Origin of the sequence: Curtobacterium sp. ER1/6, from assembly GCF_001742745.1 — a bacterium.
GTDB lineage: Bacteria > Actinomycetota > Actinomycetes > Actinomycetales > Microbacteriaceae > Curtobacterium > Curtobacterium citri.
Window position 1 is genome coordinate 1 of the sequence record NZ_MJAK01000013.1, and the last position, 55827, is coordinate 55827.

General features: G+C 73.3%; 54 protein-coding genes. 26 read left to right on the top strand and 28 right to left on the bottom strand.

Going from position 1 to position 55827, the window contains the following annotated elements; translation table 11 throughout:
• Positions 1–25 precede the first annotated feature (25 nt).
• Positions 26–487, bottom strand: a complete 462-nt coding sequence (locus tag Cus16_RS14780; RefSeq protein WP_069713435.1) for a MarR family winged helix-turn-helix transcriptional regulator — start codon at positions 485–487, stop codon at positions 26–28.
• 61 nt (positions 488–548) lie between these two features.
• On the opposite strand from Cus16_RS14780, the gene Cus16_RS14785 reads away from it, so the two are divergent.
• Together Cus16_RS14785 and Cus16_RS14790 are read left to right on the top strand one after the other, a co-directional pair.
• The gene (locus tag Cus16_RS14785; RefSeq protein ID WP_069713470.1) at positions 549–914 is read left to right on the top strand and encodes a VOC family protein; all 366 of its coding nucleotides are present in this window, start codon (positions 549–551) and stop codon (positions 912–914) included.
• 41 nt (positions 915–955) lie between these two features.
• Complete coding sequence (locus Cus16_RS14790) at positions 956–2038, top strand: diacylglycerol/lipid kinase family protein (RefSeq protein ID WP_083264028.1); 1083 nt, start codon at positions 956–958, stop codon at positions 2036–2038.
• Positions 2039–2150: 112 nt separating this feature from the next.
• Here Cus16_RS14790 and pheA read toward each other — a convergent pair whose 3' ends face one another.
• From pheA to Cus16_RS14810, 4 genes are read right to left on the bottom strand one after another with little or no spacing between them, the layout of a single operon-like run.
• Entirely contained in the window at positions 2151–3107 is a 957-nt protein-coding gene (gene pheA, locus Cus16_RS14795) for a prephenate dehydratase (protein ID WP_069713436.1), read from the bottom strand.
• 9 nt (positions 3108–3116) lie between these two features.
• Positions 3117–4214: a bifunctional helix-turn-helix transcriptional regulator/GNAT family N-acetyltransferase gene (locus tag Cus16_RS17085; protein WP_083264029.1), complete on the bottom strand. Its 1098-nt coding sequence runs from the start codon at positions 4212–4214 to the stop codon at positions 3117–3119.
• A gap of 9 nt (positions 4215–4223) precedes the next feature.
• Positions 4224–4679, bottom strand: coding sequence for a hypothetical protein (locus Cus16_RS14805; protein ID WP_069713437.1), 456 nt, complete (start codon positions 4677–4679; stop codon positions 4224–4226).
• Positions 4676–6178 (bottom strand): molybdopterin-dependent oxidoreductase, encoded by a 1503-nt coding sequence (locus Cus16_RS14810; RefSeq protein ID WP_223246639.1) that lies wholly within the window; start codon positions 6176–6178, stop codon positions 4676–4678. Before Cus16_RS14810 ends, Cus16_RS14805 begins: the two co-directional genes overlap by 4 nt.
• Before the next feature lie 21 nt (positions 6179–6199).
• On the opposite strand from Cus16_RS14810, the gene Cus16_RS14815 reads away from it, so the two are divergent.
• From Cus16_RS14815 to Cus16_RS14825, 3 genes are read left to right on the top strand one after another with little or no spacing between them, the layout of a single operon-like run.
• On the top strand, positions 6200–7657 hold the full coding sequence (locus Cus16_RS14815; protein WP_069713438.1) for a glycosyltransferase family 87 protein: 1458 nt from the start codon (positions 6200–6202) through the stop codon (positions 7655–7657).
• Positions 7658–7667: 10 nt separating this feature from the next.
• Positions 7668–8747: a GTP 3',8-cyclase MoaA gene (gene moaA / locus Cus16_RS14820; RefSeq protein WP_083264031.1), complete on the top strand. Its 1080-nt coding sequence runs from the start codon at positions 7668–7670 to the stop codon at positions 8745–8747.
• An 11-nt stretch (positions 8748–8758) separates the two neighbouring features.
• A complete protein-coding gene (locus tag Cus16_RS14825) occupies positions 8759–8989 on the top strand; it encodes a MoaD/ThiS family protein (RefSeq protein ID WP_223246645.1) in 231 nt (76 codons plus the stop codon).
• On the opposite strand, the gene Cus16_RS14830 is transcribed toward Cus16_RS14825, so the two are convergent.
• Genes Cus16_RS14830 through Cus16_RS14850 form a run of 5 tightly spaced genes read right to left on the bottom strand, consistent with a single transcriptional unit; the run spans position 8986 to position 13201 of the window.
• On the bottom strand, positions 8986–10020 hold the full coding sequence (locus tag Cus16_RS14830; RefSeq protein WP_223246640.1) for an ABC transporter ATP-binding protein: 1035 nt from the start codon (positions 10018–10020) through the stop codon (positions 8986–8988). The two genes, Cus16_RS14825 and Cus16_RS14830, sit on opposite strands and share 4 nt — an antisense overlap.
• Positions 10017–10865, bottom strand: a complete 849-nt coding sequence (locus tag Cus16_RS14835) for an ABC transporter permease (protein ID WP_083264032.1) — start codon at positions 10863–10865, stop codon at positions 10017–10019. Before Cus16_RS14835 ends, Cus16_RS14830 begins: the two co-directional genes overlap by 4 nt.
• A 2-nt stretch (positions 10866–10867) precedes the next feature.
• Positions 10868–11689 carry a molybdate ABC transporter substrate-binding protein gene (modA, locus tag Cus16_RS14840; protein WP_141719012.1) on the bottom strand — a complete coding sequence of 274 codons (822 nt, stop codon included), beginning with the start codon at positions 11687–11689 and terminating at the stop codon, positions 10868–10870.
• A gap of 25 nt (positions 11690–11714) precedes the next feature.
• A complete protein-coding gene (locus tag Cus16_RS14845) occupies positions 11715–12791 on the bottom strand; it encodes a ThiF family adenylyltransferase (protein ID WP_069713440.1) in 1077 nt (358 codons plus the stop codon).
• Positions 12788–13201 (bottom strand): molybdopterin-binding protein, encoded by a 414-nt coding sequence (locus tag Cus16_RS14850; protein ID WP_069713441.1) that lies wholly within the window; start codon positions 13199–13201, stop codon positions 12788–12790. The genes Cus16_RS14845 and Cus16_RS14850 overlap by 4 nt, the downstream gene beginning before the upstream one ends.
• Positions 13202–13292: 91 nt before the next feature.
• Between Cus16_RS14850 and Cus16_RS14855 the strand changes: the two genes are divergently transcribed.
• Positions 13293–14921 (top strand): glycosyltransferase family 39 protein, encoded by a 1629-nt coding sequence (locus Cus16_RS14855; RefSeq protein WP_069713442.1) that lies wholly within the window; start codon positions 13293–13295, stop codon positions 14919–14921.
• Positions 14922–14956: 35 nt separating this feature from the next.
• Here the strand turns inward: Cus16_RS14855 and Cus16_RS14860 are convergent, their stop codons facing one another.
• From Cus16_RS14860 to Cus16_RS14875, 4 genes are all read right to left on the bottom strand, one after another.
• Entirely contained in the window at positions 14957–15889 is a 933-nt protein-coding gene (locus Cus16_RS14860; RefSeq protein WP_069713443.1) for a 4-(cytidine 5'-diphospho)-2-C-methyl-D-erythritol kinase, read from the bottom strand.
• A gap of 56 nt (positions 15890–15945) precedes the next feature.
• Positions 15946–17256, bottom strand: a complete 1311-nt coding sequence (locus Cus16_RS14865; RefSeq protein ID WP_069713444.1) for an O-acetylhomoserine aminocarboxypropyltransferase/cysteine synthase family protein — start codon at positions 17254–17256, stop codon at positions 15946–15948.
• Entirely contained in the window at positions 17256–18326 is a 1071-nt protein-coding gene (locus Cus16_RS14870; RefSeq protein WP_069713445.1) for an LLM class flavin-dependent oxidoreductase, read from the bottom strand. Before Cus16_RS14870 ends, Cus16_RS14865 begins: the two co-directional genes overlap by 1 nt.
• A gap of 84 nt (positions 18327–18410) precedes the next feature.
• Entirely contained in the window at positions 18411–19424 is a 1014-nt protein-coding gene (locus tag Cus16_RS14875; protein WP_069713446.1) for a RimK family alpha-L-glutamate ligase, read from the bottom strand.
• 83 nt (positions 19425–19507) lie between these two features.
• Here Cus16_RS14875 and Cus16_RS14880 point away from each other — a divergent pair, with 83 nt between their 5' ends.
• Positions 19508–20008 (top strand): hypothetical protein, encoded by a 501-nt coding sequence (locus Cus16_RS14880; protein WP_069713447.1) that lies wholly within the window; start codon positions 19508–19510, stop codon positions 20006–20008.
• A gap of 18 nt (positions 20009–20026) precedes the next feature.
• Here the strand turns inward: Cus16_RS14880 and Cus16_RS14885 are convergent, their stop codons facing one another.
• Entirely contained in the window at positions 20027–20884 is an 858-nt protein-coding gene (locus Cus16_RS14885) for a helix-turn-helix transcriptional regulator (protein WP_069713448.1), read from the bottom strand.
• 101 nt (positions 20885–20985) lie between these two features.
• Between Cus16_RS14885 and Cus16_RS14890 the strand changes: the two genes are divergently transcribed.
• Positions 20986–21726 (top strand): SDR family oxidoreductase, encoded by a 741-nt coding sequence (locus tag Cus16_RS14890; protein ID WP_069713477.1) that lies wholly within the window; start codon positions 20986–20988, stop codon positions 21724–21726.
• 58 nt (positions 21727–21784) lie between these two features.
• Here the strand turns inward: Cus16_RS14890 and Cus16_RS14895 are convergent, their stop codons facing one another.
• The 5 genes from Cus16_RS14895 to rsmI all read right to left on the bottom strand — a co-directional run bounded on the left by Cus16_RS14895 (position 21785) and on the right by rsmI (position 26667).
• Entirely contained in the window at positions 21785–22189 is a 405-nt protein-coding gene (locus Cus16_RS14895; protein ID WP_069713449.1) for a hypothetical protein, read from the bottom strand.
• A 222-nt stretch (positions 22190–22411) separates the two neighbouring features.
• On the bottom strand, positions 22412–23257 hold the full coding sequence (gene rsmA, locus Cus16_RS14900; protein WP_069713450.1) for a 16S rRNA (adenine(1518)-N(6)/adenine(1519)-N(6))-dimethyltransferase RsmA: 846 nt from the start codon (positions 23255–23257) through the stop codon (positions 22412–22414).
• 2 nt (positions 23258–23259) lie between these two features.
• On the bottom strand, positions 23260–24198 hold the full coding sequence (locus Cus16_RS14905) for a TatD family hydrolase (RefSeq protein WP_223246641.1): 939 nt from the start codon (positions 24196–24198) through the stop codon (positions 23260–23262).
• Positions 24195–25775, bottom strand: a complete 1581-nt coding sequence (metG, locus tag Cus16_RS14910; protein ID WP_069713478.1) for a methionine--tRNA ligase — start codon at positions 25773–25775, stop codon at positions 24195–24197. Before metG ends, Cus16_RS14905 begins: the two co-directional genes overlap by 4 nt.
• A 70-nt stretch (positions 25776–25845) precedes the next feature.
• Positions 25846–26667 (bottom strand): 16S rRNA (cytidine(1402)-2'-O)-methyltransferase, encoded by an 822-nt coding sequence (gene rsmI / locus Cus16_RS14915; RefSeq protein ID WP_069713451.1) that lies wholly within the window; start codon positions 26665–26667, stop codon positions 25846–25848.
• Between the two features lie 53 nt (positions 26668–26720).
• On the opposite strand from rsmI, the gene Cus16_RS14920 reads away from it, so the two are divergent.
• Positions 26721–28352 (top strand): dolichyl-phosphate-mannose--protein mannosyltransferase, encoded by a 1632-nt coding sequence (locus Cus16_RS14920; RefSeq protein WP_069713480.1) that lies wholly within the window; start codon positions 26721–26723, stop codon positions 28350–28352.
• A 93-nt stretch (positions 28353–28445) separates the two neighbouring features.
• On the opposite strand, the gene Cus16_RS14925 is transcribed toward Cus16_RS14920, so the two are convergent.
• Positions 28446–29105: a TetR/AcrR family transcriptional regulator gene (locus tag Cus16_RS14925; RefSeq protein WP_069713452.1), complete on the bottom strand. Its 660-nt coding sequence runs from the start codon at positions 29103–29105 to the stop codon at positions 28446–28448.
• Positions 29106–29267: 162 nt separating this feature from the next.
• Between Cus16_RS14925 and Cus16_RS14930 the strand changes: the two genes are divergently transcribed.
• The 6 genes from Cus16_RS14930 to hrpA all read left to right on the top strand — a co-directional run bounded on the left by Cus16_RS14930 (position 29268) and on the right by hrpA (position 39392).
• The gene (locus Cus16_RS14930; protein WP_069713453.1) at positions 29268–30824 is read left to right on the top strand and encodes an MFS transporter; all 1557 of its coding nucleotides are present in this window, start codon (positions 29268–29270) and stop codon (positions 30822–30824) included.
• 173 nt (positions 30825–30997) lie between these two features.
• On the top strand, positions 30998–31858 hold the full coding sequence (locus tag Cus16_RS14935) for a sulfurtransferase (protein ID WP_189319613.1): 861 nt from the start codon (positions 30998–31000) through the stop codon (positions 31856–31858).
• Positions 31859–31899: 41 nt separating this feature from the next.
• Complete coding sequence (locus tag Cus16_RS14940; RefSeq protein ID WP_069713454.1) at positions 31900–32967, top strand: NAD-dependent epimerase/dehydratase family protein; 1068 nt, start codon at positions 31900–31902, stop codon at positions 32965–32967.
• Between the two features lie 16 nt (positions 32968–32983).
• Positions 32984–33514, top strand: a complete 531-nt coding sequence (locus tag Cus16_RS14945; RefSeq protein ID WP_069713455.1) for an ATPase — start codon at positions 32984–32986, stop codon at positions 33512–33514.
• A 94-nt stretch (positions 33515–33608) separates the two neighbouring features.
• The gene (locus tag Cus16_RS14950) at positions 33609–35462 is read left to right on the top strand and encodes a thioredoxin domain-containing protein (RefSeq protein ID WP_069713456.1); all 1854 of its coding nucleotides are present in this window, start codon (positions 33609–33611) and stop codon (positions 35460–35462) included.
• A 78-nt stretch (positions 35463–35540) separates the two neighbouring features.
• A complete protein-coding gene (gene hrpA / locus Cus16_RS14955) occupies positions 35541–39392 on the top strand; it encodes an ATP-dependent RNA helicase HrpA (RefSeq protein WP_069713482.1) in 3852 nt (1283 codons plus the stop codon).
• 6 nt (positions 39393–39398) lie between these two features.
• On the opposite strand, the gene Cus16_RS14960 is transcribed toward hrpA, so the two are convergent.
• Together Cus16_RS14960 and Cus16_RS14965 are read right to left on the bottom strand one after the other, a co-directional pair.
• Complete coding sequence (locus Cus16_RS14960; protein ID WP_069713457.1) at positions 39399–39956, bottom strand: YbaK/EbsC family protein; 558 nt, start codon at positions 39954–39956, stop codon at positions 39399–39401.
• A 43-nt stretch (positions 39957–39999) separates the two neighbouring features.
• Positions 40000–40671, bottom strand: a complete 672-nt coding sequence (locus Cus16_RS14965; RefSeq protein WP_069713458.1) for a DUF2461 domain-containing protein — start codon at positions 40669–40671, stop codon at positions 40000–40002.
• Positions 40672–40732: 61 nt separating this feature from the next.
• On the opposite strand from Cus16_RS14965, the gene Cus16_RS14970 reads away from it, so the two are divergent.
• Positions 40733–41383 (top strand): CatA-like O-acetyltransferase, encoded by a 651-nt coding sequence (locus Cus16_RS14970; RefSeq protein ID WP_069713459.1) that lies wholly within the window; start codon positions 40733–40735, stop codon positions 41381–41383.
• Between the two features lie 47 nt (positions 41384–41430).
• Positions 41431–41904 carry a nucleoside deaminase gene (locus Cus16_RS14975; RefSeq protein ID WP_069713483.1) on the top strand — a complete coding sequence of 158 codons (474 nt, stop codon included), beginning with the start codon at positions 41431–41433 and terminating at the stop codon, positions 41902–41904.
• Positions 41905–41994: 90 nt separating this feature from the next.
• Here Cus16_RS14975 and Cus16_RS14980 read toward each other — a convergent pair whose 3' ends face one another.
• The gene (locus Cus16_RS14980; RefSeq protein ID WP_069713460.1) at positions 41995–42732 is read right to left on the bottom strand and encodes a response regulator; all 738 of its coding nucleotides are present in this window, start codon (positions 42730–42732) and stop codon (positions 41995–41997) included.
• Positions 42729–44006 (bottom strand): ATP-binding protein, encoded by a 1278-nt coding sequence (locus Cus16_RS14985; protein ID WP_223246642.1) that lies wholly within the window; start codon positions 44004–44006, stop codon positions 42729–42731. The genes Cus16_RS14980 and Cus16_RS14985 overlap by 4 nt, the downstream gene beginning before the upstream one ends.
• Positions 44007–44141: 135 nt before the next feature.
• Between Cus16_RS14985 and Cus16_RS14990 the strand changes: the two genes are divergently transcribed.
• The 5 genes from Cus16_RS14990 (at position 44142) to Cus16_RS15010 (ending at position 48954) form a co-directional block, all read left to right on the top strand.
• Positions 44142–45209 carry a tripartite tricarboxylate transporter substrate binding protein gene (locus Cus16_RS14990; RefSeq protein WP_083264036.1) on the top strand — a complete coding sequence of 356 codons (1068 nt, stop codon included), beginning with the start codon at positions 44142–44144 and terminating at the stop codon, positions 45207–45209.
• Positions 45206–45850, top strand: a complete 645-nt coding sequence (locus Cus16_RS14995) for a tripartite tricarboxylate transporter TctB family protein (RefSeq protein ID WP_069713462.1) — start codon at positions 45206–45208, stop codon at positions 45848–45850. The genes Cus16_RS14990 and Cus16_RS14995 overlap by 4 nt, the downstream gene beginning before the upstream one ends.
• A 1-nt stretch (position 45851) precedes the next feature.
• A complete protein-coding gene (locus Cus16_RS15000) occupies positions 45852–47372 on the top strand; it encodes a tripartite tricarboxylate transporter permease (protein WP_069713463.1) in 1521 nt (506 codons plus the stop codon).
• Between the two features lie 91 nt (positions 47373–47463).
• Complete coding sequence (locus tag Cus16_RS15005) at positions 47464–48471, top strand: LacI family DNA-binding transcriptional regulator (protein ID WP_069713464.1); 1008 nt, start codon at positions 47464–47466, stop codon at positions 48469–48471.
• Between the two features lie 93 nt (positions 48472–48564).
• Positions 48565–48954, top strand: coding sequence for a VOC family protein (locus tag Cus16_RS15010; RefSeq protein WP_069713485.1), 390 nt, complete (start codon positions 48565–48567; stop codon positions 48952–48954).
• Between the two features lie 124 nt (positions 48955–49078).
• Here Cus16_RS15010 and Cus16_RS15015 read toward each other — a convergent pair whose 3' ends face one another.
• The gene (locus Cus16_RS15015; RefSeq protein WP_223246643.1) at positions 49079–49807 is read right to left on the bottom strand and encodes an esterase/lipase family protein; all 729 of its coding nucleotides are present in this window, start codon (positions 49805–49807) and stop codon (positions 49079–49081) included.
• The gene (locus tag Cus16_RS15020; protein WP_069713465.1) at positions 49804–50622 is read right to left on the bottom strand and encodes an alpha/beta fold hydrolase; all 819 of its coding nucleotides are present in this window, start codon (positions 50620–50622) and stop codon (positions 49804–49806) included. Before Cus16_RS15020 ends, Cus16_RS15015 begins: the two co-directional genes overlap by 4 nt.
• A 77-nt stretch (positions 50623–50699) precedes the next feature.
• Here Cus16_RS15020 and Cus16_RS15025 point away from each other — a divergent pair, with 77 nt between their 5' ends.
• A complete protein-coding gene (locus tag Cus16_RS15025; RefSeq protein ID WP_069713487.1) occupies positions 50700–51248 on the top strand; it encodes a dihydrofolate reductase family protein in 549 nt (182 codons plus the stop codon).
• Between the two features lie 134 nt (positions 51249–51382).
• The gene (locus tag Cus16_RS15030; protein WP_069713466.1) at positions 51383–52681 is read left to right on the top strand and encodes an NAD(P)/FAD-dependent oxidoreductase; all 1299 of its coding nucleotides are present in this window, start codon (positions 51383–51385) and stop codon (positions 52679–52681) included.
• 118 nt (positions 52682–52799) lie between these two features.
• On the opposite strand, the gene Cus16_RS15035 is transcribed toward Cus16_RS15030, so the two are convergent.
• On the bottom strand, positions 52800–53705 hold the full coding sequence (locus tag Cus16_RS15035) for an SDR family oxidoreductase (protein ID WP_069713467.1): 906 nt from the start codon (positions 53703–53705) through the stop codon (positions 52800–52802).
• A 95-nt stretch (positions 53706–53800) separates the two neighbouring features.
• Here Cus16_RS15035 and Cus16_RS15040 point away from each other — a divergent pair, with 95 nt between their 5' ends.
• Positions 53801–54373, top strand: coding sequence for a TetR/AcrR family transcriptional regulator (locus tag Cus16_RS15040; protein ID WP_069713468.1), 573 nt, complete (start codon positions 53801–53803; stop codon positions 54371–54373).
• Positions 54374–54440: 67 nt separating this feature from the next.
• On the top strand, positions 54441–55652 hold the full coding sequence (locus Cus16_RS15045) for an acyltransferase family protein (protein WP_069713469.1): 1212 nt from the start codon (positions 54441–54443) through the stop codon (positions 55650–55652).
• The last annotated feature ends 175 nt before the right edge of the window (positions 55653–55827 follow it).

Genomic DNA, 55827 nt, shown 5'->3' on the forward strand with positions numbered 1-55827 from the left:
GGGCCCGCCACGGGCCTCCCGTCCGTCATTCGGTGGCGTCCGTCGGCGGCTGGTCGCGCAGGGCGGCGACCATCCCGCGGAGCAGGCGGAAGGCCGCTGCGCGGCCCGCCTCGTCGAGGTCCCGGGTCATCCGCAGCTCGACCTCGCGGACGGCGGCACTCGCCTGCTCGCGCTGCCGTCGGCCGGCGTCGGTGAGGGTCGTCGGCAGGACGCGGCCCGAGGTCGCGGTGGCCGGACGGCTGACGATGCCGTCACGTTCGAGCTGCTGCAGGAGCGTGTTCATCGACTGCCGGGTCACGAAGGTGCCCCGGGCCAGCTCGGAGTTGGACAGACCGGGACGCTGCGCGAGGAGTTCCAGGCACGAGTAGTGCGTGATCGTCATGCCGAGCGGACGGAGGGCGTCCTCCATCGCGAGCCGCAGGGCGCTCGCGGCCTCCTTGAGGACGTAGCCGACCGAGCTGTCCAGGTCGATCCGCTCTTGACGCATGTCAGGATTCTGACACATACTCCTCGTGTCAGGCATCTGACACCGAATGAAGGAGCACACCATGCCCGCCACCGGGATCGACTTCACCTCGCTGCAGGTCCGTGACCTCGACGCCTCGCAGGCGTTCTACGAGCGGTACCTCGGACTCGTCCGGTCCCCCGCCGGCCCGCCGCACGCCGTCGTCTTCCAGACCGAGCCGATCGCGTTCGCGCTCCGCGACCTCGTGCCCGGGACCGACCTGACCGCCGGGCAGCCGGCGCTCGGCGTCGCGCTCTGGTTCCACGCGACCGACGTCCAGGCGGTCCACGACGCACTCGTGGCGGACGGCCACACGATCGTCACCGAGCCGTTCGACGGGCCCTTCGGCCGCACGTTCACGTTCGCCGACCCGGACGGCTACCCGGTGACGCTGCACGACCGGCGCTGAACGGCGTCCCCTCGCAGGCGCACATCGGTAACGTCGGCGGCATGTCGACCCCATCGGAGACCGCGCCCGCGGACCAGGACGCCCTCCCGACCGAGCAACGGACGGCCGCCGTCGTCTACAACCCGGTCAAGGTGCACCTGGAGACCCTGAAGAGCACCGTCGCGAAGCACGAGCAGGAGGCCGGCTGGGCCGAGACGCTCTGGTTCGAGACCTCGGAGGAGGACCCGGGCGGCGGGATGGCCGAGGCCGCGCTCGAGGCCGGGGCCGACGTCGTCGCTGCGGCCGGAGGCGACGGCACCGTCCGCGCGGTCGCCGAGGTCGTGCACGGCTCCGGCGCCACGCTCGCCCTGCTGCCGAGCGGCACGGGCAACCTGCTCGCGCGCAACATCCCCGCGCCGATCGACGACCTGGGCGCGAGCGTCCGGACGATCTTCCGCGGCGAGGACCGGGCGATCGACTTCGGTGAGCTCGAGATCGAGCGTGCGGCCGGCGACCGCGAGCAGCACGGCTTCCTCGTGATGGCCGGCCTCGGGCTCGACGCCCGGATGCTGGCGAACACCAAGCCGGAGCTCAAGAAGAAGGTCGGCTGGCTCGCCTACGTCGACTCGCTGGTCCGGTCCCTCCGCGACGCCGACGCGTTCGAGTTCAAGTACAAGCTCGACGGTGAGAGCAACCAGTCCGTCCGCGCGCACTCCCTGATCGTCGGCAACTGCGGCATGCTGCAGGCCGGTGCGACCCTGCTGCCCGACGCCGAGATCGACGACGGCGTGTTCGACATCGTCGTGATGCGGCCGCGCGGCTTCTTTGGCTGGGTGCGGATCGCCGCCCGCATGCTCTGGGAGAACGCGATCCTGCGCTCGTTCCGCCGCTCGAAGATGGGCCAGACCGCGGTCGGCAAGCGCATCACCACCGCCGCTCGCGAGGAACGCCCGCTGCGCTACATCCGCGGCCAGGAGTTCGTCGCACGCCTGGAGCGGCCGGACGAGTTCGAGATCGACGGCGACCCCGTGGGCGAGGTCGTCGCGTTCCGGGCACGGATCGACGCCGGCGGTCTGACCGTGCGCGTCGCCGGCCCCGACGACCAGACGCGGGCGACGCGCCGGGTCGAGGCCGAGCACAGCTGAGTCGTCCCTTCCTCGCAACACGCAACGAAGGCGGTTCCTCGCAGCGTCATCCCGCTGCGAGGAACCGCCTTCGTTGCGTTCTGCGGAACGTGCGCCAGAAGTCGGGCGGGCGTCAGGCCGGGTCGGGCTCGCCGGAGACGATCGCCCGGAGCCAGTCGCGCGCCTCGACGAACGCCTCGTCCGAGTAGCGCGCGGAGACCTCGGGGCGGAAGCCGTCGGCCCGCGGGTACGAGCCGAGGAACGTCACGCGCGGGCTGAAGCGCCGGAGGCCCAGCAGTGCGTCGGCCACCCGCTCGTCCCGCACGTGCCCGTCGAGGTCGATGACGAAGCGGTAGCGGCCGAGCTCGTCACCGATCGGGCGCGACGACAGCAGTCCCATGTTGATGCCCCGGGTCGCGAACTGCTCGAGCATGTCGACCAGTGCGCCGGGGTGTTCGCTCGGCAGCTCGACGATGACGCTCGTCTTGTCCGCGCCCGTGCGCTCCGGGATCGCGAGCGTGCGGGACACGAGCACGAAGCGGGTCACGGCCGAGGCGTTGTCCCCGATCGACGACGCGAGCACCGCCAGGTCGTGGTGGTCGGTGATGCCCGGCGGGGCGACCGCGGCATCGGCGACGGGGTGCTCGTCGAGGAGCGCGGTCGCGGCCGCGACGTTCGACGACGCCGGGATGTGCCCGTGCCCGCGGAGGTTCCGCTCGAGCCACCGGTGCGTCTGCGCGTACGCCACGGGGTGCGCGTTCACGGTCCGGACGTCGGCGAGCGCGGTGCCGTGCCGGGCGACCAGCACGAAGTCCACCGGCACGAGGTACTCGCCCACGATCCGCACGCCGGGGATCCGGGCGAGGGCGTCCTGGGTCGCGCTGACCCCGCCGTCGACGCTGTTCTCGATCGCGATCACCGCACCGACCGAGCGGCCGCTCACGACGTCGTCGAGCGCCTCGCCGACGTTGTTGACGCTGCGCCACGGCTTGCCGGCCGCTGCCTCGACGAGCTTGAGCGCCGCCTCGGTGAAGGTGCCGGCGGGTCCGAGGTAGGAGTACGTGTCGGACGGCGTGGCACGGTCGGTCATGCGCCGAGCCTACTGGTGTACCAGCGCTCCACCCGGTGCGGGTCGGAAGCGCACGAGCATGGTGTCCGAGTCGCCGTTCCGCCCGACGGTCCGGAAGCCGACGCGCTCGTAGAGGATGCGCGCGCCGGTGTTGCCGTCCTCGACGCTGAGGCTCACGCCGGCCCAGTCCGCCGTCCGCCCCGCGGCGAGCAGACGGGTCAGCAGCGCGCTGCCGATCCCGCGGCCCCGCCCGCGCGGTTCGACGGCGAGCGTCAGCTCCGGGACGTCCTCGGACACGAAGCCGTAGCCCTGGTCGTCGGCGGGCAGGAAGCGCACCCAGGCGACCCCGACCGGTCCGTCGCCGTCCACCGCGACGACGCCGTGGTCGCGGGACGGGTCGAAGTCGGCGAAGTAGTGGGCGAAGTCCGGACGGTCGAGCTCGGCGTCGGTGAAGGTCGGCGCCTGCCAGTTCATCGCGGCGAGTGTCGCGTGCCGCAGCAGCGCGGTGTCGCTGGCGGTCACCTCGCGGAACAGCACCCCCGTCGGGTCCGCCGCGGCGCCGCCCGCCGACCCGGCACCGGCGGCCCCGGCCTCCGCACCCGTCAGCCGTGCCTCGCACAGCGCCGGGTCGTCCTCCTCCCGCGGGTAGGTGAGCGCGGCGAAGCGCCCCTCGGGGTCGAGTCGCTCGAGCAGCGCACGGGTGATGCCGTCGAGCTGCCCGACCTGGTCGTCGTCGAGCGCGTCGATGACGAAGCGGCGAGCGGTGCGGACGTGGTCCGGTGCCGCGGCGACGATGGCGTCGTACCCGGCGTCGGTCAGCCGGACGTCGGTGGCGCGGCGGTCGTCCACGGACGGGCAGCGCGTGACGAGCCCACGCTTCTCGAGGCGCGACACCACGTGCGACAGCCGCGGCAGGGACGCGTTCGTGGCGGCGGCGAGCGCCGACATCCGCAGGGTCCGCCCGTCCGTCTCGGACAGCATGGCGACCACCATGTAGTCGAAGTGCGTGAGGTCGGCGTCGCGCTGCAGCTGCTGGTCGAGTGCCGCGGGCAGGAGCTCCATGACGGCGACGAGCTTCATCCACGCCCGCAGTTGGTCGCGGGTGAGCCACAGCGTCTCGTCGGTCATGCGCTCATGCTACCCATTGGTTGTCGCTGCAACCAGTGGTCGAGGGGACCGCCGGGCGCGGACCACACCGACGACGAGGGCGACGACCACCACGGCGAGCAGCACCCCCTCGACCACGAGCAGTCGCGTCGTGTAGTCGAACGGCAGCACGGTGGGGTTCTTCTGCCCGTGGTGCTTGGCGGCGATCTCGGGCAGGACGACGAGCGCGAGCACGCTCCCGAGCACCACGGCGGCCTGCACGACGACCAGGACACCCACGCCGAGCCGCCGCCCCGTCCGGCGCAGCAGGAGCCCGACGGCGACGACGAACGGCGAGAGCACCGCGTCGTGCAGCACGACCGCGGCGAGCAGCCACGTCGCCAGCCCCCCGATGCGGTTCGGTCGGACGGTCGTGACGAGCACGTACGCGCCGAACGCCATGACGAGCACGCCCAGCACGACGAGCACGATCCTCGTGGCCCTCATCGGATCACCTCGATCTTCCCGATCCACTTCGTCTGCAGCACGCCGGGCCGTCCGGGCGCGATCACCCGGGCGGGGAACCCGTGGTCCAGGTCGAGCGTCTGCCCGTTCACCTCGAGCGCCAGGAGCGTCGTCGGGTCGGCGACGTACTCCGCACCCATCTCGGTCACGCGGTAGCCGCCGCTCTGCTCGAGGCTCGTGATCCGCACCGGCGTCTCCGGCTCCGCCTGCACCGAGGCGAGCAGGTCGCGCATCCGGACGCCCCGCCACGAGGCCGTCTGGCTCCAACCCTCGACACACGAGATCGGCAGGTCGGCGGTCGCGGTCCCGAGGGCGACGAGCTCGGCGCGGGAGAACGTCCGCGTGACGTCCTTCCCGACGACGGTGAGCGTCCAGTCGGCGGCCGTGGCGGTCGCGAGGACCCCGGCGGCGCGCGCGGTCCGGTTCACCGGGAGGGTCTGGGGACCGACGTGCCGCTGCCGCGCCCCGAACACGTTGAGCGGTTCGAGCAGCCGGTTCGACTGCCCCGCAGTCAGGGCGACGACCCCGACGGTCGCGGCGGTGACGGCCGCCACGAAGCCGCGTCGGGCGATCCGCTGGCGCGGCCCGCTGGTCGCGGGCTCCGCCTGCTCCGGCCGGGAGGCACGCCCCGCCCCCGTCCCGCCGGTACCGTCCGCGAGCCTCGGCTCCGCGGACCGATTCGCGGTCTCGGGACCGCGAACCTGTCCGCCAGGGCGAGTCTCGCGCTCGGGAGCGCCCGCCGGCGCAGCCGGCGCAGCCGGCGCAGCCGGCGCAGCCGACGCAGCCGACGCCGCCGGGCCGTCCACCCACCGGAGCAGGCGGCCGGTCAGGCCACGGGGGTACGAGCCGGCCGTCTGCGCGGCCGCGGCCCGCTCGCCCACCGCGGGGCGGGCCTCCCGGCCGTCCGGCAGCAGCTCGCTGCCCACCGTCGGGTCCGCGACGAACCGCCCCTCGGCGTCGTAGGCGTCCCGCGCCCGCCAGTAGCGCGTGATCACGGGCAGCTTCGACGCGATGTGCACGACGAGCGACCCGATGATGACGTACGCCATCGCGTTGTGGGTCTGCCGGAACGGGAACGGGAACGGGTACCACTGGTACGTGTTGAGCAGCCCGGTGCCGACCTGCACGATCGACGCCGACACGAGCACGGCGATCGACAGCCGCTCGAGCAGGTGGAGCACCCCGCGCACGGGCGGGACCTGCGCCAGCGCGGGCATGACGACGTTCAGCTTCGCGAGCAGCAGCGGGATGATCGCGATGCCCGCGGTGATGTGCAGGCCCTGTGTGAACTGGTACAGCTGCGCCGGACGCGTCGGGAAGCGCATCCCGGGCAGCGGGTCCTGCAGGAGGTGGCTGTAGACGCCGGTGCCGAAGCAGACGACGAACGCGATGCCGAGCAGCCGACCCCAGACGACGGCCGACCGGGCGTTCCGGTTCGGGGACGCCATGGTCGCCCGTGCGTCCAGCAGGACCCGTCGCACGATCGGTAGCCTCGGGGAACCATGAGCAGACGACCGCGCGCCGCCTCCGTCCCGACGACCGCGGTCGTGTCGACCGTCCTGTCCGTCGTCGGCGTGGTGGCGCTGGCGGGCGTCATCGCCTTCGGCATCACGCATCTGGGGTTCCTCCGTGCCGGTCATCGTGCACCATTCGTTGCCTGGACGCTGATCGCTTGGGCGGTCTTCGCCGGGGCGGTCGTCGCGCTGCGCTTCGTGCCCCGTGGGTGGACGACCCGGATCGTCCTGGGCGGTGCGGTCGTGGTCGGGATCGCGGCGCTCGTCGGTCCGCCGAACACCAGCACCGACTCTGCCCGGTACGCCTGGGACGGGATCGTACAGCACGCCGGTACATCACCGTACGCATACACACCGCAGTCGAACGCGCTCGCCGACCTGCGCCCGGACTGGCTCTTCCCGGACAAGATCGACGGCACGTGCAAGCCCCTCGAACCGCGGATGCGCGGCCTCGGCGACGGTGCCGACGGGCACTGCGTGGCGATCAACCGGCCCGACGTCACCACCATCTACCCGCCGATGGCACAGCTGTGGTTCGCCGGGGTCCGGGCGTTCGTGCCCGCGACCGCCCAGTACATGCCGTTCCAGGTCGCCGGGCTCCTCGTGTCGCTCGGCGTCACCGTCGGCCTGGTGATGGTGCTGCGCCGTCTCGGCCGTCCCACCTGGTGGGCCGCGCTCTGGGCGTGGTCGCCCCTGGTCGCGTCCGAGGCGGTCACGAACTCGCACGTCGACGTCGTCGGTGCCGCACTCGCCACCGCGGGCGTCGTGCTCGTCGCCTTCGGCCGGCCGGTCTGGGGCGGGATCGCCCTCGGGGCGGCGACCGCGACGAAGCTCATCCCCGCGATCGTGTACCCACCCCTCCTGAACCGGTGGCGGCACTGGTGGGCGGTCCCGGTCGGCATCGGCGTCTTCGCCCTGCTCTACGTCCCCTACGTGATCAGCACCGGCCCGAAGGTGCTCGGGTACCTGCCGGGGTACCTGTCCGAGGAGGGCTACGAGGACGGCTCCCGGTTCGCCCTCGTGTCGTCCGTCGTCACGGGCGACGCGGCGACCGTCGTCGTCGGGCTGATCGTGCTCCTCGCCGCCCTGGTGTCCTGGCGCCTGGCGGACCCGGCCCGCCCCTGGTCCGCCGAGGTGTTCATGATCGGCGTGACGTTCCTCGCCGTCACCCCGCGCTACCCCTGGTACGCGCTGCTCCTCATCCCGTTCGTCGTGCTCTCCGGCCGGTGGGAGTGGATGGCCCTGAACCTCGCGATCGCCCTGCGCGGGGTGTGGCCGTCGGCGCCGGCCTTCCGCTGGTGGCTCCTGGCCGCGGTGCTCGTCATCCTCGTGGTCACGCTCGTCCGCACCCGCCGCGACGACTGGCTCCGGTGGGGACGGCGACTCGACCCCCGCGGGTGGCGGTCCGTGGACCCCCGCAGCCGCGACCGCGTCGACGCGGGGTAGCATCACCGGGATGACGGCGCGGATCCTGCCCTCGACCGGCCTGCTGCGCCGGGTGCGCAGCGAGTCGCCGGCCCTGCCTCCCCGACCCGGGGACGACCCCGGGCTGGTCGACCGCTTCGCCCGTCGCGCCGTCGACCTGCGGGTGTCGCTCACCGAGCGCTGCAACCTCCGCTGCACCTACTGCATGCCGGCCGAGGGCCTCCCGGTGATCCCCTCGGACGCGCTCATGACCGCCGCCGAGATCGAGCGGCTGGTCGGCCTCGCCGCGGACACGCTCGGCGTCCGGAAGGTCCGCTTCACCGGCGGCGAACCCCTCCTGCGCGCCGACCTGGTCGACATCGTCCGCCGCTGCTCCGCGCACGACGTCGAGCTGTCGATCACCACGAACGCGATCGGCCTGGCGAACCGGGCGCAGGCCCTGGCGGACGCCGGTCTCCGCCGCGTGAACGTCTCGCTCGACACCGTCGACCCGGACGTCTTCGCCGAGGTCACCCGCCGCCCGTTCCTCGACCGCGTGCTCGAGGGCATCGCCGCGGCGGCCGACGCGGGTCTCGGGGTGAAGGTGAACGCCGTCCTGCTCCGCGGGATCAACGACCACCTGGCGGTCGACCTGCTCGCCTGGTGCCTCGAGCGCGGCCACGAGCTCCGCTTCATCGAGCAGATGCCGCTCGACCCCGGCCACGCCTGGGACGGCGCGACCATGGTCACGGCCGAGGAGACCCGCGCCGTGCTCGGCGAGCGCTTCCGGCTCGAGCCGGACGAGGCACCGCGGGACGGCGCCCCGGCCGAGCGCTACCGCGTCAGCACCCTCGACGGCACCCTGCTCGGCACCGTCGGCATCATCGCGAGCATCACCGAGTCGTTCTGCGCCGACTGCACCCGCACGCGCCTGACGGCCGAGGGGCACGTGCGCTCCTGCCTGTTCTCGGACGACGAGGTCGACCTGCTCGGACCCCTGCGCGCCGGCGCCGACGACGACGTCCTGCTCGACACCTGGCGGCGGGCGATGTGGGCGAAGCCCCGCGACCACGGCGACGACGCGGACGGCATCGTGCACCCCGCCCGCGGCATGAGCGCGATCGGAGGATGACGGTGACGACGATGCGGTTCTTCGCGGCGGCCCGGGCGGCCGTCGGACAGGACGAGGTCACGGTCGACGCCGCGACCCTCGACGACGCCCTGCAGCGCGTCCCGGCCACGGACACCGACCGGTGGACGGCCCTGCAGGAGCGGTGCTCCTACCTGGTGGACGGCGTGACCACCCGTGACCGCTCGACGCCGCTGGCGGGCGTCGCGACCGTCGACGTCATGCCGCCCTTCGCCGGGGGCTAGGTCGTCACACCGGCGGGCTCGTAGACGCTGACCTCGTCCGCGTCGACCGCGATGCGCACCGGCAGGCCGGGCGCGAGTCCGACGCCGGCAGCGGTCGCGACGGTCACGTCCACCACGAGGTCGCCGGCGCGCACCCGGACGAGGCCGTCCCGCGGCTCGACCGCGGTCACGACGCGCGCCAGCCCGGCACCGTCACGGCTGATCACGGCGGCCGTCGGGTGGAGTGCGGCGACGGCTGCCCGGCCGGGAGGCACGGTGTGCGCCGCGGACGGCAGCTCGCCCCCGCCGTCGGGCGCGATCCCGGTCGCGGTGGCGGTCCCCGGGACGAGCACCAGACCCGAGAAGGACGCGGAGAACGGCGTGCGCGGTCGTCGGAGGACCGTGTCGGTGGGGCCCTCCTCGACGACGCCGCCGTCCTGCAGCACGACGATGCGGTCGGCGAGCGCGACGGCCTCGAGGGGGTCGTGCGTCACCAGGAGCGTCGGTCGGCCGGACCGCGCGGTGCGGAGGGCGTCGCGGACCTCGGCGCGGGCGTCGACGTCGAGCGCCGTGGTCGGTTCGTCGAGGAGCAGGAGCGCCGGGTCGGTGGCGAGCGCCCGGGCGACGGCGACGCGCTGGGCCTGACCGCCGGACAGCGTGTCCGGCGACCGGTCGGCCAGACCGGACGCGCCGACGGCGGCGAGGGCCGCGGCGGACCGGAGTCGCGCCTCCCGGCCGCTCGCACCCGTGGCCCGCGGACCGAAGGCGACGTTGCCGGCGACCGACCGGTGCGCGAACAGGTCGGGGCGCTGCGCGACCAGGCCGACGCGTCGGCGGTGCGTGGGCACCGTGGTGAGGTCGCGGCCGGCCAGCACGACGCTGCCGTCGCGGGTGCCGAGGAGCCCCGCGAGGGCCTCGACCACCGTCGACTTGCCGGCCCCGTTCGGGCCGACCAGGGCGACGCACTCGGCCGGGCCGATGGTCAGGCGGACGTCGACGCCCCGTGACGGCACGACGACGTGGGCGTCGAGGCCGCCCGTGCCCCCGCTCACGCGATCACCGGCCGGTTCCGCAGGGTGCTCGTGCCGATGACGACCAGGGCGACCACGACCAGCACGAGGGCGAGCGCGACCGCCGTGTCCGGGTCCACCTCGCGCTGCAGGTACACCTCGAGCGGGAGCGTGCGTGTGACGCCCTCCAGGCTGCCGGCGAAGGTGAGCGTGGCACCGAACTCGCCGAGGGCCCGTGCGCCGCAGAGCACCAGCCCCGACGTGATCCCGGGGAGCACGCGCGGCGTCGTCACGGTGAGGAAGGTCCGCGTCGGACCGGCGCCGAGCGTCGCGGCGACCCGTTCGGCACGTCCCCCGCCGGTGCGGAGCGACCCCTCGATCGACGACACCAGGAAGGGCATCGAGACGAACACCTGCGCCATCACGACCGCCGTGGTCGTGAAGGCGATGCGCAGACCGTGCTCGTCGAGGAACGCCCCGAGCACGCCGAGCCGTCCGAAGGCCGCCAGGAGCGCGAGTCCCCCGACGACCGGCGGGAGCACGAGCGGCAGCAGGACGAGGGCACGGAGCACGCCCACCCAGCGGGAGGTCGACCGGGCGAAGAGCACGGCGAGCGGGTAGCCGAGGACGAACGACACCCCCGTCGCGGCGGCGGCGGTGCCGAGGCTCAGCCCGAGCGCGGTGGTCGAGGCGGGCGCGGTCACGAGTGCGACGAAGGACGACCAGTCGACGCGGCCGACCATCGCGAGCACGGGCACGACGACGAACAGGCCGCCGACCACGGCCGGCACGGGCAGCCACCACGGCACCGGGGTGCGCGGGGTCGGGGTGCGCCGTGGCGCGGTGCCCCGGGTCGGGGTGCGCCCTGTCGTGAGCGGGGCGGGCATCGTCAGGGGGCGCCGAACCCCGCGTCGGCGAGGACCTTCCGTCCGGCGTCGGAGCGGACGTACGCCGCGAAGGACGCCGCGAGCTCCGGGTTCGTCGACTCCTTCAGGACACCGATCGGGTACGTGTTCACGGCCTTCGCGGACTCGGCGAAGGGGACGCCGTCGACCCCGCCGCCGGCCCCCTCGACGTCGGTGACGTACACCAGGCCGGCGTCCGCCTCGCCCGACTCCACCTTGCCGAGCACGTCGGTCACGGACTGCTCCTCGCTCACCGGGCGGAGTTCGACACCGGCTGCCTGCTCGACCTTCGCCGTGGCCGCACCGCACGGCACGGGGGCCGCGCACGTCACGACCTGCACGCCGCTCGCGGTCAGGTCCCGCAGCCCGCGGATGTGTTCCGGGTTGCCCGGTGCGACCGCGATCTCGAGCGTGTTCGTGGCGAAGTCCCGCGGCCACCCGCTGGCGAGGTCCGTCGTCGAGAGCTTCGCCATGTTCGCCTCGTCCGCGGACGCGAACACGTCGGCGGGTGCGCCGTTCGTGATCTGGGAGACGAGGTCGCTCGAGCCCGCGAACGAGAACCGGACCGTCGTGCCCGCGTGGTCCTGCTCGTACTGCGTCCCGAGCTCCGTGAAGGTGCGCTGGAGCGACGCCGCCGCGAACACGGTGATCGTGCCGGTCGGCGCGGCCCCGGACGCGCTGCTGCTCGGCGAACCGGTGCCGCTCGCGGCCGTTCCTCCGGAGGGCGATCCGGTCGAGCAGGCGGTCAGTGCCAGTCCGGCGACCAGGACGAGGGCGAGGGTTGCGGAACGCACCAGCGGCTTCACGTGCTCATCGTAGCCGCACCTGCGGTCACTGCTCCGTCGGGAGTCCCTCGCGTCGCCAGGCGGTGATGCCCCCGTCGAGCACGACGACCGGGGCGGCCCCGCTCGGGCGTGCGGCAGCGGCGGTCCGGGCCCAGGCGGTGGCGCGGACACCCGACGCGCAGACGACGACGAGCTCGGCGCTGCCGTCCCCCGCATCGAGCGCGTCCGGGGTGCGGGACCCCGGCACGACACCGGTCGCGCGTTCCTCGTCGGTGCGGACGTCGACGAGGACCACGCGGTCGCCGTCCTCCCGCATCCGCCGCGCGAGCTCCGCCGGGGCGATGCGGGGCGGTTCGGCGAGGGTCGGCAGCGCCGGACGCACCGATCCCGGTCCGCGCCGCAGCGGACTCTCGGTCCACCGCCACCGGCGCGCGTCCACCGTGAGCACCCGGCCGAGCAGCGGCTCGCCCAGGCCGGCGACGAGCGCGGTCACCTGGGCCGCCATCACCGATCCGACCGCCCCGCAGAGCGCCGGCAGCACACCGTCCGCGGCGCAGGAGCCCTCGTCGGGCAGCGCCTCGGGGTGCAGGTCGTGGAAGTCCACCGGCTCCACGGCCGCGTCGTGGAAGACCGAGACCTGCCCGTCGTAGCCGAGCGCCGTCCCCCACACGAACGGCACCCCCGCGGCGGCGCAGGCGTCCGACACGGCGCGGGTGACCTCGACGCTGTCCGCCGCGTCGACCACGACGTCGTGCCCGGCGACGTGCTCGGGCCGGAAGCGTTCGGCCAGCGCGACGACCTCGACGACCGGGTCGACGCCGCGGACCCGCTCGGCGGCGCAGACGGCCTTCTGCCGACCGACGTCGGCGGCCGAGAAGAGGGTCTGCCGCGCGAGGTTGGAGGTGTCGACGACGTCGTGGTCGACGATCGTGACGCGCCCGAGTCCCGCGCCGGCCAGGTAGGTCAGCACGGGCGCCCCGAGTCCGCCGGCGCCGACGACGAGCACCCGTGCCGTGGCGAGGGCGTCGAGGGCGCGCTGCCCGGCGCCGTCGAGCGCGGCCGTGCGGGAGGTCGTGCGGCGACGGGCGTCGAGCGACGCCTGGTCGGGAGCGTCGGCGGTCACTTCGCGCGCTCGGGCGACTCGGGGACCTCGACGGTCACCATGGTGGCCTTGACCGACGCCACCGCGACCGAGCCGACCTCGAGCCCGAGGTCCCGGACCGCCTCGGCCGTCATGAGCGACACCACCCGGTTCGGTCCCGCCTGCAGCTCGACCTGGGCGACGACCCCCTCGACGACCAGGTCGGTGACGATGCCGACGAAGCGGTTGCGCGCCGAGCTGCGGACGCCGGACGGGTCGTCGAGCCCGCTGTCGCGCCCGCGGACGTACGCCGCCAGGTCGCGTCCCTCGACCACGGTCCGGCCGGCGGGGTCCTCGGCGCGCGGCAGGGTGCCGGCCTCCACCAGTCGCCGGACGGTGTCGTCGCTGACGCCGAGGTACCGAGCGGCGTCGCGGATGCGGAGTGTCGTCATGGTGTCCGTGACCCTACGGCATCGCGAACTCTCACGGAGGACCCGCTCGGCACGGGGCCCCCGCCCAGCCCCGGGCGGTACCGTCGCGGGCGTGACTGCACCCCAGACCGGGACGATCCGTGTCCCCGCCTCGGCCGGCGCGACGCCGGTCCGCACCCGCCTCCGGTCCGCGTCCGCCGCGGCCCGGATCGCCGCCGTGCGGACGCCGGAGCTCACGATCGGCGCGCTCGGCGTGGTCACGGGTGCCCTCTTCGCCTGGGTCCCCTCGCTCTGGTACGACGAGGCCGCCACGGTCACGAGCGCGCAGCGGAGCTGGCCCCAGCTGTGGGCCGAGCTCCACACCGTCGACGCGGTGCACGGTCTCTACTACGCGCTGATCCACGCCTGGTTCTGGCTCGTGGGGTACACGCCGTTCACCCTCCGCTTCCCGAGCGCCCTGGCGATCGGCGTCGCGGCCGGACTGGTCGTCGCCCTCGGTCGGCGCCTCGGCGGGCGTCGGCTGGGGATCACCGCCGGGCTCGTGTTCCTGGCGTTGCCCCGCGTGCAGTGGGCCGGGTCTGAGGGCCGTCCCTACGCCACGATCACCACGCTGGCCGTCTGCCTGACCCTCGTCGGGATCACGGCCGTCCGGCGGACCCGGACGGGCTCCGGCCGACGCTGGTGGGTCGCCTACGGGCTGATCGCCGCACTCTCCGTCACGTTCAACGTGTACCTCTCGCTGGCGGTCGTCGCGCACGCGGTGACCCTCGGCTGGACGCTCCTGGCGCAGCGGTCGCGAACGGACGGACGGGCTCCGGTCCTCCCGCGCGCCGTGCTCGTCCGCTGGGTGGTCGCCGCCGGCGCCGCAGCTGTGGTGGTCTCCCCGCTCGTGCTCGTCGTCGTCTCGCAGTCGAAGCAGGTCGGGTGGATCACCGGCATCAGCGAGCGGACCTTCCCGCAGGTCTTCGCCACGTCGTGGTTCGGCGGCATCGACTCCTACGCCGCGGTGGCTTGGGCACTGCTGGTCACCGGGTCCGTCGTGGGCCTGGCGGCCGCGCACCGTCGCTCCCCCTCGGTGCGCGCGGTCCTGCGCGCCCAGGCCGTCCGCGTCGCCCTGCCCCTCGCCCTGCTGCCGACCGCCGCGCTCGTCGGTGCCACCGCGCTCGGCGAGCACCTGTACTCACCGAAGTACGCGTCGCTCAGCCTGCCGTTCGTCGCACTCCTCATCGCCCTCGCGATCACGCTCGTGCGACCACGGGCGGTCCTGGCGGTGGCACTGGCCGTGTTCCTCGTGATCAGCGTGCCGAGTGCCATTGACGTGAAGACCCCCCGCTCGAAGCAGGACTCGACGTGGGCGAACGCCGCGTCGATCATCGAGGCCGAGCGGAGCGCGACCCCGGGTGCGAACGGCGGTGTCGTCTTCGGCAGCGTCTACGGGCACCCCGGCACGACCGCCGAGATCATCCGGGTGTCCTACCCCTGGGCGTTCACCGGGCTGACCGACCTCGGGGTCCGGAAGGACGGCGCCGAGTCCGGCGTGCTGTGGAACCAGAACGGCGACCTCGCGACCACGATCCCCGCCCGGCTCGGCGACATCGACACGGTGTGGTTCGTCGGCGGGACGCCGAAGGCGCGCAACATCCAGCCCGAGACCGCCTCCGTCCTCGCCGAGAACGGGTTCCACGCGGAGCAGCACTGGAAGACCGGCCGCGTCGTCATCACGGAGTACGTCCGCGGCTGACCGCGCCACGACCGGAGCGCTGACCGCCCCGCCGGTCAGTGCACGACGCGTGCGCCGTGCACCGGGCCGGTCGCCCGGAGAGCCACGAGTCCGGCCGCGCTGAGCTCGACCTGGAGCTCCAGGGCGGCGTCGCGGTCGGCGACCAGGAACGCCACCGTCGGTCCGCTGCCGGAGACGAGCCCGGCGAGTGCCCCGGCCTTCTCACCGACCTCGAGCGTGGTCGCCAGGGCCGGCTGCAGCCGCATCGCCGGTGCCTGCAGGTCGTTGTGCAGGCAGTCCGCGAGCAGGTCGGGGCCACCGGCGCGCAGGGCCTGCAGCACGTTCGCCTCGACCACCGGGGTCGTCGGCGCGGGCCGGATGTCCGCACGGTACCGCTCCCGGTGCTCGTCGAGGGCCCGGTAGACCGCCGGGGTCGAGAGCCCGGAATCGCTCAGCGCGAGCACCCAGTGGAACTCCCCCTTCGCCAGGGCCGGGCTGAGCTCGTCGCCCCGCCCGGTGCCGACCGCGGTCCCGCCCGCGAAGGCGAACGGGACGTCGGCGCCGAGACGGGCGGCCAGCCGCAGGAGTTCGTCGCGGCCGAGCGCCGTGCCCCAGAGCGTGTCGCACGCGAGCAGGGTCGCGGCGGCGTCGGCGGATCCGCCGCCCATGCCGCCGGCGACGGGCACCTGCTTGTCGATCGTGAGCCGGACGCCACCCCGGTGTCCAGCGGCCTCGGCCACCAGTCGGGCGGCCCGGATCGCGAGGTTGGAGCCGTCCGTCGGCACCGCGGTCGTGTCGATCGGGCCGGTGAAGCGCACCGAGAAGTCGTCGGCCGGCTCGGCGGTGACGTCCTCGTACAGGGACACCGCCTGGTAGGCCGTGGCGACGTCGTGGTAGCCGTCGTCCTGCAGCGCGCCGACCGACAGGTACACGTTGATCTTGCCGGGAGCGCGCACCCGCACGCGGGTCGGTGCGGCCAGCGAGGTCATGCCCCCAACCTATCCTCCCCGCGGCCGGGTCCTCCCCGCGACGGGTCCGCGCCGGGTCAGGCGCCCGACCGTGCGGCGGCCGCGAACCCCCGGGCGAGGTCGGCGAGGATGTCGTCGACGTGCTCGAGGCCGATCGACAGGCGGATGAGCCCCTCGCCGACGCCGGCCGCGGCACGCTCCTCCGGGGTCATCTGCACGTGCGTCGTCGATGCGGGGTGCACGACGAGGGACCGCACGTCGCCGAGGTTCGACACGTGGTCGAACAGCTCGAGCGCCGCGACGAAGCGCCGACCGGCCTCGACGCCGCCGGCCAGGTCGAACGCGAGCACCGCCGACGGGCCCTTCGGCACGTACCGCTGCTGCAGGTGGTGCCACGGCGAGGACGGCAGCCCCGCGTAGTGCACGTGCTGCACCTGCTCGTGGGCGTCGAGCCACGTCGCCACCGTCGCGGCGTTCGACACGTGCCGGTCCATGCGGAGCGACAGGGTCTGGATGCCCTGCAGCACCAGGAAGGCGTTGAACGGCGCGATCGCGGGACCGAGGTCGGCGGACAGCTTCGAGCGGGTGCGCTGGATGAACGCGCGCCGACCGAACTTCGCCGCGAAGTCGGTGCCGGCGAACCCGGAGTGCTCGACGCTCGTCAGCTGCGGGTACTTCTCCGGGTGCGCGGCCCAGTCGAAGTTGCCGCTGTCGACGATGACGCCCGCGATGGCGCTGCCGTGCCCGGCGAGGTACTTCGTCGCCGAGTGCACGACGATGTCCGCGCCGTGCTCGAACGGCCGGACGAGGTACGGCGTCGCGATGGTGTTGTCGACGATGAGCGGGACGCCGGCCTCGTGCGCCACACCGGCGACCCCCGCGAAGTCGAGCACGTCGCCGCGCGGGTTCGGGATCGACTCCCCGAAGAAGGCCCGCGTCTCCGGACGCACCGCGGCGCGCCACGCGTCGAGGTCCGTCGGCTCCTGCACGAACGTGAACGTGATGCCGAGGTCGCGCAGCGTCGACGCGAAGAGCGTGTAGGTCGCGCCGTACAACGACGCCGACGCCACGACGTGGTCACCGGCACGGGCGACACCGAGGACGGCGAGCGACGTCGCCGCCTGCCCGGACGCGAGCGCGAGCGCCCCGACGCCCCCCTCGAGGTCCGCGATGCGCCGCTCGAGCGCGGCCGCCGACGGGTTGTTCACGCGCGTGTACGTGTGCCCCGGGGCGTCGAGCATGAACCGCGCCGCGGCGTCCTCCCCCGACGGGTAGACGTAGGCCGCGCTCTGCGCGATCGGCGGCACGTTCGCGCCGAAGCCCGGATCGGCCTTGTAGCCCGCGCGGATCTGCCGGGTCTCGAACGCCCAGTCGTCCTCGGCGGCCATCAGGCGACCGGCTCGGCAGACTCGGACGCGCCGACGGAGGCCCCGGCGGACGGCCGCACCAGCGGGATGACCTGCTCGCCGAAACGCTCCATCTCCTCGGCCTGCGGCGAGAACTGCAGCAGGAGCGTGTCGACCCCGGCGTCCTCGAACTCCCGGATGCGGTCGGCGACCTGCTGCGGCGTGCCGACGAACCCGGGGCGCAGACCGCGGTTCGACACCGAGTAGTCCTCGAGCGACGGCACGTGCTCGAGCTGTGACTTCGAGATGAAGTCCTGGTACGACTCGTACGCCTTGCCGTGCCGCACGTCGGTGATGCGGGCCAGCTCGGCCTGCGCCTCCTCCTCCGTCTCACGGACGATCACGTACGCGGCCATGCCGAAGGCCTCGAAGGGGGCGGCGCCGGCGTCCTCACGACGGCGCTTCATCTCGTCGATCTTCGTGCGGAGCTCGTCGACCGTGCCGCCGTGCGTAAGGTACGCGTCGGCGAAGCGGGTGATCGAGCTCTTGCCCGCCTCGCTCTCGCCGCCGGCGTAGATGCGCGGCGTGACGCGCGGCTTCGGCTCGAGGTGCGTGTTCTGCACGTCGTAGTACTCGCCCGTGAACGAGAACGGCGTCTCGGACCACAGGCCCTTGAGGATCGCGACGAACTCCTCGGTCCGCGCGTAGCGGTCGTCGTGCTCGGAGAAGATGCCGCCGTACTGACGGGCCTCCTCCGCCCACCACGCGCTCACCACGTTGAAGGTGAACCGACCACAGGAGATCTCGTCGATCGTCGCGGCCTGCTTCGCCGTCACCGCCGGCAGGTGGTAGCCCGGACGCATCGCGGCCATGATCTCGAGCCGCTCGGTCGTCGCGGCCAGCGCGGCCGCGAGCGCCCACGCCTCGAGGCTCGGCGCGGCCGTCCCCTTGATGTCGTTGAGGTTGAGCTCCGGCACGAGCGTCAGGTCGAAGCCGATCCGCTCGGCACGCTGCGCCAGCCGCTTCACGTAGTCGAAGGTGACGGGCATGTCCTCGTCCTCGACGTTGCGCAGCCAGCCGCCGAAGAGCGGGGTCCAGTATCCGAATCGCACGAGTGGTTCCTCAGGTGTGTCGTGACGGCCGGGAGGCGCGGGGCGGGCCCGCCCCGCGCCTCCCGGCCGGTGGGTGGTGTCGTCTCAGACCGTGGTCGCCGACGCGGCGTAGGCCTGCTCGAGGAGCGCGCCCGTGAAGCGCGCGATCGCGCGCGGGCCGGAGACCGGCGCAGCCGCCTCGACGGCGGGGTTGTAGTTCGTGTTCGTGTTCACGTCGTAGACGACCGTGCGGCCGTCGGTGGTCTCCATGAACTCGACGCCGGCGACCTGGATGCGCTGGTCGGCGAGGAACGTGCGGAGCTGCTGCACGAGCGGGTGCTCGGCGGTGACCTCGTCGCGGATGCTGAAGGCGGCCGGTGCGCCGGGCGCTTCCGCACCGGGCACGTCGCAGACGGCGCCCGCGATGGTCTGCGGGACTTCGCACGCGTCGGCGGGGCAGAGCTCGAAGCTGCCGGCGCTCGTGTCGACGCGGACCGCGTAGACGAACTCGCCGCCGACGAACTCGGCGCGGGTGATGAACGGCTCGCGGGCGGTCAGCAGCTCCTGGAGCAGCGTGATGCCGTCGACCGGGGCCTCGAACTCGGGGCTGTCGACGTAGGCGTCGAACTCGGCGAGGGTGTCGAAGCGGCGGACGCCGAGGCCCTTGCCGCCCTGGTTGTGCTTCGTGATGAACGGGACGTCCTGCCCGTCCGTGAAGGTCCGCGCGGCGTCCCGCAGGGCCGCCGACCCGAAGACCGCGGTCGTGCGGGGCACGTCGAAGCCGGCGTCGCGGAGGAGCCCGTGCTGGGCGACCTTCGACACCTCGAGCTCGAGCACGTGGCTGCCGTTGACGACCGTCGCACCGGAGCGCTCGAGCCAGCCGAGCAGCGCGCGGGCGTACTCCTTGCTGTGCTCGTTGCCGCGGGTGTGGGAGCTCGCCGACATGCGCGACCAGTAGACGCCCGGGGCCGGCTCGGCGCCGAGATCGATGCTGCCCAGGGCGCCGCCGTCGGTGAGCAGGAGTTCCTCGACCGGCACGCCCTCCGCCTCGAAGGCAGCGGCGAACGGCGGGAACCACTCGGGGTTCTCGTGGATGACGTACACGCGCGGAGTTGTCACCCGGCCACCCTAGGCACGGTGACCCTGGGGGTGCCAGGTGTGTGACGTGGGGTTGCGCGGAGCGGTGTGCGAGGGTGGAACGCATGTCCCACCCCGTGCACGAGGAGACCCTCCGGCCCGGCCGCACGCTGACCGTCGTCGGGTGGGCCGTGATCGCGACCGCCGTCGGCATCGCGGCGCTCGTGCTCGCGGTGCCGGCAGGGTGGCAGGACCAGCCGCCGACGGCGTCGGACGTCGGCGTCCTGGTGGTCACGCTCGCCGTCACGGTCGCGCTCGGCGTCGGCTCGGTGCTGATGCGGATGACGGTCCGTGTCGACGAGGTCCTCGAGGTCCGTGTCCGCCCGTGGTGGTACCGGCGGCGCATCGCCCCGGAACGGATCACCTCGGCCGAGGTCGTGCACGTGACGGGCGGCAACTCCGGCGGACTGGGCATCCGGCTCGTCCCCGGCGGCACCGCGGTGTTGCTCGACGGTGGTCCCGGAGTGCAGGTCACGATCCGCGGGGCACGGTCGCTCCGGTTCCGGTGCAACGACCCCGACGCACTCGTCGAGGCGCTGCGGGCGCGGGGCGCTGCTGCCGGCTGACGCTCGGCCGGGCGCGGGTCAGCGCGCCGGTGCCTCGGCGCCGAACTGCTGCGTGCCGAGGACGCCGAGCAGCTCGAGCTTCTGCGCGTCCTCGCTGCCGGGAGGCGCGGTGAAGAGCAGGAGGGCCTGCGCCTGGTCGTCGGTGTGGAGCACCTGGCAGTCGACGGTGATGCGGCCGAGCTCGGGCTGCACGATGGTCTTGTTGTCGGACCACCGCGTGGACACCTCGTGGCGCTCCCACAGCTCCCGGAACTCCGGGCTCCGCTGCTGCAGCGCGTCGACGAGCGCGGTCGCCCGACGGTCTCCCGGCCCGGTGAGACCGACCGCGGCCCGGAGCGAGGCGACGACCACCCGTCCGAGCCGCTCGTGCTGCTCGGGCGCGTACTTCGCCTGCTCCGTCCCCGCCACGAACCACCGCCACGCCTGGTAGCGCTCATTCCCCGGCAGGTCGACCGACGTGCCGAGCAGGGCACGGGCGAGCCGGTTCTCGACGAGGGTCTCGCCGAGGTGGCTCACGACGATCGCCGGGGTGTCCTCGAGCCGGTCGAGCACCCGCAGGATCGCCGGGTCGACGTGGTCGGCGCGGTGCATCCGGACCGGCGCGGTGTGCCCGGCGAGGTGGAAGACGTGGTCCCGCTCGTCGAGGCTGCAGCGGAGCGCCCGCGCGATGGCGGCGACCATCTGCTCGGACGGCTGCGGCCCGCGCTGCTGCTCGAGCCGCGTGTAGTAGTCGACGCTCATGCCGGCGAGCGCGGCGACCTCCTCACGGCGCAGACCCGGCGTCCGGCGACGTGCCCCGCTGCCGAGCCCGACGTCCTCCGGGCGCAGGAGTTCGCGGCGGCGGCGGAGGAAGTCGGCGAGGGCGGGGCGGTCCACCCGACCATCGTGCCCGTCCGGACCGGTCGGAGCCAGGGATCGGCGGTCCCCCGATGACCGCGTCCTGGCGACACCGGTGTCCGGGGAGCATCGTCGACGGCATGGACACCACGAACAGCACCGTCTTCATCTCCGGCGCGACCTCGGGCCTCGGGCTCGCCCTCGCACAGCGCCTGCAGGCAGCGGGCAGCACCGTCGTCATCGGCGGGCGCCGCCAGGACCGCCTCGACGCGCTCGCCGCGGAGCACGGCTTCGGCACCGTCACGATCGACGTCGCCGACGCCGACTCGATCGCAGCCGCTGCCACCGACGTGATCGCCCGGTACCCGGAGCTCGACACCGTGGTCACGATGTCCGGGATCATGCGCAACGAGGACCTCCGCGACCCGGGCCACGTCTCGGACGCGCTCGAGACCGTGCAGACGAACCTGGTGGGCACGATCCTGCTCATCGACGCCTTCCTCCCCCACCTGCTGAGCCGTCCGGCGGCGACCCTCATCACGGTCTCGTCCGGGCTGGCGTTCGTCCCGCTCACCGCCACCCCCACCTACAGCGCGACGAAGGCCGGCGTGCACTCGTACACGCAGGCGCTCCGCCAGCAGCTCGTCGGGAGCTCCGTCGAGGTGCTGGAGCTCGCGCCGCCGGCGGTGCAGACCGACCTGATGGGCGGTGCGGACTTCGGCGGGATGCCGCTCGACGCCTTCACCGACGAGGTCGTGGGGTTGCTCGAGGCCGGTGCCGCGCCGGAGATCCTCGTGGAGAACGTGCAGCCGCTGCGCTGGGCCGAGCGGGACGGGACGCACCAGCAGATCCTCGAGGCGATGGCGGGCCGGGGTCACTGAGCCACAGCTGACCCGCGCGTCCTCGCGGGACGCGGGTCGCCCGGCCTCCCGGAACCGCCTACTCGACCTCGTCGCCCGCAGCACGCCGTCGGCGGTTCCCGGCCTCCACCGTCCGGTTCAGCGCCCAGAGCCCGAGGACGATCGCGGTGACGACCAGGGCCTCCGCGACGGTCCGGTCGAGCAGCCCCCTGAGCACCCAGTACGCACCCGCGCCCAGGATGCCGGCGGTCGCGGCGACACCCGTGACGGCGACCCGCGGACGACGGTCCGCGTCGCCACCCGACAGCGCGTGGAACCACAGGCCCCATGCCGCGACGGCAGCGCCGAGGACGAGTGCCGCCCACGCGGCGTCGTCTCGGACGTCGTGGACGAGGGCCACGACGGCGAGGACGACGATCGCGGCGCCGACGGCGGCCGCCGTGATCGTGACGACGAGAGCGGTCCGGGAACGAGGTGCGCGCACGGTGGCGAGCCTACGGGTCGTAGCGACCGACCAAGGCGCCGGACCGGCAGGCGCAGGCGCCGGGCCGGCGGGCCGGGAGGCGCGTGGGGACCAACCGCGAGCACGTCGCGCCGCGGAAGTACACGGCGCGACGTGCTCGCGGTTGTCCGGGGGCAGGTCACGCCAGTGCCCCGTCACCTCGCGCCGCAGCGCACCGCGCCGCACCCGCGGCACGCGACGCCGTCAGGCCGCGAGGACCGTCCGACCGAGCCGCACGAAGTCGTCCGGCGACAGGGCCTCACCCCGCGCCGTCGGGTCGATGCCGGCGGCGGTGAGCAGCTCGGTCGCACGCGCACTGCTGCCGAGCACGCCCGACAGGCTCTGGCGCAGCATCTTCCGCCGCTGCTGGAACGCGCCGTCGACGAGCGCGAAGACCTGCGTCCGCAGCGCCTCGTCGCCCGGCTGCTCGTGCCGGTCGAACCCGACGAGCACGCTGTCGACGTTCGGCACCGGCCAGAACACCTGGCGACTGATCTGTCCGGCGGTCGACCACGACCCGTACCACGCCGCCTTGACGCTCGGGGCGCCGTAGACCTTGCTGCCCGGGCCGGCCGCGATGCGGTAGCCGACCTCGGCCTGCACCATGACGAGCACGCGCTCGATGGTCGGGAAGGTCGCGAGCAGGTGGAGCAGCACCGGCACCGACACGTTGTACGGCAGGTTGGCCACGACGTGCGTCGGCGCCTCGGGCAGCTCGTCGGCGGTCACGGCGAGCGCGTCCTGGTGGACCACCTGCAGCCGGGCGTCGGGCTGGATCGCCGCGACCGTCGCGGGCAGCTGCGCCGCGAGCCGGCCGTCGATCTCGACCGCCGTCACCGAGGCGCCCGTCTCGGTGAGGCCGAGCGTCAGCGAGCCGAGTCCCGGGCCGATCTCGAGCACCCGCGACCCCGGGGTGACGCGGCCGGCCGACACGATGCGTCGGACGGTGTTGCCGTCGTGCACGAAGTTCTGCCCGAGCTTCTTGGTGGGGGTGACGTCGAGCTTCGCCGCGAGGTCCCGGATCTCCGCCGGGCCGAGCAGTGCGCCCACGGCTACTCGTCCACCGTGACGGGCTCGGCGTCCCACGCGCCGTACACGAGCTCGGTGTTCGACGCGATCTGCGCCGCGAGCATCGAGGCGTCCGTGCCCAGCGTCTCGGCCATCGACCGGAGCGTGAGCGGGATCAGGTACGGCGCGTTCGGCCGCCCGCGGTACGGGGTCGGCGTGAGGAAGGGCGCGTCCGTCTCGACCATGACCAGGTGGCGCGGGGCGACCCGGAGGGCTTCGCGGAGGGGCTCGGCGTTCTTGAACGTCACGGTGCCGGCGAAGGACATGTACCAACCGCGCTCGGCGCAGAGCCGTGCCAGGTCGGGTCCGCCGGAGAAGCAGTGGAACACGGTCCGCTCGGGTGCACCGACCCGGTCGAGGACCTCGACCACGGCGTCGTGCGCGTCGCGGTCGTGGATCGTCAGCGCGAGGTCGTGCTCCTTCGCGATGCGGATGTGCTCCTCGAACGACCGGACCTGGGCGGCACGGCCGTCCTCGCCGGTGCGGAAGAAGTCGAGTCCGGTCTCGCCGATCGCCCGGACACGGGGCAGCGCGGCGAGCCGCTCGATGCCCGCGAGGTGCTCGTCGAGCAGCCCCTGCTCGTCGAGGACGGGGGCCTCGTTCGGGTGCAGCGCGACGGCGGCCAGCACGCGCGGTTCACGAGCGGCGATCTGCGCGGACCACTCCGAGGTCGCCAGGTCGGTGCCGACCTGCACGACGCCGCGCACGCCGACGCTCGACGCCTTGTCGAGGTGCTCGCGGTAGTCGAGCGGACCGTCGCCGCCCTCGCCGACGCCGTCCGCGATCTCCATGTGGGTGTGGTTGTCGTACACGGGCACGACGAGCGCCTGCGGCAGCGGCGGGTAGCTCAGGTCGCGCTTCGAGCCACTCGACGATCCGTCACCGCGCGCCCGCACGTGCGCTGCGTCGGCCGCGTCGGTCACGCTGCGCCCTGCTCGGGCTGCTGCTCGATGCGCGGGAACAGTCCGGACCCGAGCGGCACGACCGTCTCCGCCCCCTGCCACTCCCAGGCCCGGTCCACGCGCTGCTCGGCGACGGACCCGCCGGCACCGATCGACGCCCAGAGCTTCTCGGTGGCCTTCGGCATGACCGGCGACACGAGGACGTTCACGGTACCGAGGCCGCGCAGTGCCGTCGTCAGCACGGTGCCGAGGCGCTCGCGCTGTGCGTCGTCCTTCGCCAGGGCCCACGGCTCCTGCTCGGTGATGTAGCCGTTCAGGGCGTCCACGAGCTCCCACACGGCGGCGATCGCCTCGTGCGGGGCGAAGGCCTCGACCGCGGCGTCCGCCCGTTCCGTCACGGACACCGCGAGGGCGTCGATCGCCTCGTCGGACGCGGTCAGCGCCCCGCGAGTCGGGACGGCCCCGTCGAAGTACTTCTGCAGCATCGCGACGAGCCGGGACGCCAGGTTGCCGAAGCCGTTCGCGAGGTCGGCGGCGTACCGGGCGGAGATGTCCTCCCAGCTGAAGTTGCCGTCCTGCCCGAAGGTGACCGCGCGGAGGAAGTAGTAGCGGAACGCGTCCGACCCGAACGTGTCGGTGATCTCGGACGGGGCGATGCCGGTGAGCTTCGACTTCGACATCTTCTCGCCGCCGACGAGCAGCCACCCGTGGCCGAACACGCGCTTCGGCACCGGCAGGTCGGCCGCCATGAGCATCGCGGGCCAGATGACCGCGTGGAAGCGGGCGATGTCCTTGCCCACGATGTGGACGCTCGGCCAGAGGCGCTGGAACGCCTCGTCGTCGTCGGAGCCGTAGCCGAGGGCGGTCACGTAGTTGAGGAGCGCGTCGAACCACACGTAGAGCACGTGGTCGTGGTCCCAGGGGATCTGGATGCCCCAGTCGAAGCTCGACCGCGAGATCGACAGGTCGCGGAGGCCCTGCTTGACGAACGAGATGATCTCGTTGCGGACGCTCTCGGGCTGGATGAACTCGGGGTTCGACTCGTACAGGTCGAGCAGGCGCTGCTCGAAGTCGCTCATCCGGAAGAAGTAGTTGCGCTCGGCCAGCACCTCGACCGGGATCGAGTGGATGGCGCAGACCTGCTGCCCCTCGTACGCACCCGTGCCGGGCACGAGGTCGCTCGGCTGCTTGTACTCCTCGCACCCCACGCAGTAGAAGCCCTCGAACTCACCGGCGTAGATGTAGCCGTCGTCGTACAGCTTCTGCAGGAAGGCCGTGACGCCGCGCTCGTGGCGCTCGTCGGTCGTGCGGATGAAGTCGTCGTTCGCCACGTCGACGGTGTCGAGCAGCGGCTTCCAGGCGTCCGTGACGAGACGGTCCGCCCACTCCTTCGGCGAGACGTCGTTCGCGCTCGCGGTGCGCAGGATCTTCTGGCCGTGCTCGTCGGTGCCGGTCAGGAGCCACGTGTCGTCGCCCCGCTGCCGGTGCCAGCGCGCCGTGAAGTCCGCGGCGACCTCGGTGTAGGCGTGCCCGATGTGTGGCACGTCGTTCACGTAGAAGATCGGCGTGGTGATGCTGAACGAGGACCCGTCGGACATGCGGACCATCCTACGGGCGGCCGGCGAGCGCATGACGCGACCCGTGCCTCCCGGCCGACGGGTGGTGGCGTCAGCGCGCCGCGAGCGCGCCCTCGTAGAGGTCGCGCTTCGACAGGCCGGTCGCGTCGGCGACGGCCGCAGCGGCCTCCTTCATGCGCGACCCCGCGGCCACCCGCTCGAGCACCAGCCGGACGCCGTCCTCGATGCTCGTCACGTCGAGCGCACCGGTCGAACCCTCGACGACGACGCAGATCTCGCCGCGGACGCCGTCCGCCGCCCACGCGGCGAGCTCGGCGAGCGTGTCGCGACGGACCTCCTCGTGCAGCTTCGTGAGCTCCCGGCAGACCACCGCACGGCGGTCGTCCCCGAAGCCCGCGGCCATGTCGGCCAGCGTGTCCGCGAGCCGGTGCGGCGACTCGAAGAACACCATCGTCCGCTGCTCCCCCGCGAGCGATGCGAACAGCCGACGCCGCTCGCCGGCCTTGCGGGTGGGGAACCCCTCGAAGCTGAAGCGGTCCGTCGGCAGACCGGAGACGGCGAGCGCCATGAGCACCGCGGACGGGCCCGGCAGGGCGGTGACCGTGACGCCCGCGGCGGCGGCCGCCTCGACGAGCGGGAAGCCCGGGTCGCTGATCGCGGGCATGCCCGCGTCGGTGAGGACGACGACGTCCTCGTCGCGGGCCAGCTCGACGACCTCGGAGGCCTTCGCCCGCTCGTTGTGCTCGTGCAGGGCGATGAGCCGCGGGCGGTTCTCGATGCCGAGCGCCCGCATGAGGTGGATCGCGGTGCGGGTGTCCTCGGCGGCCACGACGGTCGCGTTGGACAGGGTCTCGACGAGTCGGCGCGACGCGTCGCCGAGGTTGCCGATGGGCGTTGCTGCGAGGACGATCACCTCCCCATTGTGGTGGCAGGTCCCGCCACGGGGCGATCCGTAGGATGCTGCCGATGACCAGCGAGCTGACCGACGACCGCGCCGCCCTCGTCGACGGGCCGGTCGGCTCCCGCCTCGACGACTGGTGGGGCCGGGTCCTGTCGACGTCCCGGCGCGTGGCCGTGTGGCGGTGGACGGGCCCGCTCGCGGTGACGCTGCTCGCCGCCGTGCTGCGGTTGGCCGGCCTCGGTCACCCCCACTCGCTGGTGTTCGACGAGACGTACTACGTCAAGGACGGCTGGTCGATCGTGCACCTCGGCTACGAGGGCACGTGGCCGGCGAACCCGTCCGGCGACGGGGCACCGACCACCGACCAGCGGTTCGCCGACGGTGAGACCGACATCTACTCGCGGGCGGCCGAGTTCATCGCGCACCCGCCGCTCGGCAAGTACCTCATCGGGCTCGGCATGCTGCTCTTCGGCGCCGACAGCTCGTTCGGCTGGCGCATCACCGTCGCCGTGCTCGGCATCGCGACCGTCTTCCTGACCGCGGTGATCGCGCGCTCGCTGTTCCGGTCGACCGCGGTGGGGACGCTCGCGGGGTTCCTGCTCGCGGTCGACGGGCAGGCGATCGTGCTCTCCCGGGTGACGCTGCTCGACGGCATCGTCACGTTCTTCGTCCTGCTCGGTGCGGGAGCGCTGCTGCTCGACCGCCGGTGGGCGCAGCGACGACTCGACGCCTGGGTGGGACGCCGGGCCGCCGCCGGCCGGGACACTCTCTGGGGGCCGGTGATGGTCTGGCGACCGTGGTTGGTCGCCATGGGGATCGCCCTCGGGCTCGCGTCGGCGACGAAGTGGTCCGGGCTGTACTTCCTGGCGTTCTTCGCGCTGTACTCCGTCCTCAGCGACATGCTGATGCGCCGCCGGGCCGGCGTGGCGTTCTGGTCGTCGAGCGCCTTCCTGCAGCAGGCACCGGTGTCGTTCCTCCTCACGGTGCCGATCGCCGCCGCGACCTACCTGGCGTCGTGGACCGGGTGGTTCCGCACGTCGGGCGGGTGGGACCGCGACTGGATCGCGAGCGGTGGCGAGCGGTGGACCGGCGTGCTCGCGTGGGTACCGGACTCCCTGCAGAACTGGTGGCACTACCAGTCGGAGATCTACGGCTTCAACATCGGCCTGCACACCCCGCACTCGTACCAGGCGAACCCGCTGCTCTGGCTGCTCATGCAGCGCCCGACGTCCATGTACTACCAGGGCACGGACGCCGGCCAGGACGGCTGCTGGGCGGACCGCTGCGGCGAGGCGATCACCGGCATCGCGAACCCGTTCGTCTGGTACGCATCGGTGATCTCGGTCGTGGCCCTGCTCGTGCTCTGGGTCCTCCGCCGGCGGTGGGAGTACGGCTTCGTCCTGATCGGCGTCGCCGGCGGGTACCTGCCCTGGCTCATGTACACGGACCGGACGGTGTTCCAGTTCTACACGGTCGCCTTCGAGCCCTACATGGTGATGGCGCTCGCGGCGGCCATCGGGCTCGTGGCCGGCTCCCGCGACGACCCGCGGCACCGGCGCACGCGGGCGCTCGTCTGGATCGGCGTGTACCTCGGCGTCGTCGTGCTGGCCTCGGCCTACTGGTACCCCATGTGGACCGGCCTGCAGATGCCGTGGGACTTCGTCCGTTCCCACTACTGGCTGCCGAGCTGGCTCTAGGCGGGACCGGCTGACGGACGGGAGGCACGTGGCGGCGCCGCCACGCGCCTCCCGTCCGGCTGTTGTCAGGTCCCGGCGCGCGCCGCGGCAGCGTCAGGACGGGCCGTGGAGCGCGTGCTCGATCGTCGCACGGTCGAGCGGCGCACCGAGCATCGGCTGCCGCCCCGTCGGGGGCAGGACCCCCTCGAGCACGACCTCCGCGTAGCGCCGCCAGGCGTCCGGGTCGTGGTCGCGCGTCCGGTCCGCCACGGCACCGACCATCACGGTGAGCATCGGCAGGTCGGACCACGCGAAGCCGGCGCGCACGACGCCCGCCGCATGCGCCCGCTCGATGATCGCGTTGACCTGGGACTCGAGCCGGTCGCGCTCCTCAACCACGGACGGGCGGGCCTTGCCGGCTCGAACGATGGCGTCGGCGAGGGCACGGTCGCGCGCCCGGAACTCGAAGACGCCCATCAGGTAGACGCGCAGCCCCTCGCGGGGGTCGGACTCCTCCGCGGCACGGGCGGCGGCGGCGTTCATGGCCTCGAACTTGGTGGAGAGCAGCGCCTCGATCAGGGAGTCCTTGTCGGCGAACCGCCGGTACACCGTGCCGACGCCCACGCCGGCCTCGTGCGCGATGTCGTTGAGGGTCACCGACAGGCCGCGTTCCGCGAAGCACTTCCGTGCCGTCTGCAGGATCAGCTCGCGGTTGCGCGCGGCGTCGGCGCGCAGGGGGCGCTCGAGGTCGCGCGCCGAGTCGGTGGTGCTCACGATGCCGACGGTAGTTGACGATTCTGGGAACAAACGGATGCGGTGACTCCGTTTCGGTCTACACTGACGACAAACGGATGCGACGCATCCGGTTCCACCTCCTCGCGAAGCGCTCGACGGCGCGTGCTCCGCCACCTCCACCCTTCACCGAAGGAGGCTGCCGTGACGGCAGAACAGACCGTGCCGACCCCCACCGGGGCAGCACCCACGACGACGAGCCCCTCCGGCTCGGGCGCCGCTCCCGAGAAGGCGAACCGCCGGTGGATCGCCCTCGCGGTCATCGCGCTCGCCCAGCTCATGGTGGTGCTCGACGCCACCATCGTGAACATCGCCCTGCCCTCGGCCCAGGCCGACCTGGGCTTCGGCAACGACCAGCGGCAGTGGATCGTCACCGCCTACTCGCTGGCGTTCGGCTCCCTCCTGCTCCTCGGCGGACGCCTCGGCGACCTCTTCGGCCGCAAGAACACGTTCATCGTCGGGCTCGTCGGCTTCGCGGCCGCCTCGGTCCTCGGCGGCCTCGCCGACTCGTTCGGGCTGCTCGTCGCGGCCCGCGCGCTGCAGGGCGTGTTCGGCGCGCTGCTCGCCCCGTCCGCCCTCGGCATGCTGACGACGACCTTCCGTGACCCGAAGGAGCGCGGGCGCGCCTTCGGCATCTTCGGGTCGATCGCCGGCTCGGGTGCGGCCATCGGCCTGCTCCTTGGTGGCGTCCTGACCGAGTACACCTCGTGGCGCTGGTGCCTGTACGTCAACGTCGTGTTCGCGGTGCTCGGCGTGATCGGCGCGCTCGTCTTCATGGCCCGGCCCCCGAAGGTCGAGCGGCCCCGCATCGACGTCGCCGGCGTCCTCACGATCACGGCCGGCCTGGTCGGCATCGTCTACGGCTTCTCGAACGCCGAGTCGAACGGCTGGGACGCTCCGCTGACGATCGTCATGCTCGCCGCGGGCGTCGTGCTCGTCGCGGCCTTCGTGGTCATCGAGACACGGGTCGCACACCCGCTGCTCCCCCTGCGCGTCGTCCTCGACCGCGACCGCGGCGGCGCGTTCATCGCGATCGGCCTGGTGGCGATCGGCATGTTCGGCATCTTCCTGTTCCTGACCTACTACCTCGAGCAGACGCTCGGCTTCAGCTCGCTGCAGACCGGGCTCGCGTTCCTCCCGATGCCGCTGTCGATCATGATCTCGGCGACGCAGATCGGCGGACGTCTGCTCCCCCGCGTCGGGCCGAAGGTCCTCATCTTCGCCGGTGGCCTGGTCGCCGCGACGGGGCTTCTGCTCCTCCTCCGCACCGACGTCGACAGCTCGTACGCGGGGACCGTCCTGCCCGCGCTCATCGTCATCGGTCTCGGCATGGGCACGATCTTCTCGTCCGCCATGAACACGGCGACCACGGGGGTGGCCCGGGCGGACGCCGGCGTGGCCTCCGCGACGGTGAACACGATGCAGCAGATCGGTGGATCGATCGGTACCGCACTGCTGTCGACGATCTTCGCCGACGTCGTGGCGGACAGCCTCTCCGGGCTGTCGGCGGCGCCGACGAAGCTGCAGCAGGCGCAGGCTGTGATCGACGGGTACCACGTGGCGTTCGGCATCTCGGCGGGCGTGCTCGTGCTCGTCGCCCTCGCCGGCGGGCTCCTGATCAACCGGCAGTCGGTGCGGCTCGCCAAGCTCGAGCACGCGTCGAGCGCGACCACGGGCAGCATCCCCACGGCAGCGCACTAGCCCGGTCTCGCGGCTGGGCACCCGTCCTGCGACATCCCACGCGTCGATCGACGCGTGGGATGTCGTCGTTCCGGCCCCCTGCGCGCCGGATGACCGCGCCGTCGGGACAGTGGCGTTGCGCCCCGTGTCGGACACCCTCGCTCGCGTCAGGGGCGCCGGATATCGTGACGGCCATGGCCCCCGTCCTGACCTCGCCGCTCGTGTCGACGCAGTGGCTCGCCGACCACCTCGGTGCCGACGACCTCGTGGTCGTCGACGCCTCGGTGCGCACCGAGGGCACGGGGACCGCGACGCGCTGGCAGGGCGCGCACGACGCGTACGAGCAGCACGGGCACGTCCCCGGCGCGCGGTACGCCGACCTGCTCCACGACTTCTCGGCGCCCGACGCCGACCTGCCGTTCACCCGTCCGGGCGCCGAGCACTTCGAGGCCGCCGCGCGGGCCCTCGGGGTCACCGCGTCGAGCACGGTCGTGGTCTACGACGACGGCGTCGGCGAGTGGGCCGCACGCCTGTGGTGGATCTTCCGCGCGTTCGGCTTCGACACCGCCGCGGTGCTGGACGGCGGCTTCACCAAGTGGCGGGACGAAGGGCGCCCCGTCCGGGTCGGACCCGTGCGCACGACGCCCGCCGCCACCGGCGCGGACCCGTTCCTGGCCGGGGAGGAACGGCCGGTCTGGGCGGACCACGACCGCGTCCTCCGCGCCGTGCACGGCGAGGAACCGGCGGCGGTGGTGCTCGCCGCGCCCGCGTCCTCGCTCGGCACCGACCACCCGGGCATCGTCCCGGGCAGCACGGTCATCACCACGGACGACGTCGTCGACCCGGTGTCGAACACGCTCCGACGACGTCCGGCCCTCGCCGAGGTGTTCGCGTCCGTGCTCGGCGCCGACGAGGTCGTGACGTACTGCGGGGTGGGCAGCGCCGCGTGCGTGGACGCACTCGCCCTGACGGTGCTCGGGCACGACCGGGTGCAGGTGTACGACGGGTCCCTGGCGGAGTGGTGGCGGCTCGAGCCGGAGCTGCTCGCGTCCTGACGTCCCCACCGGGGACACCGCCGCGCACTAGCGTGGGCTCCATGAGCAGCAGACGCGCGGTCGTCCTCGGCGGTACCGGCGGCATCGGTTCGGCGGTGGTCCGCGACCTGCTCGACGTCTCGGGTCGCGGCGGTGACGACTGGCAGGTGGACGTGCTCGCGCGCCGCGGTGGTCCCGCTGCCGACGCCCTGACCGCGGCGGGCGCGACCTTCGTCCCCGGCGACCGGCGGGACACCACGGTGCTCCGTGACCTGCTGCGGCCCGGGGCCGACCTGCTCGTCGACACCGTGGGACTGACACGTGACGACGCCCTGCAGCTCCGCCCGTTCCTCGACGACGTCGGCTCGACGGTGTTCGTGTCCTCGAAGGCCGTGTACGTGGACGACCGGGGGCGGCACGCGAACTCGGTCGACCGTCCCGTCTTCGGCGGTCCGGTCTCCGAGCTCCAGCCCACCGTGACGGCCGGCGACGGCGACCCGACCACGCGCGACGGGTACGGCGCGGCGAAGGTCGCCGCCGAGCAGGTCCTCCTCGACCACGGCGCACCGGTCACCGTGCTGCGGCCCTCGAAGGTCCACGGCGTCGGCATCGGGCGTCCGCGCGAGTGGTTCGTGGTGCGGCGTGCACTCGACGGACGGGAGCGCATCCTGCTCGCCGACCACGGCCGCGGCGTCGACCACACGACCGCGGCCAGCGGCATCGCGTCCCTCGTCCGACTCGTCGCGGACAGCCCGGACCGCCGCATCCTCAACGTCGCGGACGAGACCGCGCCCGACGTCCTCGAGATCGTGCGCACCCTCGCCGGGCTCGCCGACCACCGCTTCGACGAGGTGCTGCTCGACCAGGACGCCCCCGCGTTCGTCGGGACGACGCCGTGGAGCTCACCCGCGCCGTTCGTCCTCGACACCACGGCGGCGCGGGCCCTCGGGTGGCAGGCGCCCCGGTACGCCGACGCCGTGCGCCCCACGGTCGAGTGGCTGCTCGAGACCGCCCACGCCGTCCCCGCCGACGGCGACGTCCCCTGGGCGGACGACCCGTTCTGGGACCGCATGTTCGACTACGGCCCCGAGGACGCCGCGCTGGCGCTCCTCTCCCTCGGTCGGGACTGAGGCGGGGATCGAGCCGGTGCCCCGGTCGGAGGTGCTGTTCGTCGGCGGCCGGTCGGGCGTCGGGAAGTCGACCGCGGCCGAGGCGCTCCACGACCTGCTCGTCGCCGCGGACGTGCCGCACGCCGTCGTCGAGGGCGACCTCCTCGACCTCGCGCACCCCGCACCGCACGTCGCGCACCCCGCTGCGCACCTGGCGGAGCGGAACCTCGCCGCGATGTGGGCCGCCTACCGCGAGCTCGGGCACCACCGGCTCGTCGTCACGAACACCGTGTCCGTGCTGCGGACCGCCGAGCTCGCCGCGGCGATGGGCGACGACCCGCTGGTCACCGCCGTCCTGCTCCGTGCCTCCGACACCACCACCGCCGGACGTCTCGCCCGCCGCGCGGGTGGTGCCGTCCCGCAGGCGCAACCGGCCCACAGCACGGCGACGGCCGGGAGGCTCGACTCGGCCGTCGCGGACACGGTCACCCGGGTGGACACCGACGGGCGCACGCCGGCGGAGGTCGCCCGCGTGCTCGGTGCGCTGACCGGCTGGCTGCCCGCCTGAGACTCCGAGGCCCCTGGCCTGTGGACGGCGTCGCTCCGTCCACGGATCCGCACGCCGGGACCACCGTCCAGCGCGACCGGGGCAGGCTGGACGCATGAACGACAACCGGCTCGGCACCGCGGTCAGCCCGTACCTCCGCCTGCACGCCGACAACCCGGTGGGCTGGCGGGAGTGGGGACCGGAGGCCTTCGCCGAGGCACGCGCACGCGACGTGCCCGTCCTCGTGTCGGTCGGCTACGCGACCTGCCACTGGTGCCACGTGATGGCGCGCGAGAGCTTCTCCGACCCGGAGGTCGCCGAGCTCCTGCGGCGCGACTTCGTCGCCGTCAAGGTCGACCGCGAGGAACGTCCCGACGTGGACGCCAGCCTGATGGCCTCGGCGAGCGCGTTCACGCAGCAGCTCGGGTGGCCGCTCACGGCCTTCGCCACACCGGAGGGCCGCGTCTTCTTCGCCGGCACCTACTACCCGCCGACGCCGGTGGGACAGGTCGGCTCGTTCCGTCAGGTGCTCGCAGCGGTGCTCGATGCGTGGACGGAGCGTCGGCACGAGGTCGACGCGAACGCCGGTGCCATCGCGTCGGCGATCCGGCAGGGTGCCGAGGCGGACGCAGCCGCCCAGGGCGGCGATGTGACCGCGCGGGTCGAGCCGCGCCTCCCGTCCGTCGACGCGGTCCGGGGTGTCACCGCGCAGCTCGCCACGGCGGAGGACACGACCTACGGCGGGTTCGGTGGCGCGCCGAAGTTCCCCGGCGCACCGCTGCTCGAGTTCCTCGCCGACGTGGCGGCCGACGACACCGCCGATGCCGACGCCGACGCCGAGCGCGTCGCTGCCGGCCTGCTCGACCGGAGCCTGCACGCGATCCGGTCGACCGAGCTGACCGACGCCGACGGCGGCGTGTTCCGGTACGCGACCAAGCGGGACTGGAGCGTGCCGCACTACGAGCGGATGCTGTACGACAACGCGGGCCTGCTCGCGGTCGCCGACCGCGACCAGGCGAGGGGCATCGCGGACTTCCTCCGGGACACCCTGCGGCGCCCCGACGGTGCGTTCGTCGCCGCACAGGACAGCGAGTCCACCATCGACGGCCGCCGGGTCGAGGGCGAGTGGTACCGGCTGCCGCTCGACCAGCGGGGCCGGTACGCGCCGCCTCCCCTCGACGACCAGGTGCTCACCGGTTGGAACGGCCTGGCGATCCGCGGACTCGCCGTCGCCGGGGCGCGGCACGACGACGCGGAGATGATCGCGCTCGCACGGACCGCCGCCGACGCCGTCCTCGCCGCACACGTGCGGGACGACCACGTCGTCGTCCGCTCGAGCACGGCCCACGGCACGTCGTCCGCACCGCCCACCATCGAGGACGTCGGACTGCTGGCGGAGGGCCTGCTCGAACTCGCACTCGTCACGGGCGAGGTCGGGTACGCCGTCACCGCGCGGAGCCTCGTCGACGACGGGCTCGCCGGACGGTTCGAGGCCGATGCCGTCCTGGCGGCCGCCGGGACCGCGACGGGCGAGCAGCCGCAGACCGCGATGCGCTCGGGGACCGTGGCGCTGGCGTCGGCGGCCGCGGTGCTCGCGGCGCTCACCGGGGACCACGACCTGCGGACGGCGGCGGCGTCCCTCGTGGCCGACCGCGCGCGGACGGGGACGGAACGGCCCCTCGGGCACGCAGACGCCCTCGGACTGGCGCTCGCGTTGCAGCGGCCGTCGCGCGAGGTCGTCGTCGTGGCCGCTGCGGACGACCCCCTCCGCCGACCCGCACGGCACGCCCGCCGACCCGGGACCGTGGTCGCGACCGTGACCTCGGAGCAGGCCCGCGCGTGGGCCGACGCCGGCTTCTCCCTGTTCGCCGGTCGCGACGGGAGCGCTCCCGCCGCGTACGTCTGCCACGACCACGTCTGCGCCCTGCCGGCACACACGGACGCCGAGCTCGCCGACCAGCTCCGCTGATCGTCCCCGCTGGCCGACTCCGCTGCGGGCGGACGACGACCCCACCGACGCCATCCGCTCCGCTATCCTGGAATGCTCATGTCTGCCACGCCCGTCATCACGTACCCGCCCGAACTGCCGGTGTCGCAGCGGCGGGACGACATCGCCGCCGCGATCCGCGACCACCAGGTCGTGATCGTCGCGGGTGCCACCGGCTCGGGCAAGACGACGCAGCTGCCGAAGATCTGCCTCGAGCTGGGGCGCGAGTCCATCGGGCACACGCAGCCCCGGCGGATCGCCGCCCGGACCATCGCCGAGCGAGTCTCCGAGGAGCTCGGCGGCGAGCTCGGCGACCTCGTGGGCTACCAGGTGCGGTTCACCGACAAGGTGAGCGCGAACACTCGGATCAAGCTGATGACCGACGGGATCCTGCTCAACGAGATCCACTTCGACCGCGACCTGAAGCGCTACGACACGATCATCATCGACGAGGCGCACGAGCGGTCCCTCACGATCGACTTCCTGCTCGGGTACATCAAGCGGCTCCTCCCCCGCCGGCCCGACCTCAAGGTGATCATCACCTCCGCGACGATCGACCCCGAGTCGTTCTCGCAGCACTTCGGCGGTGCTCCGATCATCGAGGTGTCCGGCCGCACCTACCCGGTCGAGGTCCGCTACCGACCGCTCGTGGCCGAGGACACCGGCGACGACACCACCGACGAGACCGACCCGCGAACGGACGACAGCGGCGACGGCGGGAACGCCGACGACCGCGACGTGCTGCAGGGCATCACCGACGCGCTCGACGAGCTGGCGCGCGAGGACCCGGGCGACGTGCTCGTGTTCCTCTCCGGCGAGAACGAGATCCGTGACGCGCAGGACGCCATCGAGGGCAGGCGCTACCCGGGCACCGAGGTCCTGCCGCTCTACGGTCGGCTCTCCGCGGCGGACCAGCACCGCGTCTTCGACAAGCGCACCACGCCGGGCGTCCGACGTCGCGTCGTCCTGGCGACCAACGTCGCGGAGACGAGCCTCACCGTGCCGGGCATCAAGTACGTCGTCGACACCGGCACGGCCCGCATCTCCCGGTACTCCCCGCGGGCCAAGGTGCAGCGTCTGCCGATCGAGGCGATCAGCCAGGCGAGCGCGAACCAGCGGTCCGGTCGCGCGGGCCGCACCAGCGCGGGCATCGCGATCCGGCTGTACTCCGAGCAGGACTTCGACCGGCGCCCCGAGTACACCGACCCCGAGATCCTCCGCACGAACCTGGCGGCGGTCATCCTGCAGATGATCTCGCTCGGGTTCGGCGACATCGAGTCGTTCCCGTTCCTCCAGCCGCCGGACTCCCGGGGCGTGAAGGACGGCCTCGACCTGCTCCGCGAGCTCCGTGCGGTCGACGCCGACGGCCGGATCACGCGGTCCGGGCGGCAGCTGACCCGCCTGCCGATCGACCCCCGCCTCGGCCGGATGGTGCTCGAGGCCGGCCGGCAGGGCGTCGGGCGCGAGGTCATCGCGATCGTCAGCGCCTTGAGCATCCAGGACCCGCGCGAACGGCCCCTCGAGAAGCGTGCGCACGCCGACCAGCTGCACGCGCGGTTCGCCGACCCCACGAGTGACTTCCTGACCCTGCTCAACCTCTGGAACCACATCGAGGACAAGCAGGACGAGATGTCGTCGAGCGCGTTCCGACGGCTGTGCAAGGCCGAGTTCCTGAACCACCTGCGCATCCGCGAGTGGCAGGACCTGTACCGGCAGCTCTCCCGCGCAGCGAAGCAGGTCGACGTCCGCGTGGGGCAGTCCCGCTCCGAGGACGGCGACGCCGTGCACCGGTCGCTCCTCGCCGGGCTCCTCAGCCAGATCGGGCTCCGCGACAAGGAGAAGCGCGACTACCTCGGGTCCCGGAACACCCGGTTCGTGGTGTTCCCGGGCAGCGTCCTGGCGAAGAAGCAGCCGGACGCCGTGATGGCCGCCGAGCTCGTCGAGACGAGCCGCCTGTTCGCGCGCACGGTCGCCAGGATCGACCCCGCCTGGGTGGAGCCGCTCGCCGGCGACCTGCTGAAGCGCACGTACGGCGAACCGCACTGGGAGAAGAAGCAGGGCGCGGTGGTCGCGTACGAGCGGGTGACCCTGTTCGGCGTCCCGATCGTGCAGCGCCGGCGCGTGCAGTACAAGCGCGTGGACCCGGAGCACTCGCGCGAGCTGTTCATCCGACACGCCCTCGTCGAGGGCGAGTGGGACGCGCAGCAGGCGTTCGACCGGGCGAACCGGAAGCTCCGCCGCGAACTCGAGCAGCTCGAGGAACGCACCCGTCGCCGCGACATCCTGTTCGACGACGAGCGCGTGTACGAGTTCTACGACGCCCGCGTCCCCGCCGACATCGCGACCACCCGCGACTTCGAGGGGTGGTGGCGCCAGGCGCGACGCGAGCAGCCCGACCTGCTCACGATGCGCCGGACGGACCTGCTCGACGAGGACGCGGCAGAAGCAGCGCAGGACCAGCAGGAGTACCCGACGCAGTGGCGCTCCGGCGACCAGCGCCTCGCCATCAAGTACCGCTTCGAGCCGGGCGCGCAGGACGACGGTGTGAGCGTCCAGGTGCCGCTCGCGCTGCTCCCCAGGATGCGCGAGGAGGGCTTCGACTGGCAGGTCCGCGGGCTCCGGAAGGAGCTCGTCACCGCGCTCATCAAGTCGCTGCCGAAGCAGATCCGCAAGAACGTCGTCCCCGCCGCGGACTGGGCCGAGAAGATCGTCGCCGAACTGCCCGACGACGCACCGACCGAGCCGACGGAGTCGTTCCGCGCGACGCTCGCCCGGGCCATCCAGCGGATGACCTACGTGTCCGTCAGCGAGTCCGACTTCGACCTCGGCCGCGTCCCGGCGCACCTGCTGCCGACGTGGGCCGTCGTCGACGAGCGCGGCCGTCGTGTGGAGACCGGTAAGGACCTCTCGGCACTGCAGACGAAGCTCAAGGACCGGACCCAGCAGAGCGTCGCCTCCGCGACGGTGCAGGCGGCGGCACGGCCGGGAGGCGCGGCACGCGTCGCCGGGGCGGCCTCCGGCGCGCAGGTGGAACGGTCCGGCCTCACCGCCTGGCCCTCCCAGGACCTGCCGCAGGTCCTCGACACGAAGCAGGCGGGCGGCGTGATCCGCGCCTACCCGTCGCTGGTCGAGGAGGGCGAGGGCCCGAAGGCGACCGTCGGCGTGCAGCTCCTCGCGACCCCCGGTGACCGGGCCGTGCGGATGCCCGCCGGTGTCCGCCGGCTCGTCATGCACGCGGTGCCGTCCCCGGTGTCGTACGTGCAGTCGCACCTGACCGCACAGGAGAAGCTGGCCCTGGCGGCGAGCCCGTACCCCTCGACGGCGGCGCTGTTCGACGACGTGCTCGCGGCGGTCGTCGATGCCGGCATCCGACGGCTGCACCCGGACGGGCTCGTGTTCTCGAGGGCGGAGTTCGAGGCCGTCCGCGACGCCGTGTCCGCGACGGTGGTCGACACGATGTTCACCGCCGTGTCCGAGGTCGCGGCCGTCCTCACCGCGCAGCGCGCCGCCGACAAGTCGATGAAGCAGGCGAACTCGATGGCGCTGCTCCCGGCACTCACCGACATGCGCCAGCAGACCGAGCGCCTGGTCTTCCCGGGCTTCGTCGCGGTCGCCGGACTCGACCGGCTCCGGCGGATCCGGGTGTACCTGCAGGGCATCGACGCACGCGTGCAGAAGCTCCTGCAGAACCCGGGGCGCGACGCGACGTGGATGCGCGAGGTCACCGTGGCGACCGACCGCTACACGGACGCGGGCGGCACCTTCCCGCCGGCCGTCGGGGCGCACCCGGAGCTCGTGCACGCCCGGTGGATGCTCGAGGAGTTCCGACTGAGCCTGTTCGCGCAGGAGCTCGGCACCGCCGAGACCGTCTCGCTGCAGCGCATCACGAAGGCCCTGGCCGCCGCCCGGTGATCGGGCTCAGCCGGCGTCGGTGGCCAGCCCCTCGACGGCCAGCCCCTCGACCACGGTGACGTTCGGCAGCGCCGCAAGGGTCCGACCGGGCAGGAACACCTTCGCCCCGCGGAGCCCGGCGCCCACGACGACCTCCGGAGCACCGAGCACGCGGGCGTCGACGTACACCGGCCAGTCCGCGGGCAGCCCGATCGGGGTGATCCCGCCGTGCTCCATGCCGGTCAGCTCGACCGCCTGGTCCATCGGCGCGAAGCTCGCCTTGCGGACGTCGAGCAGCTTCTTCACGACCCGGTTCACGTCGAGCTTCGTCGACGCGAGCACCACGCACGCCGCGTAGCGGACCTCGTCGCCGCGCTTCCCCACGACGACGATGCAGTTCGCGCCGCCCTCGAGCGGGTAGCCGTACGCCTCGGAGAACGCCGCGGTGTCAGCGAGGGCCGGGTCGATCGGCGCCGCCTGGATCGTCGACAGCAGGTCGCTCGGCAGCGCGACGAGCGCCTGGGCGACGGGGATCGCGAGGAACCCGGTGGCGACGAGGGCAGGGGAACGATCGAGCGTCGGCATGCCCCGAGCCTAGGGAGCAACCGACGGACGGACGGTCAGGCGGTCAGGCGCGCTCGTCGATCGACCGTGCTCCGGGCACGGGCGGGGCCGGATCCTCCGACGCCTCGGGGTCGTCCGCCCGCGCCCACTTCACCGTCCACCGGACCAACGGCTGCACGCGGTCCCACGCCGCGGTGACGTCGTCGAGCGGGCTCTCGAGCGGCAGGTGCACGAGCGCGGCGTAGTGCTGCATCCGGAGCAGGTCGATCCGCGGGTGGTCGGCGTCGTACCCGCGTGGGGCGGTCTTCAGCGGCGGACCGGCCAGTTCGTACCCGGCGTCCACCAGGGCGTCGAGCTCCCGACGGAGGGCGGCCGCGGCCCGGGGGTGCTCGTCGATCGCGGTGCGCGCGGCGTGCAGCTGATCGCGCGACGGTCCGTAGAGCCCACCGCCGACCTGCAGTCCGTCGGCCCCGGCGCTGAGGTACATGCCACCCGCGGTCAGTCCGGTGTCCTCGCGGTACGGCCGCTCGTCCGGCGTGAAGCGCAGGTCACGGTGCTGGCGCAGCACCCGGCCCGGGCCGTACCGCCGCGACGCCTCCTCGAGCAGCTCCTCCATGGGATCGCGGACGTGCCGCTCCCAGTCCTCGCGGTGGTCCTCGAACCACGACTTCTCGTTGTGTGCGGCGAGCCCGCGGAAGAACGTCGCCAGCGCGGGCGAGAACGGCGTCTCGGTCATGCCCGAGTGAACCGCCCCGTGGTGCACGGTCGTCGGCAGCCCGGGGTACGAGACTGGCCCCGTGAACGGACTCCGACCGATCGACCTCGACACCTGGCCGCGGCGCGAGCACTTCGCGCACTACCGCCGGGAGCCGTGCGCGTGGGAGCTGACCGTCGACGTGGACGTCACCGCGTTCGTCGCTGCGGTGCGAGCCGCCGGTGTGAAGACCTACCCGTCCCAGATCTGGGCGATCTCCACGGTCGTGAACCGGCACGCCGAGTTCCGGATGCAGCTCACCCCCGACGGGCAGCCCGCCGTGTGGGACGTCGTCCACCCGACCTTCACGGTGTTCCACCCCGACACGGAGACGTTCTCGGTGCTCGTGGTCGAGCACGACGACGACCCGCGGGCGTTCCACGATGCGGTGGTCACGACGACGGCGACGTACCGGGACGACCACCGGATGTTCCCGCAGGGCACGGGTCGCACGGACACGTTCGACGTCTCGACCCTCCCCCGCACGTCGTTCACCGGCTTCGCCCTGCACCTGACCGGCGCTGAGGACCACCTGCTGCCGATCGTCACGCTCGGCCGCTACCGGCAGCAGGGCGACCGCACCCTGATGCCGCTCGCGCTGCGGGTGAACCACGCGGCGGTGGACGGCTTCCACGCCTCCCGCTTCGTCACCGAGCTCGAGGAGCTGTTCGCCGACCCGTCCTGGCTCGGCTGACCGTCCCGTCCCCCGGTCGCACACCGCCCGGGAGCACCGTGGTCGGCATGCACGACGACGAACTCACCGCCCTCGCGGTCTCCCGCGCCCTCGACAACGTCGCCGACGGTGGCAAGCCCTTCGCCTGCCTGATCGTCCGCGACGGCGAGGTCGTGGTCGAGGCCGTCAACCACGTCGCCCAGACCGGCGATCCGACGGCGCACGCCGAGATCCGCGCGATCCGCGCCGCCGCCGAGCAGGGCATCACCGACCTGACCGGGTACGACGTGTTCGTCACCGCGTACCCGTGCCCGATGTGCCTCGGCGCGCTGTACTACGCCCAGCCCGACCGCGTGGTCTTCGCGGCGACCCGCGAGCAGGAGGGCGAGCACTACGAGGACGGCAACCGCCTGATGACGCTGGCGACCTTCTACGACGAGTACGCGAAGCCGGTCGAGGACCGCGCCCTGCCGACCGAGCAGGGCCGGGTCGACGACCCGACGGCGCCGTTCCGCGAGTGGACCGCCCGCCACCCGTCCTGACCGGGGTGACGACGGACGGACGGGAGGCCCGTGGCGGTGCCGCCACGGGCCTCCCGTCCGACACGGATCGCGACCACCCGTGATCCGGTCTCAAGGAGCCGGCGTCAGCCGGTAGAGCACCTGCGGACGGCCACGACGGCCGTACCGGTGCGCCAGGTCGATGGCGCCCGTCGCGACGAGGTGGTCGAGGTAGCGGCGCGCGGTGGCGCGTGAGGTGCCGGTGGCCCCGGCGACCTCGTCGGCCGAGCGGGCGACCACCGGGTCGAGGGCCGCGACGACGCGACCGAGCGTGGTGGCGCTGACGCCCTTGGGCAGGGCGCCCTCGGAGGTGCCGCCCGAGGCGCGGGCGGGGGTGACCACGCGCACCGAGCCCGTGGCGAGCAGGCGGTCGACGTCGCCTTGCCCCATCGGCACGTCGCGGTGCGCGTCGTCGCGTGACCGGCGCTCGACGGCGTAGGCGCGCAACCGGTCCTGCAGGGCCTCGCGGTCGAACGGCTTGAGCAGGTACCCGACCGGGTGCGCGGCGAGCGCCTGCCGCACGGTGACCTGGTCGCGCGAGGAGCTGACGACGAGCACGTCGGTCCGGTCGACACCGGCGACGTGCATGCGGTGCAGCACCTCGATGCCGCTGATGTCGGGCAGGCGCATGTCGAGGAGCACGAGGTCGACCCCGCGCTCGACCGAGGCCAGCGCGGCGCCGCCGGACGCGACCGCCCCGACGACCGCGAAGCCCTCGGTGGCGGCGACCCACCGGGTGTGGAGTGCGCGGGCGCCCGCGTCGTCGTCGACCACGAGCACCCGCAGCGGTGCGGGCCCGGACGCCGTCACGACCCCGCCGCCATCTCGACGTCGAGCCGGGCTCCGCCGAGCGCTGCCGAGCGCCCGACGACCACCGACCCGCCGCGGTCGGTGGCGGTGCGCCGGACGACCGCCAGACCGATGCCCCGCCCGAGCCCGGTCTCGTCGGACTTCGACGACCAGCCGCGGGTCAGCACGCGGTGGGCGTCGGCCGGGTCGATGCCCGGGCCGTCGTCCTCGACCGTGACCGTGGTGCGCCCGTCCCGAGCCGCGACGGTGCAGGCGACGGTGGTCGCCCCGGCCTCGGCGGCGTTGCGGCACAGGTTCGCGACGACGAGCAGCACCGCGTCGTCGAGCACGACGTCGTCGGCGACCCGCAGGTCGAGCGTGGCAGCGGCCGCGGCGAGCTCGGACCGCACCGCCGCGACCGACGCCGTCGCCACCGCACCCCGCCGCGGCGACCCGGCACCGCCGCCGCTGGTGAGCCCGGGCGCGACGGCGTCGATGTAGGCCATCGCGTCCTCGTCGTCCCCCTGCTCGACGAGCCCGCGCACCACGTGCAGCCGGGTGCCGAACTCGTGGGCCTGCTCGCGCAGCGCTTCCGTCGTCCACCGGACCTGTCGGCTCTCCGCGTCGACCGCGTCGGCCCGTCGCAACCGGCGCGCGATCACGAGCGACAGGAGCACGCTCGCGAGCGTCGCGGCGACGAGTGCACCGGTGCTCCACGGCAGCAGGGTGCCGAGGGCCCGCTCCCGGTCGGCCGCGATGGTCGACTCGAGCACGCCGACCGCGACGACGCCGACGACCTCGCCTCCGTCGTCGCGGATCGGCACCTTGGCGCGGAGCGTCGCGCCGGACGGGCCGGTCTCGGTGCCGACGAACCGCGCACCGCCGAGCACGGGTGCGATCGTCGTCTCCACGGGCTCGCCGCGTTCCGCGGGGTCCGGGTGGGTGATGCGGACGCCCTCGTCGTCGGTGACCACGACGTAGGAGACGCCGGAGGCGCCCTCGACGAGCGTCGCGATGGGTTGCAGCGCCGCGGTGGCCGACGCGAGGTCGTCGGCGTCGGCGAGCGCCCCCGGGGTGCCCCGGTCGGCGGCCGACGACACCGCGTCACGCACCTCGGGCAGATCGGCCAGGCTCGCGGCGACCCCGGACACCCGGTCGACGACGGAGCTCCGGATGCTGCGCTCCTGCACCACGGCGGCGACCCCGGTCGTGACGCCGGTCGCCGCGAGCACGATGACGCTCGGGAGCGCGAGGACCGCGATCCGCCGCAGCCGTCCGGGACGTGCCCTGGTCACCGTGGCGTCCTCCTCCGGCCGCGACGCCGTGAGCGTCAATGAGCACATCTCCGCCGCCGGCTGCTCGTCCGGTCGGCGGCTGCCATCGTACTTCTCGACCTGCGCCACGACGACGTGCGCAGGAGGGAGACATCGATGCCAGAGCAGTCAGTGCCGGAGCAGTCAGTGCCGGCGCAGTCCGGACCAGGGCAGTCCGTGCCGACGGAGTCGCCGACCGGGCCGGGTGCCCGTCGTCCCGTCGCCCGGGTGGTGGGTGCGGCCGTCGCCGCGGTGTCCATCGCGGTCGCCGCCTTCGGGTCCGTCACGTCGGCAGCGGCCGGCGGGGACCCCACCCGGTCCGTGACCCTCGTCGCCCCCGCGGCTGCCGGCGGTGGCTGGGACGGTGTCGCCCGGTCGATGCAGCAGGCCCAGCGCGCGAACGGGATCGTGAACTCCGTCCAGGTCGTGAACATGCCGGGCGCCGGCGGCACCATCGCCCTCGGCAACGTCGCGCGGCTCGCCGGGCAGACCGACACGCTGCTCGTCGGCGGGACGGGACTGCTCGCCGCGGAGATCCAGTTCGGCTCCGCCGTCACCCACGACGACATCACGCCGCTCGCGGTCACCGTCGAGGAGTACGACGTGATCGTCGTCCCCGCCGACTCGCCCTACGAGACGCTCGACGACCTCGTCGCGGCGTGGCGCGAGCGTCCCGGCTCGGTGCCGTGGACGGGCGGCGGTTCGTTCGACCAACTCGTCGTCACCGACCTCGCCGTCTCGGCCGGGATCGACCCGACGGACACGAACTACATCCCCTCGGACGGCGGCGGCGAGGCGATCCAGGCGCTCCTCAACGGCACGGCCGCCGCGGCGTCGGGCGGGTACCCGGACAACATCGACCAGATCGAGTCCGGTCGGCTGCGGGCACTCGCGCTCGTCGCGGCGGAGCCGGTCGACGGCATCGACATCCCCACCGCGGTCGAGCAGGGGCACGACGTCACGCTGACCAACTGGCGCATGATCGCCGCGCCGGGCGGGCTCGACGACGACCAGCGGACGCAGCTCACCGACATCGTCCTCGACACGGTCCGTACCCCCGAGTGGGCGGACGCGATGGAGCGGTACCACTGGACCGAGCGGATCATCACCGGCGGGGACCTCGACGCGTTCATCGACGAGGAACGCGAGCGGATCCAGGGACTGTACGAGGAGCTGGGCCGATGAACCGTCCGAGCAACCCCACGTCGTCGTCCGCGGTCGTCGGGCAGCGGCTCACGCTCCGGGCCGACCCGGGCCGGGTCGCCGCGATCGCGAAGGAGCTGACCACCCCGGCGCTCTTCACCGCGTTCGCGGTCTACCTCGTCGTCGGCATCGTCACGATGGAGGTCCCCGCCGGCACAGCGTTCCCCGGACCGGCGGTCTTCCCCGGACTCGTCGCCGCGGCGCTCCTGCTGCTCGCCGCCCTGCTGGTCGTGCGGTCCGTCCGGGCCGCGCGCGGCCGACGGGTCGGGTCCGACGGCACACCGCCGGAGGCCCGCGCCGACGCCGCCGGACGCGCCGACGCGCACACCGCCGCCGACACCGACACGACCGGCACCTCGGTCGAGCAGCGCTCGGTCCGCGTCGACTGGCGCTCCCTGGCCTGGGTCGTCCTGTCCTTCGCCGGCTTCGCGCTGCTGCTCGGTGTGCTCGGGTGGATCGTCGGCGCCGGGCTGCTGTTCCTCGGCGTCGCGAAGGGGCTCGGCGCGCCCGGCTGGCTCCGTCCGCTCGTCGTCGGGCTGACGGTGAGCGCGATCAGCTACATCGCCTTCGACATGCTGCTCGACCTGTCGCTGCCCTCGGGCATCGTCGGATGGGAGTTCTGACGTGGACGTCCTCGGTCTCCTCGGCGACGGCTTCGCCGGTGCCCTGACCCCCGCCAACCTGCTCTGGGTCGTCGTCGGGTGCCTCCTCGGCACCGCCGTCGGCGTCCTCCCCGGCCTCGGTTCGTCGATGGCCGTGGCGCTGCTGCTGCCCGTGACGTTCTCGCTCGACCCGACGGCGGCGTTCATCATGTTCGCCGGCGTCTACTTCGGCGGCCTCTTCGGCGACTCGACGATGGGCATCCTGATGAACACGCCGGGGCAGGCCTCGGCGATCGCCTCGACGTTCGAGGGCCACAAGATGGCGCTGAACGGACGAGCGGCCCAGGCACTCGCGACGGCCGCGATCGGCGCGTTCGTCGGCGGCATGATCGCCTCGGTCCTGGTCGTGTTCCTCGCACCGGCGCTCGCATCGTTCTCGTCGAGCTTCGGACCGGCCGAGTTCTTCGCCCTCGCACTCTTCGCGTTCGTCACGACCTCGTCGGTCGTCACCGACGACGCGCTGAAGGGCCTCGGGTCGCTGTGCCTCGGGCTCGGCATCGCGGTCATCGGCGTCGACGGCATCTCGGGTGCACCGCGCTTCACGATGGGCGTCCCGGAGCTCTTCGACGGCATCTCGCTCGTCACGGTGACGGTCGCGGTCCTCGCGCTCGGCGAGGTCATCTACGTCGCCTGTCTCGCCCGACACCTGAAGGACGGCCGGATGGTGCGGGCGACGGGCCGCCCGTGGCTCTCGAAGCGGGAACTCCGCGAGGCGGCACCCGCGTGGCTGCGCGGCACCGCGATCGGGCTGCCCTTCGGGGTGGTCCCCGCAGGCGGGTCCGAGATCCCGACCTTCCTGGCCTTCGGGCTCGAGAAGCGACTCGACGCGCGCCGGAAGGACCCGCAGTTCGGCACGGGAGCGATCCGCGGTCTGGCGGCGCCCGAGGCCGCGGGCAACTCGACGACCGGCATGGCGATGGGCGCCCTGCTGTCCCTCGGTCTGCCGGTGTCGGCGACCGCCGCGATCATGCTCGCCGCGTTCCGCCAGTACGGCCTGCAGCCGGGCCCGCTGCTGTTCGACCGCTCCCCCGACCTGGTCTGGGCGCTGCTCGCGTCGTTCTTCATCGCGATGGTCGTGCTGCTCGTCATCAACCTGCCGTTCGCGATGCTCTGGGCGAAGCTGCTGCGCATCCCGCGGGCCTACCTGTACGCGGGCATCGCGGTCTTCTGCGGACTCGGCATCTACGCCACGAGCGGTTCGGTGTTCGACCTGCTCATGCTGCTCGGCATCGGTCTCGTCGGGTTCCTCATGCGGGCCCTCGACGTGCCGCTCGCGCCGCTCATCATCGGCATGGTGCTCGGGCCCCTCGCCGAGACGAGCCTGCGCGACGCGGCGCTGAGCGCCGACGGTGACTTCTCGGTCCTGGTGGCCGGGCCGATCCCGATCGTGCTGTACGCCGTGCTGGCGGTCGTGGTCGCGGTCACCGTGACCAGCCGCGTCCGGGCGCGGCGGGCAGCGCGCCGCGAGCTGGTCGACGCCTAGCGGCACCGGACCGGCACCGCGACGGACGGGAGGCACGTGGCGGCCCCGCACCGCGCCTCCCGTCCGTCAGGTGGCGCGCTACGCTCGGCGGATGCGCGCGACCGTGCGGGACGTGGCGGCCCTCGCCGGGGTCTCCCCGAAGACCGTCTCCAACGTGGTGAACGGCGGTGTACCCGTGCGGGCCGCGACACGGGAGCGTGTCGAGCGTGCGGTGGCCGAGCTCGGCTACGTGCCGAACCTCTCCGCCCGCGGACTCCGGAACGGTCGCTCGGGCGCGATCGCCCTGACGCTGCCGGAGCTCGGCAACGCCTACTCGGCCGAGCTCGCGCAGTGGTTCGTCGAGCTCGCCCGCGAGCGCGGGTGGACGGTGCAGCTCGACCAGACCGGACACGACCCGGGCCGCGAGCGCGAACTCGTCTCCCGGGCCCGCGCACACCTGGTGGACGGACTCGTGCTCAACCCGGTGTCGCTCAGCGCGAGTGTCCTGGCCGAGACCGAGGGGCTCCCGCCGATCGTCGTCATCGGCGAGGTCGAGCCCGAGCACGTCGACCAGGTGCACGTGGACAGCCGGCTCGCCGCACGCGAGGTCACGACCCACCTGCTCGACCACGGGCACCGTCGGATCGCCGTGGTCGGAGCGGCGCGCCCCACGGACGCCACCGCCACGAGCGAGCTGCGCGACCGGGGTCACGCGGACGCGCTCGGCGCGGTCGGCCTCGAGGTCGACCCGTCCCTTCGTGTGCCGCTGCCGGCGTGGACGACGAGTGCGGCGGCGACGGCGTTCGCCGCGTGGCTCGACGAGCACCCGCTGCCGGACGCGGTGTTCGCCTACACGGACTCCATCGCGTTCGGCGTGCTGCACGTCCTGGCAGCGCGGGGCGTCCGCGTCCCGGAGCAGGTGAGCGTCGTCGGGTTCGACGACGTGGACGCCGCCGCCTTCGCGATCCCGGCGCTGACAACGGTGTCGTTCGACCGGCGGGCGTTCGCGACCGCCGCGCTCGACCTGCTCACGCAGCGGATCGCGGCCCCGGAGGCACCCCCGTCGACCGTCGTCGTGCCGCACCGGATCGTCGAGCGCGCGAGCGTCGCCACGCGCTGACCAGCGACGCTGCACCACCACGGTCGCATCGCCGTGCAGCCGCCGTGCGCGGACCGCGGTCGGCTCGTCCCCGGGCGCGGTACCGTGCGCGGCATGAGCGCCGACGACCCCGCGATGCCCGTCCTGACCGCGACCGTGCTGCAGTCCCCCGACCCGGTGCGCCTCGCACGGTTCTGGGGTGCGCTCACCGGCTGGGTCGTGCACGAGGACGGGCCGACGTGGCTCCGTGTGCGCCCGGCCGACGGCGAGGTCGGGCTCTCCGTGCAGTACGACGATGCCTACACGGCGCCGACCTGGCCGCCGACCCCCGGCACGCAGGGCATGCAGCTGCACCTCGACCTGCAGGTCGAGGATCTCGGCGCCGCGACCGCCCGTGCGGTCGAGCTCGGTGCGACCGAGGCGGCCTTCCAGCCGCAGGACGACGTCCGCGTGCTGCTCGACCCCGACGGACACCCCTTCTGCCTGTTCCTGCCCGGCGCCTGAGCGCGGCGGGGGCGCGGCACCGGCGCGAGACTCGGCCAGGCGGACGAGACTCGTGGGCCCTCGGCGCGGAAGTGTCCGTCAGCGCGAGTCTCGGGCCGGGCCGCTCGCGCCGGCCGCCCCGGCGTCAGTCCGCGGTGGCCTGGAGCACCACGTCACGCGTCTGCTGCGCCCCGAGGATGCGGAAGTGCCCGCCGACGGGCACCCGCACGTTGGTGGCCCCGGCGAGCTCGCTGCCGCCCGGGATGAGCGTGTCGAACACGCCCCAGACCGAGGTGATCCGCGCGTTCACCGCCAGGTCGCGCCCGAGCGCGGCGATCACCGGGTCCGCCGCCCGGAAGGCCCGGAGGTGCGGGACGGGTGCGAGCCGCGCGTACACCGACCCGCCGAAGGGCGTCGAGACCGCGACCATCCGGTCGATCCGCTCCCCCTCGGGCAGCGTCATCGCGTACTTGCCGATGAGGCCGCCCTTGCTGTGGGCCAGCACGAGGACGTCGCGCAGGTCGTGCTCCTCGAGGTACGCCAGGACTTCGCGCGCCGACTCCGGGACCGGGCGCAGGTTGTGCCGCAGCACGGGCAGCACGTGGACCGGGTGCCCGGCGTCGTGCACGGCGTCCATGAGGGGGCGCATGAAGTGCCAGGTCTCGTAGACCCCGGGCACGACCACGACCGGCTGCCCGTCACCCGACCGGTAGTCGTCGGCGGTCGTCGGGCCGGCGCTGCGGAGCTGCCACAGTGCCGCGTACCACCAGTCGAGGGTCGCCCACCAGGCGCGTCGCAGCAGCGACACCCGGACGGGAGGCCCGTCCCCCGTCGCCGGGCCCGCTCCGGTCCCGGGGGTGGTCGCCCCGGTCACCGCGCGTCACCGGTCGTCGCTCCACCGGCGGGCGCACCACCGGTCAGCGCGTCCTCGGTCGTCTGCACCCGGCGGAACTCGTCGACCAGCCGCGCGAACGCGACCGGCAGGCGGTCCTGCACGTGGTGCCCGCCGGGCAGTTCGACGAGGGCTCCCCGTCGCGCCGATGCGGCGAGTGCGGCCGCCCAGTCCCGCCGACCGATGGGGTCGCGGTCACCACGGACGACGAGCACCGGCTGCACGAGGGCCGGGACGACGTCCTCGGTCCGGTAGCGGAGCATCGGTCCGAGCTGCCGGACGTACTGCCGCATGCCCCGCACGTAGTCGGTGAGGACGACGGCGTTCATGCGCGGGTACTCGACGACGGTGTCACGGCCGAGGTCGAGCGCCTGCTGCACGAGGGTGCGCCGGGCCGGGTCGACGACGGGGCCGACCAGGACGACCGACGCCACGACGTCGGGGTGCCGGTGCGCGGCCGCGACGACGACCTGCGATCCCATCGACTGTCCGACGAGCACGAGGTCACCGGCGCCGCGCGACCGCACCGCCTCGACCACGAGGTCGCCGAGCTCCTCGATGTCGAGTGTCCGGCCGACCGGCTCCACCCCACCGAAGCCCGGCAGGTCGACGGCGACCGTGCGGTGGGTCCGGGCGATGATCCGCTGCGTGCGGGCGAAGGACCGGTGCGACATCCCGATGCCGTGCACGAGCACGACGGTCGGCGCCAGGCCGTCCCGCAGTCGACCGGCGGGTGCCAGCGTCCGGAGCCGCACGGGCAGCCCACCGATCTCGAAGGACTCCACCCGGGCGCGCACGCTGCGAACCTACCCGGAGGCCCGCAGCGCGGGATCAGTCTCGACGCCGCGTGCCGCGCGGTCCTATGCTCCGCAGCATGCGCAAGGTGACCTCGGGGCTGTTCGCATCGGTCGACGGTGTGGTGCAGGACCCGTACAAGTACCAGTACGACTCGTTCGACGCCGAGCTCGGGACCGCCATGACGGTGTGGATGGAGCGCACCGAGACGGTCCTGCTCGGCAAGCAGAGCTACCTGGAGTGGTCCGAGTGGTGGCCACAGCACGAGGACGATCCCTTCGGCCGGTGGATCAACCCCATCGAGAAGCACGTCGCGTCGACGACCCTCGGTGACGACCTGTCGTGGCAGAACGCGCACCGCATCCAGGGCGACGTCGACGACTTCGTCCGCGAGCTCCGTGCCGGCGACGGCGGCGACGTCGCGGTCACCGGGAGCGTCACCCTGGTGCGCCACCTGCTGTTCGCCGGGCTGCTCGACGAGCTCCAGCTCATGACCCACCCGGCGATCGCCGGTGCCGGACGGCGGCTCTTCGAGCCGACCGACCCGCCCACGCGGCTCCGGCTCGTGCAGAGCGTGGTGACCAGCAAGGGGAACGTCCTGAGCACCTACGCGCCGTTCGCCGGCTGACGGAGGCGAGCCGGGCCTCCAGGCCGACCCGAGGGGACCGCTCCATCGGCAGCGGGACGGGCAGGTGGACCGACGGGGTCCCGGACCGGCGTACCCTTCTGGGTGGCCGTCGACCGCACCACCAGGAGGACACCATGTCCGAGGACACCCGCCCGCACGTCGTCATCGTCGGTGGTGGCTTCGCGGGCATCGCCGCCATGCGTGAGCTCGCCGACGCACCGGTGCGGGTGACGCTCGTCGACCGGCACGTCTACAACATGTTCCAGCCGCTCATGTACCAGGTCGCGACCGGCGGCCTGAACGCCGGCGACGTGACGTACTTCCTGCGGAGCCTGCGCGCCAAGCAGGCCAACGCGGACTTCCGGCACGGGCTGCTCACGGGCATCGACACCGAGCACCGCGTCGCGGAGATGTCAGACGGCGAGCACCTGCACTACGACTGGCTGATCCTCGCCAACGGCGTCAACACGAGCTACTTCGGCACCCCCGGCGCCTACGAGTACGCGTACTCGATGTACTCCCGCTCGCAGGCCCTCCGCATCCGCGACGAGCTGTTCACGCGGCTCGAGCAGGCCGCGGCGAAGCAGGGACCGGACGAGATCCGCGTGGTGATCGTCGGCGGCGGCGCGACCGGCGTCGAGATGGCCGGAGCCCTGGCGGAACTGCGCGACCAGGCGCTCGTGGGCGCCTACCCGGAGATCGAGCGGGGCAACATCTCGATCACGCTCGTGCACCGCAGCGGCGAGCTGCTCAAGCCGTTCGCGCCCCGGCTCCGTCGGTACGCCGCGAAGATCCTCCGGAAGCGCGGGGTCGTCCTCCGTCTGAACACCGGTGTCGCCGAGGTCAAGCCGGACGGTGTCGTGACGGCGTCGGGCGAGTTCATCCCGGCCTCGCAGGTCATCTGGGCGACCGGCGTCGCCGCGCACAAGGAGGTCTCGGGCTGGGGCCTGCCGCAGACGCACGGCGGACGCATCCAGGTGAACGACGACCTCAGCGTCAAGGGCGTCGAGCGCATCTTCTCCGCCGGCGACATCGCCGCGCAGGACGACGCCCTCGCGCAGCTCGCGCAGCCGGCGCTCCAGGGCGGCAAGCACGCCGCACGGCAGGTCGTCCGCCTGCTCGAGGGCAAGCCGACCGAGCACCTGCGGTACTTCGACAAGGGCACGATGGCGACGATCGGCACGAACGCCGCGGTCGCCCAGCTGCGCGGCGGCATCACGATGGTCGGGCCGGTCGCGTGGATCGCCTGGGTCGGGGTGCACATCGCGTCGCTCCTCGGCAACGGCAACCGACTGTCGACCCTGTCCCACTTCTTCGTCCGCTACATGTGGTTCATGCGGAAGCGGTCGATCCCGATCGTCGGCGACGTCCGTCCCGTGCGCCCGAACGGCGACCGCGAACCCGAGCCCTGGCAGATGCAGAAGGCCGAGTAGCGCGCTCGGCGCCCACGGCGCGGCGCGGCGCGGCGCCGAGGCTCGCGCAGACGGACACTTTCGCGACCATCGGGCCGCGAAAGTGTCCGCCGGGCCGAGCCTCGGCGCCGCCACGCGGTCAGCGACGGGCCACGTGCGCGTACGCCCCGGCGGCGATGTCCTCGAGCAGCGTCGGTCCGGTGGGCTCCCACCCGAGCAGCTCGCGGGTGGCCCCGGAGGTCCCGGCCATCTCCATCGCGAAGAATCCGCCGATGAACCCGAAGTGCTCGGCCGCGTCCGCCGGGTCGATGCTCGCCACCGGCACACCGAACGCCTCGCCGATCGCGGCCGCGATGTCACGGGTCGCGATGCCCTGCTCCGCCACCGCGTGCAGCCGGGTGCTGGCCGGCGCCTGCTCGAGCCCGAGCCGGACGAGGCGCGCGGCGTCGGTGACGTGCACGGCCGCCCAGTGGTTCGTGCCCTCGCCGACGTAGCCGGAGACGCCGCGGTCGAGCGCGACGCCGGCCAGGTACGCGATGAACCCGTGGTCCCCCACGCCGTGCGTGGTGGGGCTGAACCGCGCCGCGATGCTGCGGACGCCCTGGTCGACGAAGTCGAAGGCACGGTTCTCGCTGCCCCCGCGCGGGCTGTCGACGCCGGTGAACGGCGACGCGTCGCTCTCGTCCGCCGGGCGGTCGGGTGCGAGTGCGGCGATGCCCGAGGCGACGACGAGGGGGCGGTCGGTCCCGGCCAGGGCGGTGCCGAGCGTCTCGACCGCCGCGCGCTCGGCGGCGTTCGTCGCGGCCTGGTCCGACCAGTCGTGCTTGTTGGCGAGGTGCAGGACCCCGTCGGACCCGTCGGCCCCGCGGTGGAGGGCGTCGAGGTCGTCGAGGTCGCCCCGGAGGACCGTGACCCCCTTCGCCTCGAGGGCGGCGGCCGAGGCGTCGGACCGGGCGAGACCGGTGACGTCGTGTCCGGCGACGAGCAGCTCGTCGACGGTGTGGGAGCCGATCCAGCCGGAGGCTCCGGTGACGAACACGTGCATGTGCGTTCCCTTCACAGGTGTCCGCGGCCTGATGTCACGGACTGACATCACCGTAGCACTCGATGTCAGGCACTGTCATCAGTAGACTCCCCTCCATGGCGCGATGGCAACCGGGGACCCGCGAGCGACTCCAGGGCACGGCCCTGCAGCTCTTCGCGGAGCACGGCTACGACGAGACGACCGTGGCGGAGATCGCCGCGGCCGCCGACGTCACGGAGCGCACCTTCTTCCGGCACTTCGCCGACAAGCGCGAGGTCCTGTTCGCCGGGCAGGAGGACTTCCTCGGCATGTTCAGCGCACCGGTCGAGGACGCCCCCGCCGGCACGCCGCCCTTCGAGCTGGTCCGGCGCGCCCTCGACGCCGCCGCCGCCTTCTTCCCCGACGACCGCCGGGCGTGGTCGCGGACGCGGCAGCGGGTCATCGACGCCGTCCCCGCGCTCGGCGAGCGGGAGCTCGGCAAGCTCGCGAACCTGAAGGTGCACCTGGGTGCCACCCTGCGGACGCACGGGGTCGCCGAGCCGGCCGCCACGATCGCCGCGGAGACGGCGGTCACCGTGTTCCACCTGTCCTTCGCCCGGTGGATCGCGGAGGACGAGGACCGCGACTTCGGGACCATCGCGCACGAGCGCCTCGACGCCCTCGCCGAGGTCGTGCACCCCGGTCGTTGAGCGTCCTCTTACTCGGAGGGAGCACGCTGGTCGTCATCCGTACGAACGATCCTCGCAGGGAGGAACCGTGGCGACGAACACCCTCGCGCCCGAGCACGTCCGCCCGACCGGCAGCAGCACGCCGGTCGGACGCGGGTCCGGCGCTACCCGGACGACACCGCCGCCGCCGCTGACCCGCCGCGCGCCGGCCCTCGACGGCCTGCGCACGATCGCCATCGCGATGGTGATCCTGTACCACCTGCACGTCCCGCAGTTCGAGGGCGGCTTCATCGGCGTCACCGTCTTCTTCGCCCTGTCCGGCTTCCTCATCACGACGCTGCTGCTCGGCGAGCACCGGCGGACCGGCCGCATCCGTCTCGGGTCCTTCTGGCTGAAGCGTCTGCTCCGCCTGTACCCGGCGCTGCTCGCGCTCGTCGCCGTCGGCCTGCTCCTGTGGAACTGGGTCGGCGACTACAAGGGTGCGTCGTTCGGCCCCGGCGAGGCCGCGTTCATCGCCCTCACCTACACGGGCAACCTCTTCCGGTCGTTCTGGGACACCACGCAGGGCGTCTTCGCGCACACCTGGTCCCTGTCCATGGAGGAGCAGTTCTACCTGGTCTGGCCGCCCGTCCTCGTGCTGCTGTTCCTGGTGCGGTCGCGTCGGCGGTGGCTGCTCGCCGGCCTCGGCGCGGTGATCGTCGGGTGCTCGGTGGCCGCCGGGCTGATGTACCGGACGCCGAACAGCGGCGCGACGCCCGACGTCTACTTCTCCCCCGTGCTCGGCGTCGTGCCCCTCGCGACCGGGTGCCTGCTCGCCCTGCTGCTCGACGACGAGCGAATCCGGAGGTGGGCCGCAGGTCTCGCCGGCCACGTCGCCACCTGGGCCGGGCTCGCCCTGCTCGTCGGGACGATGCTGTGGATCGGCGACGACTGGGCGCAGCACGCGTGGACCTTCAGCGTCGTCCTCCCGCTGACCGGAGTCGTCTCCGCCGTGCTCATCGCCGGACTCGTCTCGGTGCGCAGCCCGCTCTCGGTCGCGTTCGCGTGGACACCGGTGTCGTGGTTCGGCCGTCGGGTCTCGTACGCCGCGTACCTCTGGCACCCCCTCGTCATCGCGCTGCTCGACCCGTTCGCCGTCGGAGCGTGGGGGAAGGTCGGGCTGGTCGGCGCCTCGGTCCTCGTGGCGATCGGTGCCGCCTACGCCGTCGAGGTGCCGGTCGAGAAGGCCCAGCGTCGCTTCCGCGAGGCGCGACGCCTGGTCGCCGCCGACCGCGCGGCCCGCGACTCCGCCACGACCTGACGCGACGGGTCCCGTGAGCGGGTCGCCGATCCGCTCACCGACCGGACACCGGACGGGAGGCCGGTCTGGTGCGTCTCCTGGGCCGGACGTCGTGACCGTTCCGTAGGCTCGCCTGCGTGACCACGGAACGCGTCGACGTCCTCGTCGTCGGCGGTGGCCCCGTCGGCCTGTTCGC

Excerpts from the sequence above, each read along its gene's own strand:
- Cus16_RS14780 (WP_069713435.1), bottom strand. The coding sequence starts at position 487 with ATGCGTCAAGAGCGGATCGACCTGGACAGCTCGGTCGGCTACGTCCTC.
- Cus16_RS14785 (WP_069713470.1), top strand. The coding sequence starts at position 549 with ATGCCCGCCACCGGGATCGACTTCACCTCGCTGCAGGTCCGTGACCTC.
- Cus16_RS14790 (WP_083264028.1), top strand. The coding sequence starts at position 956 with ATGTCGACCCCATCGGAGACCGCGCCCGCGGACCAGGACGCCCTCCCG.
- pheA (WP_069713436.1), bottom strand. The coding sequence starts at position 3,107 with ATGACCGACCGTGCCACGCCGTCCGACACGTACTCCTACCTCGGACCC.
- Cus16_RS17085 (WP_083264029.1), bottom strand. The coding sequence starts at position 4,214 with ATGACCGACGAGACGCTGTGGCTCACCCGCGACCAACTGCGGGCGTGG.
- Cus16_RS14805 (WP_069713437.1), bottom strand. The coding sequence starts at position 4,679 with ATGAGGGCCACGAGGATCGTGCTCGTCGTGCTGGGCGTGCTCGTCATG.
- Cus16_RS14815 (WP_069713438.1), top strand. The coding sequence starts at position 6,200 with ATGAGCAGACGACCGCGCGCCGCCTCCGTCCCGACGACCGCGGTCGTG.
- moaA (WP_083264031.1), top strand. The coding sequence starts at position 7,668 with ATGACGGCGCGGATCCTGCCCTCGACCGGCCTGCTGCGCCGGGTGCGC.
- Cus16_RS14825 (WP_223246645.1), top strand. The coding sequence starts at position 8,759 with ATGCGGTTCTTCGCGGCGGCCCGGGCGGCCGTCGGACAGGACGAGGTC.
- Cus16_RS14835 (WP_083264032.1), bottom strand. The coding sequence starts at position 10,865 with ATGCCCGCCCCGCTCACGACAGGGCGCACCCCGACCCGGGGCACCGCG.
- Cus16_RS14850 (WP_069713441.1), bottom strand. The coding sequence starts at position 13,201 with ATGACGACACTCCGCATCCGCGACGCCGCTCGGTACCTCGGCGTCAGC.
- Cus16_RS14860 (WP_069713443.1), bottom strand. The coding sequence starts at position 15,889 with ATGACCTCGCTGGCCGCACCGACCCGCGTGCGGGTGCGCGCTCCCGGC.
- Cus16_RS14865 (WP_069713444.1), bottom strand. The coding sequence starts at position 17,256 with ATGGCCGCCGAGGACGACTGGGCGTTCGAGACCCGGCAGATCCGCGCG.
- Cus16_RS14880 (WP_069713447.1), top strand. The coding sequence starts at position 19,508 with ATGTCCCACCCCGTGCACGAGGAGACCCTCCGGCCCGGCCGCACGCTG.
- Cus16_RS14890 (WP_069713477.1), top strand. The coding sequence starts at position 20,986 with ATGGACACCACGAACAGCACCGTCTTCATCTCCGGCGCGACCTCGGGC.
- metG (WP_069713478.1), bottom strand. The coding sequence starts at position 25,775 with ATGTCCGACGGGTCCTCGTTCAGCATCACCACGCCGATCTTCTACGTG.
- Cus16_RS14920 (WP_069713480.1), top strand. The coding sequence starts at position 26,721 with ATGACCAGCGAGCTGACCGACGACCGCGCCGCCCTCGTCGACGGGCCG.
- Cus16_RS14935 (WP_189319613.1), top strand. The coding sequence starts at position 30,998 with ATGGCCCCCGTCCTGACCTCGCCGCTCGTGTCGACGCAGTGGCTCGCC.
- Cus16_RS14940 (WP_069713454.1), top strand. The coding sequence starts at position 31,900 with ATGAGCAGCAGACGCGCGGTCGTCCTCGGCGGTACCGGCGGCATCGGT.
- Cus16_RS14950 (WP_069713456.1), top strand. The coding sequence starts at position 33,609 with ATGAACGACAACCGGCTCGGCACCGCGGTCAGCCCGTACCTCCGCCTG.
- hrpA (WP_069713482.1), top strand. The coding sequence starts at position 35,541 with ATGTCTGCCACGCCCGTCATCACGTACCCGCCCGAACTGCCGGTGTCG.
- Cus16_RS14960 (WP_069713457.1), bottom strand. The coding sequence starts at position 39,956 with ATGCCGACGCTCGATCGTTCCCCTGCCCTCGTCGCCACCGGGTTCCTC.
- Cus16_RS14965 (WP_069713458.1), bottom strand. The coding sequence starts at position 40,671 with ATGACCGAGACGCCGTTCTCGCCCGCGCTGGCGACGTTCTTCCGCGGG.
- Cus16_RS14975 (WP_069713483.1), top strand. The coding sequence starts at position 41,431 with ATGCACGACGACGAACTCACCGCCCTCGCGGTCTCCCGCGCCCTCGAC.
- Cus16_RS14990 (WP_083264036.1), top strand. The coding sequence starts at position 44,142 with ATGCCAGAGCAGTCAGTGCCGGAGCAGTCAGTGCCGGCGCAGTCCGGA.
- Cus16_RS14995 (WP_069713462.1), top strand. The coding sequence starts at position 45,206 with ATGAACCGTCCGAGCAACCCCACGTCGTCGTCCGCGGTCGTCGGGCAG.
- Cus16_RS15005 (WP_069713464.1), top strand. The coding sequence starts at position 47,464 with ATGCGCGCGACCGTGCGGGACGTGGCGGCCCTCGCCGGGGTCTCCCCG.
- Cus16_RS15010 (WP_069713485.1), top strand. The coding sequence starts at position 48,565 with ATGAGCGCCGACGACCCCGCGATGCCCGTCCTGACCGCGACCGTGCTG.
- Cus16_RS15025 (WP_069713487.1), top strand. The coding sequence starts at position 50,700 with ATGCGCAAGGTGACCTCGGGGCTGTTCGCATCGGTCGACGGTGTGGTG.
- Cus16_RS15030 (WP_069713466.1), top strand. The coding sequence starts at position 51,383 with ATGTCCGAGGACACCCGCCCGCACGTCGTCATCGTCGGTGGTGGCTTC.
- Cus16_RS15035 (WP_069713467.1), bottom strand. The coding sequence starts at position 53,705 with ATGCACGTGTTCGTCACCGGAGCCTCCGGCTGGATCGGCTCCCACACC.
- Cus16_RS15040 (WP_069713468.1), top strand. The coding sequence starts at position 53,801 with ATGGCGCGATGGCAACCGGGGACCCGCGAGCGACTCCAGGGCACGGCC.